Source organism: Mesorhizobium sp. M0276 (genome assembly GCF_040321755.1).
Classification (GTDB): domain Bacteria; phylum Pseudomonadota; class Alphaproteobacteria; order Rhizobiales; family Rhizobiaceae; genus Mesorhizobium.
Genome location: NZ_JAMYSC010000001.1, coordinates 1 through 57,671, shown reverse-complemented (window position 1 = coordinate 57,671; position 57,671 = coordinate 1). Strand labels below are relative to the sequence as shown.

Genomic DNA, 57,671 nt, shown 5'->3' with positions numbered 1-57,671 from the left:
GGCGTGAAGCCGCCGCCCATGTCGCCCTGATAGGGTTCGCCTTCCCGCACCGTGCCGATCGCGGTGAAAGCTTGCAAACCGTCCTTTTCGCCGAAAATGGTGGTCGGCGAATAATAGACGATGCCATCACCGGGCCGGACCCGGCGCAGCGGTGACGCCTTGCCGTGGTTGACCTGCATGAAGCCGACCTGGCGGCCGCGCCTGACATGTTCAGCCGAGGCTACGGCGATCCAGTATGCTCTCATTTCTGTCCTCCATTGGCCTGTTCCCCGTCGGACAGCCAGCAGACGCGCAGCCGATGATTATCGGGATCGAGCGCAACGAAGGTGCGGCCGAAATCCATGTCGGTCGGCGTCTGCAGGATCTTCAGCCCGCGACCGGACCAGTCGGCATGGGCGGCATCGACCGCGTCGGATGTATCCAGCGCAAAGACGAGCTCGGCGCCGCCACCTGCCGCGGCCGCTGCCGGTTCGACTGTGTGGCGCGACCAGAGGCCGAGCTTAAAACCCGCATCGAGCACGAACAGCACGAAAGTGGGCGAACTTTCGACCGGCTCGCGGCCGAGCAGCGCACTGTAGAAGGCGCCGCTCTGCTGCGGCTGGTCGACATAGAGGATGACGAAATTCGGGGTGGTCATGTCCGTTCTCCAAGGTTCAGGGTTTCGATCTGCCGAACATAGGATGCCATACTGTCAGTTTCTGGCAGTAGCCGTCATGGACCGCGCGATTTGTCGAGCGTCGCCCGCCATTCCTTGAGCAGCACTTGGCGGCGCGGATAGCGCAAGTCTGTTGCCTGAAGTGCTTCGATGCGATCGGCGCGAAAATGCCGGAAATCCTGGCGCATCTCACACCATGCCACCACCACCCGCACCTTGTCGAAGAAGCCAAGGGCAAACGGCCAGACCACGCGCTCGGACGCGGCGCCGGCCGCGTCGCGGTAGAGGAAGCCGAGCTTGCGCTCGTTGCGGATGGCCTGCCGCACGATACCGAGATCGATGCCCTCGACGGCCGCGGCCGGAGGCCCGACCAACAACGTGCTCGCGTCGAGATCCTCGCGCAGATCGTCCGGCAGCACGGCGGCGATCTTGGCCAGCGCGTTGGCGGCAGCAGCCGAGAGACGCTGGTCCGGCTGCTTGGCGACCCAGCGCGAGCCAAGCACGATGGCTTCGATCTCCTCGTCGCTGAACATCAGCGGCGGCAGCATGAAGCCTGGCTTGAGCACATAGCCCAGCCCCGCCTCCCCCTCGATCGGCGCACCCTGGCCCTGCAGCGTCGCGATGTCGCGGTAGAGCGTGCGGATCGAAATCCCGAGCTCATCGGCCAGAGCCTGCCCGCTCACCGGCCGGCGGTGCCGGCGCAGCGTCTGGATCAGGTCGAGCAGGCGTTCGGAGCGGGACATCCGGCAGATTTGCCTGTTTCTTTGACTTTGGTCCATCGCCGGCCGACATAAACTGAAGAGGCTGGCGCGTCGGACTTGGTTGCGAAGCGGGTTGCCCTATGTCAAAAGCGGCCACGCCGCTCGGAGTTGCTCCTGCTTGAAGTCTTTTCGCGACAAACGCCGCGACAACCGTCCGCATCCATCCGCGAAGGGTGCGGCGGAGGTGTCACGTCCGCGTACCGGCCAGGTTCCTGCCGGACCGGACGCCCAGCCGCGCCAACAGCATGAGGCGAAAGCGGGCAACCGGTCCGAGCCGAAATCGGCGCCACGCGTCCTTGCCCGCCGCGCCGGCACCTTGCCCGCTGAGCATCTTCCGGTGATCCTCGAAGTGGCGCCCAATGCCGATTATGCGCTGCTCGACAGTGGCGCCGGCCAAAAGCTCGAACAATACGGCCCTTACCGGATCGTGCGGCCTGAAGGTCAGGCAATCTGGCAAAAGGCCATGCCGGCAAAAGACTGGGAGCGCGCCGACGCCGTCTTCACCGGTGACGTCGACGAGGAAGGCATCGGCCGCTGGCGCTTCCCTAAGATGCCGCTCGGCGAGACCTGGCCGATGAAACATGACGGCACCGACTATCTCGGCCGTTTCACCTCGTTTCGCCATGTCGGCGTCTTTCCCGAGCAGGCTTCTCACTGGGACCACATGGCCGGGCTGATCGCGGCTGCGAAGCGGCCGGTCAAGGTGCTGAACCTATTCGGCTATACGGGTCTTGCCTCGCTGGTTGCGGCTCGTGCCGGCGCCGAGGTCACCCATGTCGATGCCTCGAAGAAGGCGATCGGCTGGGCTCGCGAAAACCAGGAGATGGCGGGCCTCGGCAGCAAGCCGATACGCTGGATCGTCGACGACGCGGTGAAATTCGCCGAGCGCGAGGAGCGTCGCGGCAGCCGCTACGACATCATCCTGTTCGATCCACCGGCCTATGGCCGCGGTCCCAAGGGCGAGGTCTGGCAATTGTTCGAGGATTTGCCTGATTTGACCGACCTATGCCGCGCGATCTTGACCCCGAAGCCGCTTGCCGTTGTGCTGACCGCCTATTCGATCCGCGCCTCCTTCTTCGCCATCCATGCCCTGATGCGCGACACCTTTGCCGGCATGGGCGGCAAGGTCGAATCGGGTGAGCTGATCATCCGCGAAAAATCCGCCGGCCGGGCGCTTTCGACCTCATTGTTTTCGCGTTGGGTGGCCTGAATGAACGAGCGGCATGCAGGCGCACCCGGGCAGGTGAAGGAAGTCACCAGCCTCGCCAATCCGCTGGTCAAGGACATCAAGGCGCTCGCGCAGAAGAAATTCCGCGACCAGCAGAACGCCTTCATGGCCGAGGGACTGAAGCTGGTTATCGATGCGCTCGATCTCGGCTGGCAGATCAGGACATTGGTTTTCGCCAAGGCCGGGCGTGGCAACGCGGCGGTGGAGAAGGTCGCCGCTCGCACGGTTGCCGCCGGCGGCATGGTGCTCGAAGTGTCGGAAAAGGTGCTGGTCGCCATCACCCGTCGCGACAATCCGCAAATGGTAGTCGGCGTCTTTTCGCAAAAATTCCTGGCCCTGCAGGATGTCCGCGCCGACAATGGCGATGTCTGGGTGGCGCTCGACCGGGTGCGCGATCCCGGCAATCTCGGCACCGTCATCCGCACCATCGATGCCGTCGGAGCCAAGGGCGTCATCCTGGTCGGCGACACCACCGATCCTTTTTCCGTGGAGACGGTGCGCGCCACCATGGGTTCGATCTTTGCCGTGCCGGTGGCCAAAGCGACGACCGAGGCTTTCCTCGCCTGGCGAGGCGGCTTTTCAGGCCTCGTCGCCGGCACCCACCTGAAGGGCGCGGTCGACTACCGCTCGGTCGATTTTTCCCGCGGGCCCGTGCTGCTGATGATGGGCAACGAGCAGCAGGGGCTGCCCGAAAGCCTGGCTGCGAGTTGCGACAGGCTGCTCAGAATTCCGCAAGCGGGCCGTGCCGATTCGCTTAACCTGGCCGTTGCCACCGGCGTCATGCTGTTCGAGATCCGGCGCGGCGCACTGAAGCTCGAACCAATCGTGGACCAGCAATGAAAGTTGCCCACCCGTGAGATCATGGTCTCCCTACGCGTTGTTCGTCGTCGCGGCCATAGCGCTCGACCAATGGGTAAAACACCTGGTCGAGACCGGTCTCGCCTTTCAGGAAAAGCTCGACCTGGTGCCCTTCCTGGCGCTGTTTCGCACCTACAACACCGGCATCGCCTTCTCGATGTTCTCGTCCTTCGGCGACACCGGGCTGATCGTCATTTCGCTTGCGGTCGTCGCATTCGTGCTGTTCCTGGCGACGCGGATCGCGCCGTCCCAGATCCTTGCCCGTGCCGGCTTTGCGCTGATCGTCGGCGGCGCCCTCGGCAATCTGATCGACCGCGCCGTCTACGGTCACGTCATCGACTACGTCCTGTTCCACACGCCGGTCTGGTCCTTCGCCGTCTTCAATCTTGCCGACGCCTTCATCTCGGTCGGCGCGGCACTGGTCGTCTTCGACGAACTGTTCGGCTGGCGGCGCGAGCCAAAGCCTTCAAACGCCAAGTCTTCCAAAGATTGACCTCACGCGGCCGGCGCCGCACAGTTCATGTCGCCAAGCAGACGCGGAGAAAGAGATGTCCGAAACCTTCAAAGCCATCGTCGTTTCGCGTGACGCCGAGAAAAAGCAGTCGGTCACCGTGACCGATCTCACCGAAGCTGACCTGATGGAAGGTGATGTCACCATCGCGGTCGAGGCGACGACCGTGAACTACAAGGATGGCCTGGCGATCACAGGCAAAGCGCCGGTGATCCGCCGCTGGCCGCTGGTGCCGGGCATCGATTTCGCCGGCACCGTCATCTCGTCCTCTCATCCCGACTGGCGCGCTGGAGACAAGGCCATCCTGAACGGCTGGGGCGTCGGTGAAACCCATTTCGGTGCCTATGCCGGTCGCGCCCGTGTAAAGGGTGACTGGCTGGTGCCGCTGCCGCAAGGCATCAGCCCTCATGACGCGATGGCCGTCGGCACTGCCGGCTACACCGCCATGCTCTGCGTCATGGCGCTGGAGCGGCACGGCATTCTGCCCGATCGCGGCCCTGTGGTGGTGACGGGCGCGGCCGGCGGCGTCGGCTCGGTCGCGGTCTCGATCCTGTCCAGTCTCGGCTATCATGTCATTGCTTCCACCGGCCGCAATGCCGAAAGCCCCTATTTGATCAACCTTGGCGCTGCCGAAGTAATATCGCGCGAGGAGCTTGCCCAGCCGGCAAAGCCGCTGGCCAAGGAGCGCTGGGCTGGTGGCGTCGACGCCGTCGGCAGCCACACGCTGGCCAATGTGCTTTCGATGACATCCTATGGCGGTGCGGTCGCCGCCTGCGGCCTGGCCGGCGGCATGGACCTGCCGACCAGCGTCGCCCCCTTCATCCTGCGTGGCGTCTCGCTGCTCGGCATCGATTCAGTAATGGCGCCGAAGGTCGTCCGCCTCGAAGCATGGCGGCGCATCGGCACCGACCTCGATCTGCAGAAGCTCGCCAGCCTGTCCAGGACCATCGGGTTCGACGGCATCATCGATGCCGCGCGCGATATCGTTGACGGCAAGATCCGCGGCCGCGTCGTCGTGGACATGTGAACCGCACGAATGCCGGAGAAAGGCGGACGGAATTGCCGCGCCTGATGGCAAATCCGCCGCAGCCGCTGCAAAATGGGCCCATCCGCTAAAATTCGAACGATCCGCCGCAATTTTCCATAATCTCTGTCTGGCAAGGATTTCGCATGATCGCGGAATCCGGCAGCCAAGAGGCGGACACTGACAACGACGCCGATGCAGTGCAGACGTCGGCGCGGCGCTTTTTAGCCGCGCCACCCCTGATGCCAGAGCCGGGGCCCCCCAGACGCGAGGGGCTTCCGCTCCTGGCCTTCGTCGCCATCATCGTGCTGGCAGGCCTGGCGCATCTGACCGGAGCACCAATCTTCATCAGCGTCGCATTGCTGGCAACCGGCCTTGCCGGCATTGGCTTGCATCTGCACTCGATGCGGAGCGAACACCGCACCGCTGCCCTTCTTGACGAAACCACCGCCCGCAGCCGCGCCGAGATCGAGACGCTGGCCGATCGCATGTGGGAAATGCAGGAGAGCGATGAGCGCTTTCGCGGCCTGATCGATGCGCTCGGCGACCTCGTCATTCATCGCAACCGCGACGGCTACATCGTCTATGCCAATAGGGTCTTCGCCGATCTCGTCGAAACCGATCAGCGCGACCTTGCAGGCAAGACCCTGGCGGAACTCGGCATCGAGGTCGGCATCGTCCCTGATGCCGCCTTTTCCGATCATGAATGCCTGAGTTCCACCGATGTCGCCATCAATACGCCCAGCGGCCCGCGTTGGTTTTCGTGGATCGAACTATCGGTGCGCGACAAGGACAGCGGCGCCGTTTCGCATCGCGCCATCGCCCGCGACATCACCGCCCGCAAACGCGCCGAATCCTCGCTGATCACCGCACGCGAACGGGCCGAATACGCCAGCCAGGCCAAATCGCGCTTCCTCGCCACCGTCAGCCATGAAATTCGCACGCCGATGAACGGCATCATGGGCATGGCCAGGCTGCTGGCGGACACCAGCCTGTCGCCGGAGCAGCAGACCTATGTCGGCGCCGTCTCGACCTCAGCCAGCGCATTGCTTGCCCTGATCGAGGATCTTCTCGACTACTCCAAGATCGAAGCCGGGCGCTTCGACCCGGAGCCGCAGCCGATGTCGGTGCGCGAGATCGCCGACAACATCATCGAATTGCTGGCCGCGCGCGCCTTCGCCAAGGATATCGGGCTGGGCTGCTATGTCGAACCCGACGTGCCGCAGTTGATCACTGCCGATCCGGGCAGGGTCAGGCAGGTGCTGCTCAACCTTATCGGCAACGCCATCAAGTTTACCGACAGCGGCGGCGTGTTGGTGAGCGTTGCGCGTGTGCGCACCGAAACCACCGACCGCATTTGCTTCACCATCGCCGATACCGGTCCGGGCCTGCACGATGAGGATCTGGACCGCATTTTCGAGGAGTTCGAGCAAGCCGACGGCACGTCGACGCGTGCGCATGGCGGGGCCGGTCTTGGCCTTGCCATCTCCAAACGCCTAGTGGCCGCCATGGGCGGCACGATCTCGGTGTCCAGCCGGATCGGCCAGGGATCCGAGTTCGTCTTCGAGATCCCGGCGATAGCAGCCACCGAGGCACAGCAGGGCCGCCAAAACGCGCTTTCGGGCAGGCGCGCGGTGATCCTTTCGAAAAACGCTGTCGAGGCTGATGCCATCGCCCGCACCATCCGCGCCAATGGCGGCGCGGTCGACCTCGCCACCACCGCCGCGCAGGCCGCACCCTTCGCCGCCGGCTGCGATGCGCTTCTGGTCGATGCGGCCATGGAAGAAAGCGACGGAAGGCTGCTCAAGCGCCTGCGCTTGAGCGGTTTTTCCCACTGCGAGGCCATCACGCTGATCGCGCCGACCGACCGCGGCATGCTCGGCGAGTTCCGCGCCAGCGGCTACGCAACTTTCCTGGCCAGGCCGGTGCGTGGCGGAACGCTTCTGCGGGTGCTGTTGAGCAGCCATGCCCCAAGCCTCACCCAGCCGCAGCTGGAAAAGCGTGGCGGGCCGACACTTCGCACCGTCAGCAACCGACAGAGGGGCCTGTCGGTGCTGATCGCCGAGGACAATGACATCAACGCCATGCTGGCCCGCGCCACGCTGTTGAAGGCCGGGCATCGCGTCAAAGTGGTCGGCAATGGCAAGGCCGCCGTCGAGGCTGTCACGGGCGCCGGGCACAACCACCGCTTCGACGTGGTTCTGATGGACCTGCACATGCCGGTCATGGACGGACTGGACGCGATTGCCGCCATCCGCCGCCATGAGGAAGAAACCGCAATGTCGCCGGTGCCGATCATGGTACTGTCGGCCGACAGCCAGGAAAAGACCCGCCATGCGGTGTTGGCTCATGGCGCCAGCGGCTTTGTCACCAAGCCGCTCGACCCTGAGGCGTTGGTCAATGCCGTCGAGGGACAGGTCGTCGCAGCCTGAGTTTTTCACCGTCCAATCCGCGCCACGCGCTCAGGTAACGCAGTCGGTTGATCGCATTCGCCAGCCGACGAAGTATTGCCCGCAAGGTCGCATCACGGTACTGTCACAATCCTGTTGCACCTACACCGTATCCCCGTGCCAAGAGGGATGGCTCGAAGGAGAATCACTCGTGCATACAGTTATGCCGGAATGTGACACTCGGCCGAACGCCAGCAGCGCGCTGCTTGCCGGACGTAACGCCGATTGCGTCATGAAGGGCGCAGCACTGGGCCGTATAGGTAATCTTGAAGTGCGACTCGCTCGCAACGAAGCCGAGATCGCGGCCGCGCAGGAAGTGCGCTACCGGGTGTTCTACGACGAACTTGGCGCCAGAAAAGACCTGTTCCAGACCCATGACCGCCGTGATGCCGACCGGTTCGACCCGCTCTGCGACCATCTGCTGGTTTTGGACACCACGCTTTCCGGCCCCGAACATCGCCGCATCGTCGGCACCTATCGGCTGCTGCGGCAAGAAATCGCGGCCACCGCCGGAGGGTTCTATTCGGAAGGTGAATTCGAGCTGACCAAGCTCATCGCCCGTCACCCCGGCCAGCGTTTTCTCGAACTCGGCCGCTCCTGCGTTTTGCCGGAATACCGTTCGAAGCGCACTATCGAGGCATTGTGGCAAGGCATCTGGGCTTACATCAACCACTACGAAATCGGTGTGATGACCGGTTGTGCTTCCTTCCACGGCACGGTGCCGGCGGCGCATGCCGAGGCACTCACCTACCTCGCCCACCACTGCCGGACGAATTCGGCCTGGGATGTGCGCGCGGTGTCCGCGCGTTACTGCTCGATGGACCTGATGCCGATCGAGGCGGTCAACACCAAGGCGGCAATCGCGGCAATGCCGCCCTTGGTCAAGGGCTATCTGCGCGTTGGCGCCCGCATCGGCGATGGCTGCGTCATCGACCGCGAATTCTCGACGGTCGACGTCTTCGTCGTGATGCCGGTCAAGGAAATCGGCGCCCGCTACGTCAACTATTATGGCGGGGAAGCCCAGCGCTTCGCAGCGTGATGGCGAATAGCGAATAGCGAGAACTACGCCGCAATCCTGCGGGCTGCTATCCCTAATCGCTACTCCCTATTCGCTATTCGCTCCTTCACGGAATATCTTCCGGGCGCCGGCCGGGTCGGCTCTTGTAGGACGGAAACGACCAGCCGAATTTGAGCGCGCCGCCACGCACAAGGAACGCCGCAGCAAAACCGGCGAGGTCCGAAGTGAGCGGCGGCAGCCCGGCAAGATCGCCAAGTGTATAGAGGCCGGCACCGGCAAGGGCTGCTGTGACGTAGATTTCGGGCCTGAGCAGCACCGATGGCTCGCCGGCCAGGAGATCGCGCAGAATGCCGCCGGAGGTGGCTGTGAGCACGCCGGTGATGACGGAGACGACCGGCGAACCGGTAATCGCCAGTCCCTTGGCGGCGCCCATCACCGAAAAGGCGGCGAGCCCGATGGCGTCGAGCCAGAGCAGCCATTTCCAGCGCGATTCGACGCGATGCGCGCCGAAGAAGACCAGCGCGGCAACCACGGCGCAGATCAGCACATAGCTGGAGTTGGCGACCCAGAAAACCGGCAGGTTGAGGATGACGTCGCGAAGCGTGCCGCCGCCTATCCCGGTGACGCTGGCCAGGAACAGGAAACCGATGATGTCGAGTTGTTTGCGCGAAGCCGCAAGTGCCCCGGTCGCGGCGAAGACGGCGACACCGGCATAGTCGAGAAGCGCGATGGGGTTCATGAAGCGAACAATGAAAGAGTGAGTAGCGAATAGCGAGTAGCGAATAGCGAGTAGCGAATAGCACGAAGCCGCGCAGCAACTCTTGCGTATTTCCTATTCGCTACTCGCTACTCCCTATTCGCTTGTCCGTTCAGGCGTCTTTCTCAGCCTGCTCGTTCACCGGTCCCGGCTCGACCGGCGCTTCAGCGGCGGCAAACTTCGGACCGCCCTTGGCGACGCCGACCATGGCCGGGCGCAGAACCCGCTCGCCGATCGAATAGCCCGGCTGCACGACCTGGACCACGGTGTTGGCCGGAACATCCGGATTGGGCACTTCAAACATCGCCTGATGGAAATTGGGATCGAACTTCTCGCCTTCAGGGGCGAGCTTCTTGACCCCGTGCCGTTCCAGCGCCGACAGCATGGCGCGCTCGGTCAAGTCGACGCCTTCGATCAACGCCTTGAAGCCGGCGTCACCCGAGGCCTTGGCCTCGGCCGGAATCGCGTCCAGCGCACGGCGCAGATTGTCAGAGACCGACAGCATGTCGCGGGCGAAATTCGCAACCGCATAGGTGCGCGCATCGTGCACGTCGCGCGCCGTGCGTCGACGCAGGTTTTCCATTTCGGCCGCCACGCGCAGTGCGCGGTCCTTCAATTCTTCATTTTCCTTCAGCAGCCGCACAAGGGCTTCATAGTCGCCGTCGATGCTGCCTTCCGTGCGCTCGGCATTGGCCTCGGTCGCCTCGACTTCATCGGGCGCGCGTTCGTCTTTTGCCTGGTCGCTCATCGCCATTTCCCGTCAATCTCGAATGATATGGATTTTGAGCCCGATATCGAGGTTTGGCGGCCAAAAATCAAGGGGTAAGCGATTGTGGACGTCGTCGGCCAAGCCCGCACAATGACCCATGACATTTCGATCTTAATTCAAATTTTACCCTAAGCGCTGGCACTGCTTGCCACAAATGCGTGATGCTGGAACCATTCTCTTGCTGGAGGAGTTTCGAAGCCGACATAGGATTTTGAGATGACGACCCGCAAAAAGGCCGAAAAGACGGAACGGCTCGCCGCCGAGGTCAGACGCCAGTTTGGCGCCGAGGCGGTCAACCGCTTTATGCGCACCTTGCCGCCTTCCGCACCGAGGGCGATATCCCTGACCGATTCAGAAAACTGCTCGACCGCCTCGATGGAGCGGAGAAAAGTGACGTCGGCCGGCGCCGGCGGTAACGCGACCGCCAATCTTAGCAGCAAACCTCGGGGTCCCCGAATGATCTTGAGAGCCCGCCACTCGGAGGGAGAACCATCAAGCGGGTGAGCTGCGGTTGCTCGACCGACAGGCCACGCGACAATTACGCGCAGTAATTTCGCGTGATCTTTGCTTGCGGCGGGGAGGCACCCCGCCTATGCTTCGTGATGAACATGATTTCCCCTGAGGCGGTCGCTAACAGCAAGCGCGCCTGGCTGAAAATTCTCGCTCGCTACAAGAAGCCTGACAGGCGGCGCAGCGCTGTCGAACTCGCCATCACACTCATTCCATTCGCCATTCTCTGGGGACTGTCCTCGGCGTCCTACGCCTATGGCCATTGGTGGGGTCTGATGCTGATCCTTCCCGCGGCCGGGTTTCTGGTGCGCATCTTCATGATCCAGCACGATTGCGGTCACGGCTCCTTCTTTGCCAATCGCTATGCGGACGACTGGATCGGCCGCGCGCTCGGCATTCTGACGCTGACGCCCTACGACTGCTGGCGGCGCGCTCACGCGACGCACCATGCCACCGCCGGCAATCTTGACGAACGCGGCATGGGCGACATCAGGACGCTCACCGTTGCCGAATACCGGCAGATGTCATGGCGAGGCCGCCTTGCCTATCGTCTCTATCGCCACCCGCTGGTGATGTTCGGGCTCGGGCCGATCTGGCTGTTCATCTTCGAGCAAAGGCTGCCTATCGGCATGATGCGAGGCGGCCTGACACCTTGGGTGTCGTCGATGACCACCAATCTTGGCATCGCGATTGCTGCAGCCCTCCTCATCTGGTTCGTCGGCCCTGGCGCGTTCCTGGTGGTCCATCTGCCTATCGTCATCCTCGCCGGTTCGGCGGGCATCTGGCTGTTCTATGTCCAGCATCAATTCGAGGAAACGGAATGGGCAAAGGACGCCGACTGGGAATTCCAGCACGCCGCCCTGCATGGCTCATCCTACTACGACCTGCCGCCGGTGCTGAACTGGTTAACCGGCAATATCGGCGTCCATCACGTTCACCACCTCTCGGCCAAGGTTCCGTGCTACCGGCTGCAGGAAGTGCTGCGGGATTATCCGGAACTGCGCGGCATCGGCCGCGTCACGCTGCTCGAAAGCCTGCAATGCGTCAAACTGGCGCTGTGGGACGAGAATCGCCGGAAACTGGTGTCGTTCCACGAGGCACGGGCGGCCTAAGCAATCTCAGGACGGGTGTGAGACGGTTTTCTCGGGAAAAGCGCGTCGCCACTTTCCCCGGGGAAATTGCGCCAAAACAACAACAGAACGACCGCCGCGCTGTTCGCGCGGCGGTCTTAAAATTCCGGATCAGGCCGCCTGGCGCTCGTCGCGCATCAGGATCTCGCCATGGCGGATCTCCGTGCCCAGCACCTTCAGGCATTCGCGGATGAAGTTGGAGAGGCCCGGCCAACCCTTGGCCGAAACGAGATTGCCGTCGACATGGGCGCCGGTCGGCGCGACATCGATATAGATACCCCCAGCGAGCGTCACTTCCGGCTCGCAATAATGCAGCGCGGCAACTTCCCGGCCCCGCACCACACCGTCGACAGCGATCAGTATCTGCACGCCATGGCAGATGGTGAAGATCGGCTTGCCGGCCTCGTGGAAATGCCGCACCAGCGCCTGCACCCGCTTGTCGATGCGGATGTATTCCGGGCCACGCCCACCCGCCGCATAGACGGCATCGTATCCGGCTGGGTCCACCTCGGAGAACGTCTTGTTGAGAATGTAATCGTGGCCGAGCTTTTCGGTGTAGGTCTGGTGGCCTTCGAAGTCGTGCAGCGACGTTTTCAATATGTCGCCCGCCTTCTTGTCCGGACAGACGACATGGACCGTATGGCCAACCGCATGCATTGCCTGTTCAAACACGAAAATCTCATATTCCTCGCTGAACTCGCCAACGAGCATCAGTATCTTCTTGCCAGCCATTCCCGGTTCCTCCCTTGTGGCCATGTTTATTTCGGATCACGAAATAATGGTCCTATCCTAAGGTGAGGACGGCGGAAGGGAAAGCGTAAATCGCACAATTGGTAAGACCAGTTGATGTCTATCGTGATCAGCATCGCCGCAGTACCGTTCGCAGAAAGCGAAAACGGCATTGTTGGTTCGACCAGAATTTCTATCAGGCGGCAGCCTTGATCATATCCGCCGCCTTTTCGGCGATCATGATGGTCGGCGCATTGGTGTTGCCGCCGATCAGCCCTTGCGGCCGCCAAGGCCCTGCTGCGGCACCGCCTCGAAGGCCCAGTTGTTGATTTTTGGCCGGCCCGGCAACAGCGCAATGACGCCTGCCGGGCACGGATCAGGCGGGAACTGCCGCCGGCAATGACATAGTCGAAAACCATGCTCTCCTCCTCGCACCCAGCGGATATTTCCGTACGGATAGTCGCAGAGAAGGCCCGATCGGAGCCGATGTAAAGACGTCGGGAATTACCGTTGCGTCAGCTGTTGCGAGCGCGCCGCCAGGAATATTTCGACCCCTTCGGCTCCGGCACGGCGGCTGGCTGGTAGTAAAGCCCCAACCCACCGGTGCGGCCCTCCTCCAGCCGCTTCAACAGCACCGGATTCGAAATCTCGAACTCATCGAAGCCGAGCCGCAGCATATGCGGCAATTGGTCGACCAGCACCTGCCCGGTGGCCCGCACAGCGCCTTCGAAACCATAACGGCTGCGCAGCAACTCGCCCTTGGAGAAGGAGCGGCCATCGCTGAAGGCCGGGAAGGCCAGTGCCACCAGAGAGAGTTGGTCGAGCAGGTCGGCGATCTTCTCGAGTTGATCGCCCGGCTGCAGCACGACGCCGAGCCGTTCCTTGGCCGAGCGGCGCACCTCCGGCTCGAGATCGAGAAACGCCTGCAGCGGCAGGATGAAGCGGCCGTTGCCGGAAAGCGCGTCCGCGTTTTCGGCATGAGCCCACTCATCCTCGCGAAAACCCTCAGGGGTCCAGAGCCGGATCTCCGGTGTCGTCGGTTCAGTCATCAAAATTCCTAAAAATTCAAAGAAGCTAGGGGTGCGTTGAGATTCAGTCAGGCCGCGCCGAAAATGGTGGCTTCCGAGAACCGGTGCGGAGCGTACTTGAAGTACGTGAGCACCGGAAGCGCAGGAAACCGCCTTTTGCAGGCCGGTCTTACCTGAATATCAACATACCCTAAAGCGATGCGTCGGTCAGCGACACTTCCAGCCCCGACAGGTGAATGCCGCACTCGGTCTTGGCATGGCCAGCCCAGCGGCCGCTGCGCGCGTCCTCGCCCGGCTGCACCGGCTGCGTGCATGGAAAGCAGCCGATCGATAGATAGCCATAAGCAACCAGCGGATTTTCGCGCAGCGCATGCGCGCGCATATAGTCGGCCTGGTCCGATGTCGTCCAGTGCGCCAGCGGGTTGATACGGATGCGCGGACCGACGGCCTCGAACACCGGAAGCGCTGCGCGTGTCGCGGCCTGGAAGCGCTTGCGGCCGGTGAACCAGGCGCGGAAAGGTGCAACGCCACGCGCCAGCGGCTCGACCTTGCGCACGTCGCAGCAGGCGTCGGTGTTGCTCTGGTGCAGATTGCCCATCGGATCGATCCGTTCGAGCGCCGCCTCTTCGGGCTTGATCACCCGTATATTGGTCAGTCCAAAATCGGCGGCAAGCGCATCGCGATAGCCGAGCGTTTCCTCGAAATGCTTGCCGGTGTCGAGGAAGATGACAGGCAACGCCCGATCGATCTTGGCGATCATGTGCAGCAGCACAGCCGAATCCGCGCCGAACGACGACACCGCAGCGATCTCGTCGTGAAACAGGTCGCGGGCCGAGCGTTCGATGATCTCGAGCGGGTTCAGGTGACCGTAAAGCGCATCGAGTCCCGCCGCCTGGGGGGGGGCGCCATCGTCGACGTCGACTATGCGGTCAAGCGGCCTTGGCTTCGCCAGCATAAAGCGCCTCCTTGAACGGCGCGGGACCGACACGGCGGTAGGCGTCGATGAATTTCTCTTGTGGGTCTAGCCGCAGGCCGAGATACGTCTCGACGATCTGCTCGATGGCGTCGGTGATTTCTTCCGACGAGAAGCCGCGGCCGATGATCTCGCCGACCGAGGTGTTCTCATCGGCAGAGCCGCCCAGCGTAACCTGGTAGAGCTCGGACCCCTTCTTCTCGACGCCGAGGATGCCGATGTGGCCGACATGGTGATGACCGCAGGCATTGATGCAGCCGGATATCTTCAGTTTCAGTTCGCCGATCTCGCGCTGTCGCTCCAACGAAGCGAAGCGGCGCGAGATTTCCTGTGCGATCGGGATCGAGCGCGCCGTGGCCAGCGCACAATAGTCGAGGCCAGGGCAAGCGATGATGTCCGATATCAGGTTGGAATTGGCCGTCGCCAGGCCAATGCCGACCAGCGCATCATAGACCGCCTTGAGGTCGGCGCGTGCCACATGCGGCAGGATCAGATTCTGCTCATGGCTGACACGCAGTTCGTCGAAAGCATATTTTTCGGCGATGTCGGCGACCGCTTCCATCTGGCTGTCCGAAGCGTCGCCGGGCACCTCGCCGATACCCTTGAGCGAGATCGTCACCGCCGCGTAGTCGGGATGGCGGTGCGTCACGACATTCTGGTCGAGCCACTCCGAGAACCCCTTGGAATCCAGTCGCGCCAGCTTGACCGCCTGGTCGCCTTCCGGCCGGTCGGTGAGCGCCGGCGGCGCGAAATAGGCTTGGATGGCGCGGATATCGGCTTCCGGCAGCTTCAGGTCGGCATCCCTCAACTCCCGCCACTCGGCCTCGACCTGGCGGGTGATTTCCTCGACGCCGGTCTCGTGGACGAGGATCTTGATGCGCGCCTTGTACTTGTTGTCGCGGCGGCCATAGAGGTTGTAAACGCGCAGGATCGCCGTGCAGTAGGACAGAAGGTCGGCTTCCGGCAGGAAGTCGCGGATCTTGCGGGCGACCATCGGCGTGCGGCCCTGACCGCCGCCGATATAGACGGCGAAGCCGAGTTCGCCGGCGGCGTTCTTCTTCAGGTGCAGGCCGATATCGTGCGTCTGGATGGCAGCGCGGTCGCGCTCGGCCCCCGTCACCGCGATCTTGAATTTGCGCGGCAGGAACGAGAATTCCGGATGCACCGACGACCACTGGCGCAGGATTTCCGCATAGGGGCGCGGATCGGCGACCTCGTCGGCGGCGGCGCCGGCGAAATGATCGGCGGTGACATTGCGGATGCAATTGCCGCTGGTCTGGATGGCATGCATCTCGACGCTTGCAAGATCGGCCAGGATGGCCGGAATGTCCGACAGCGCCGGCCAGTTGAACTGGATGTTCTGGCGCGTGGTGAAATGGCCGTAGCCCTTGTCGTATTTGCGAGCGATGTGGCCGAGCATACGCAACTGCTTGCCGTTCAGCGTGCCATAGGGCACCGCGATGCGCAGCATATAGGCGTGCAGCTGAAGATAGACGCCGTTCATCAGCCTGAGCGGCCGGAACTGGTCCTCGGTGATCTCGCCGGCAAGGCGGCGCTGAACCTGGTCGCTGAACTCGGCGACGCGGGCCTGGACAAAATCGTGGTCGAACTCATCGTAACGGTACATGCTTCGTCTTTCAGGGCGCGTCCGCCCATGCCTGGTGTCTTGTTAAGCTGCCCACGTCGCCTGCCTGGCAGCCTGCTTGCCGAGATCGTTGCGGATGGTCGGGCCCGCGGCGCGAATCTTTTCGCGCAGCCGCACCGGCTCGACGACGCCGTTGACGACATCGACATCGATCAGATTGACATCGACCACTTCGTTGGCGGCATAGGCCTTGGCGCCGATCACCTCGAGGCGATCCTCGGCCAGCTTGTCATGGGCAATGTCGGCATGGTCCACCGTCTCGGCCCAGCCGCCATCGGCGTACCAGACGGCAATGCCGTCGGTCAGGCGGTTGGCGGTCAGAATCTTCATGACTGAACTCCTTGGGCGACCGAACTGGACGCACCTTCATGTCTGTGTGCCGCGAGCGCCTCGGACCGGTCAAAGTTGGCGCCGGCGACCGCGTCGCCGATGATGGTCATGACCGGGCCGGAAAGATCGGCGCGCGCTTCCAGCGACGGCAGGTCGGCAAGCGTGCCGTGGAACCGGCGCCGGTTGGCAAGGCTTGCATTCTCGACCACGGCTACTGCCGTATCCGGCGAAAGACCGGCCTCGATCAGCCGGCCGGCAACTTCGGCCGCCACCGAGCGGCCCATATAGACGGCGACGGTGGCTCCCGAAATGGCGAGCTTGGCCCAGTCGGGCAGCGAATTGCCCTTGAGGTCGTGGCCGGTGGTGAACACCATTGAGGAGGAAACACCGCGCAACGTCAGCGGCAATTCGAAATCGGCTGCGGCGGCGAATGCCGCGGTGACGCCCGGAACCACCTCATAGGCGATGCCGGCATCGCGAAGCGCTGCCATCTCTTCACCCGCCCGGCCGAACACCAGCGGATCGCCCGACTTCAGCCGCACGACGCGCTTGCCTTCACGGCCGAGCTCGACCAGCAGTGCATTGATCTGCGCCTGGCTCTTGGTGTGGCAGCCCTTGCGTTTTCCGACCGGCAGACGCTCCGCATCGCGGCGGCCCATGGCAACGACCGCCTCCGGCACCAGCGCGTCATGGACGATGACATCGGCCTCCATCAGCAGGCGATGGGCACGCAAAGTCAAAAGATCCTCGGCGCCCGGACCGGCGCCGACCAGTGCGATGTGGCCGCAGGCCGGCGCATCCGACAGCAGAAGATGGATAGCAGCGTCATGCGCCTGCGAAAGCTCGCCCGCCTCAGCCGCACGGGCAGGAGCCCCAGCGAAGAAATCATTCCAGAAGCGGCGGCGGGCATTACCTCTCGGCAGCAGCTTTTCTGCAGCTCCGCGAAACGACGCCGCGAGCGTTGCCAGCGGCCCAAGCGCCGGCGACAGCATGCGGTCGATGCGGCTTCGCAGCATTTGGGCAAGCACCGGGCCTGCACCTTCCGTGCCGATGGCAATGGCGACCGGCGCGCGGTTGACCAGCGCGGGGGTGAAGAAATCGCAAAGCTCAGGCCGGTCGACGGCATTGACCGGAATGCCCAGCCGGCGCGCATCCGTGGCCACGCGGCGATCGAGTTCCTCATCGCCGCTGGCGGCAAAAACCATGACCGCACCTTCGAGCTGCGACGCGTCGTAAGCGGCGGCAAAATGGTGGGTGCCGGTCTGAGCGATGAAGGTCAAGAGATCGGGCTCGGCATGTTCCGCGATGACGCGCAAAACCGCACTCGACTGTCCGATCAGTCTTGCCTTGGCCAATGCCTCTTCGCCGCCGCCGACGATGGCCACGGCTTGGCCCTCGACCCGCATGAAGACGGGGAAGGCATTGAGTTTGGGAGCAATGTGCGGCATGGGCGCGAGCGGAATCCTGAACAGGCTTGCAGTTCTACGCGCGAGCGCGAGCAATCAGAAGGAACGCACTGGCGCATCGCCTGTCGGGATGCAATCGCTTTTCTGAATGCACCTCGGCCAAGAGAAAAATATTCCTCATCGGCAGGTGATGCGGATTCAAGCACCTGTCGCAGGCCTTGATTTCCAGCCGTATTAGCACCCGGCGAGCAGTGCCGCAAATCAGGTTTTTCTAAATTCTACCAGTTTAGTAGATTAAAGCCGCCGGCGCTGGATGCCCGGATGTCCAAGTTTATAGGGATGCTGGCGGGAACATTACCCCTGAGAGACGCGTTCCCAAAGGCCCATCGCGTCAGATCGCGAAACCCGGCCGCGGCACATCGCAAGATGCCGGGGCGACCCAAAGAGGAGCCTTGTCATGAGCACGATCAACCTGAAGCATGGCATCTGGGTTTTGGTGGCCGATGGCGAAAAAGCGCTTTTCCTGAGGAATGCCGGCGACAGCAAATATCCGAACCTCGAAGTCGTGCAGGAAATCGAACAGAACAACCCGCCCACCCGCGAGCAAGGCAGTGATAGCCCGGGCCGATACAATGATGGTCCCTCCGTACACCGCAGCGCGGTCGAGGAAACGGACTGGCACCGCATCGGCAAGGAGCGTTTCGCCGACGACATTGCTGACCGGCTCTACAAGCTCGCGCACAGCGGCCAGTTCAAGGAGATCGTGCTTGTCGCACCACCGATGGTGCTTGGGACAATGCGCAAGAAGCTGCACAAGGAGGTCGCGGACAAAGTGACCGCCGAAATTCCCAAGACACTGACCAACCACGCCCTATTCGAAATCGAGGCCTTGCTGCAGGCAGCCTGATCGCTGTGAGCAATTGCGCCGGACCGAGGCGGAATACCATCGAGGAAATTCAAATTGGGGCCGGCGGCTTCCTCAGCCGCCGGTCAAGCCTTTGCGGCCGCAGCGTCGATGTCATGGATTTGCGGGTTGCCTCGCCAACACCCGATCCGCCATATTGCGAACAGGCGGCGGCTTCGGGCGGTGTCCATCCGATATCGCTGGTTTTTGAAAGGCGCTCCATAGACAATGCCGCATGACACGCCCCTTATCGCCACCATCGTCGCCGGTCTGGGGCTGGCTTTCGTCTTCGGCGCTCTCGCCAACCGCTTCCGCATTCCGCCGCTGGTCGGTTATCTCGTAGCCGGCGTGCTGGTCGGGCCGAACACGCCCGGTTTCGTCGCCGATGCCAGCCTTGCCAACGAACTGGCCGAAATCGGCGTCATCTTGCTAATGTTCGGCGTCGGGCTGCACTTCTCGCTGAAGGATCTGTTGTCGGTGCGCGCCATCGCCGTGCCCGGCGCGATCGTCCAGATCGGCTTTGCAACAGCGCTCGGCGCCGGCCTTGCCTGGATGCTCGGCTGGTCGATGGGCGCAGGGCTGGTTTTCGGCCTGGCGCTCTCGGTCGCCTCGACCGTGGTGCTGCTACGCGCCTTGCAGGAACGCCGTCTGATCGAGACGGAGCGCGGCCGCATCGCCGTCGGCTGGCTGATCGTCGAGGATTTGGCCATGGTGCTGGCGCTGGTGCTGCTGCCGGCGCTCGCCGGCGTGCTCGGCGGCCAGGAGCAGGCGGACGCCCATGCAAGCGGCTTGCTGTCGCTACCGGACAACTACGGCATCTGGGGCGTCGTCGGCATCACGCTGGCCAAGGTAGCTGCTTTCGTCGTCGTCATGCTGGTGGTCGGCCGTCGGGTCATCCCCTGGATCCTGCACTACGTCGCCCACACCGGATCGCGCGAATTATTCCGGCTGGCCGTGCTCGCAATAGCGCTCGGTGTCGCCTTCGGCGCGGCCAAGCTGTTCGGGGTCTCGCTGGCTTTGGGAGCCTTCTTCGCCGGCATGATCATGAGCGAATCCGAGCTCAGCCACCGCGCGGCGGAAGAATCGCTGCCGCTGCGCGATGCCTTTTCGGTGCTGTTCTTCGTCTCGGTTGGCATGCTGTTCGACCCGTTCAGCCTGACCAGCAATGGCTGGCCAATCCTGGCGACGATGGCCATCATCGTCATCGGCAAATCTTTAGCGGCGTTCATCATTGTCGTTGCCTTCGGCTATCCCTTGGCCACCGCCCTGATGATCTCGGCAAGCCTTGCCCAGATCGGCGAATTCTCCTTCATCCTGGCAGAACTCGGCGTCGGGCTGAAATTATTGCCCGAACAAGGCCGCGACCTCATCCTCGCCGGCGCCATCCTGTCGATCGTCCTCAATCCGTTGATGTTCCTGGCCATCGACTGGATGAAGCCATGGCTGGAGCGGCGCGCCGCCAGGACGGCACCGCCGGTCGAGGCAAAGCCGGTCGGTCCGGCGACGGAACCGGGCCAATTGGCCTCCGTTGCAGCCACGACGAAAGGAGGAAACGGGCCGCCGGCCAGGACAGGTCTCACCAACCATGCCATCCTGATCGGTTATGGCCGCGTCGGCAGCCTCGTCGGTGCGGCGCTGAAACAGGCCGCCCTGCCCTTCCTCGTCGTCGAGGATGCCGACAAGACACTGGCCAGACTGAAAGCCGACGGCATAGAAACCGTCTCCGGCAATGCGGCCAACGTCGAAGTGTTCGCCGCCGCCAATCCCGAAGGGGCGAATCGGCTGATCCTAGCCATCCCCAATGCCTTCGAGGCCGGACAGATCGTGCTCAGGGCACGCGCTGCCAATCCCGGCATCAACGTCATTGCCCGCGCCCATTCCGACGCCGAGATCGAGCATCTCAAGGGGCTCGGCGCCGATACGGTGATCATGGGCGAGCGCGAGATCGCGCGGGGCATTGTCGAAGAGGTGCTTGGCCACAAGCCGGAGGCGGCTGAACCGTCCACTGCCTAAGCCGCGCCGCCATGCTGCAAGACACTGCTTAGATATTTTGCCGGCGGCTTCCCAAGCGCCTTCTTGAACATGGTGATGAAGGCCGTGACCGACCCGTAGCCGAGATCGCCCGAAACCTGCTGCACGCTTGCACCCGAAGCCAGTTCCCGTATTGCGACGATCAAGTGCAATTGCTGGCGCCAGCGCCCGAAGCTCAGCCCCGTCTCCTTCACCACGAGACGGGCGAGACTGCTCTCGCTGAGCGCAACGCGATTGGCCCATTCTGCCAGTGTGCTGCGGTCGGCAGGGTCCTGCGCCAACGCTTCGGCGACCCGCTTCAAGCGCGGCTCGGATGAGATCGGCAGATGCAACTGCTGGACAGGCATGCGGGGCAATTCGGTAAGCAGGGTCTTGGTCAAAAGCTCATCCCTCGCGCGATCGTCCTGCACAGCATCGGACAGCTCGATGATCAGTTCGCGCAAAAGTGGCGAGATCGAGAGCGTGCAGCACCGGTTCGGCAGATCGGCGGCTCCAGGCTCGATGTACACGAAGAAGATCCGAGCGTTGGCCGTCGCGACATTGCTGTGCTCCATGCCGCTTGGAATCCACACCCCGCAATGAGGTGGCACCATCCACAGGCCGCTTGGGACGTGGCATGTGATGCCGCCTCCGAGCGCGAAGACGAGTTGGCCTTTGCGGTGCCGATGTGCGGGCACTTCCGCTCTGGTCTCGGGGACGTCGACGCGCACGGCAATCGCTGGCGCGGAAGGGTCATCCACATCGAAATCGAGCCAAGGGTAGCTGAGAGGCTGCTTCATGGTTGACGGCTTTTAGCGATCAATTGCCTTCATATCTAAATTATTCAAAGGCAAAAATCGATAGGGTCCACTTGCGAATGAGCGGTGCGTCCACCACGCAGCAATGAGGTATGAACCATGCTCGCCCTCGTCATCTCTTCCGACAGCGCGACCGGACTGAGGATCGCGGAGCTTGCCGAGCCTCAACCGACCCCGAACGAGGCGCTTGTCTCGGTCCATGCGAGCTCGTTGAACCGTGGCGAACTGCGCCTGCTTGCCATCCGTTCGAACGGCTGGATCCCGGGTCAGGACATCGTCGGGATTGTCGAACGGGCAGCAGCCGATGGCTCCGGGCCAGCCGTGGGCGCCCGGGTTGCGGCTCTGGTCGACGAGGCCGGATGGGCCGAACGGGTCGCCGTGCCAACCGACCGCCTCGCGGTCCTGCCGGATGACGTCAGCTTCGTCTCCGCCGCCACGCTTCCGGTCGCGGGCACGACGGCGCTGAGGACTTTGCGCCATGGCGGCGACCTGGCCGGTCAGCGGGTCCTGATCACCGGCGCAAGCGGTGCGGTCGGTCGTTTCCAGATCCAGATCGCCCGCGAGCAAGGCGCCTCGGTGACCGCGATCGCCGCCGCCCGGCATACCGACGATCTCCGCGGCCTGGGAGCTATGCAGGTTGTCGAGTCGATCGAGTTGGTTGAGGGACCGTTTTCGCTGATCACCGAATCGGTCGGTGGCCAAAGCCTCGCACACGCGATCGAACGTGTCGCGCCTGGCGGAACCATCGTCATGTTCGGTTCGAGCAGCGGCGAACTGACGCCCGTTGGATTCCGCCAGTTCGTTCCGGATCATGAGGGCGCGAGCCTTCAAACCTTTGCGTACTACACGTCAGGTCCAGGCATTGGCGCGGACATCGCCTCGCTGCTCGCTCTGGTCGTGGTTGGCCGGCTCGAAACGCGCGTGGCCCTTACCATCCCGTGGACAGACATTGCTCACGCCCTGGACGCACTGCGACAGCGCAGCTTCAGCGGCAAGGCCGTTCTCACCATAACAGGATGAGCACCCTGTTTTGTCACACGTGCTGGCCGCCATTGATGTGGATTTCCGAGCCCGTGACGTAGGACGCTTGCTGCGAGCACAGGAAGAAGATGATGTCGGCGACTTCCGCAGTGGTGCCAAGACGTCTGAGCGGAATGGTCTCGACGATCCTTTCCGTGCCCGGCGACAGGATCGCGGTGTCGATCTCGCCCGGCGCGATGGCGTTGACACGGATGCCGTGCGGGCCGAAATCATGTGCCATCTCGCGCGTTAGCGAGCCCAGTGCTGCCTTCGATGTCGCATAGGCGGTGCCGGCGAAGGGATGCACGCGGGTTCCGGCGATCGAGGTGACATTGACGATCGAGCCCTTGGCCGCCGCTAATTCCTTGAACAGGCCGCGAGCCAGCATGATCGGCGCGAAGAAATTGACCTGGAACACGTCGCGCCAGACATGCATCGGCGTGTCGATCGAGTCCATCCGGCTGTTGCCGTCCTTGAGCTTCGGCGAGATGCCCGCATTGTTGACCAGCGCGTGCAACTGGCCGCCATGCTCTTCCAGCCGGTGGCGGATTTCCGAGACGGCGATGCCGACATCCTCCTGATCGGCAAGGTCGACCTTGATGTGGTCCTCAGGCCCGGCCGGCCACGGGCAGTCCTCGGCGAAGGCCTGGCGCGAGCAGGTGATGACGCGCCAGCCTTCGCGCGAAAAACGCTTAACTGTGGCGTGGCCGATGCCGCGGCTGGCGCCGGTCAGCACGATGGTCTTTCTGGAGTCGAGTTCAGTCATTTTGGGAGGTGTAGCCGAACCGCGTCGCGGAGGCGAGCGGCGAGTTGCCGCTCAGCCGCCAAGGAGATCGAGGATCGAGGTCTGCCGCTTCTTGCGCGGACCGCCAACGTCGCCCGGTGGCACCGGGTGCTTGATCGATGCGGTGGCGCCGTCGTCTTCCGGCATGGACAAGCCATCGGCATCGACGGTCTGGGCGGGACGGGCCGCGCGGACCGGCGCTGGCTGCTGGGCGACCGGCGCGGCTGGCCGCATCTGCGGCGCCTGCTGGCCGACCGACGTGGAAGGAACCGGCGCCGGCGGCGTGTTGTTCGCCGACGGTATCTCATCGGGCACGATGGTGTCGGCCGGCGTCGATTTCCAGGTGCCAGGCAACGGCCGCACCGGCACGCCCTCGTGGGCTGCTACCATGAATTCGTGCCAGGCCTGCGCCGGCAGCGCGCCGCCGGTGACTTTCTTCATCGGGCTGCCATCATCATTGCCGAACCACACACCCGTGGTGAGGTTGGCAGTGTAGCCGACGAACCAGGCATCGCGCGAATTCTGGCTGGTGCCGGTCTTGCCGGCCGATGGCCAGGCGAAAGCCGCTTTCCGGGCGGTACCGATCTCGACCGTACCCGTCATCATCGAGTTCATCATGCCGACGATCTCGGGCTTGACCACGCGCGGCGCGCTGCCGCCACCGCTGTCGTAGAGCACCTTGCCCTCGGTGGTCGTCACGCGGCGGATGAAATGGATGTCCGGCTTGTAGCCGCCATTGGCAAAGGGGACATAGGCCGATGTCAGTTCCAGAGGGGTCACCTCCGACGTGCCCAGCGCGATCGAGGTGTTGGACTGCAGGTCGGACTGGATGCCCATGCGGTGCGCTGCCTCGACAACTGCGCCCGGCCCGACCTCCATGGTCAGTTGGGCGGCGACCGAATTCAGCGATTTAGCCAATGCGGTTGCCAGCGTCACCTTGCCGAAATATTTGCCGTGGTAATTGTCGGGCGTCCAGTTGCCGATCCTGATCGGTGCGTCGTTGCGCACGCTGTCGGGTGTTCGGCCGGCTTCAAGGGCGGCCATATAGACGAACGGCTTGAACGCCGATCCCGGCTGGCGGCGCGCCTCGGATGCGCGATCGAACTGGCTGGTCGAATAGTCGTAGCCGCCGACCATGGCGCGCACCGCGCCGGAATCGTCGATCGACACCAGGGCACCCTGGCTTACGTTGAGCTTCTTGCCGCCTTCGTCGATCAGCCTGCGGATAGATTGTTCGGCGAGCTTCTGCAGGTTCAGGTCGACGGTGCTGTCGATGACGATATCGCCGCGCACGTCGCCGATCAGGTCGGGAAGTTCTTCCATGATGGTGTCGGCGACGTAATTCTCCGACCCGGTCCAGTAGGACGGCGCGCGCGTTGCCGGCGCGCTCATCGCAGAGGTCAGTTCCTTGGCGCTGATCTTGCCCTCGTCGCGCATGGCGGCAAGCACCAGTTGCGAGCGTTCTTCGGCGGCCTTGGGGTCACGTGCCGGCGACAACCGCGACGGCGCTTTCAACAGACCGGCAAGCAGGGCGGCTTCCGACAGGGTGACGTCGCGCGCGCTCTTGCCGAAATAGCGGCGCGAGGCCGCTTCGACGCCATAGGCGCCGGAACCGAAATAGACCCGGTTGAGGTACATTTCGAGGATCTGGTCCTTGGTGTGCTTGTGCTCCAGCCACAACGCCAGCAGCACCTCCTGCACCTTGCGCTCCAGCGTACGGTCGGGCGTCAGGAACAGGTTCTTGGCCAATTGCTGGGTCAGCGTCGAGCCGCCTTGCGAGAAATGCCCGCCCAGAACATTGGTCACCATCGCACGCGACAGGCCAATCGGGTCGATGCCGAAATGCGAGTAGAAGCGGCGATCCTCGATGGCGATGACGGCCTCGGGAATATAGGGCGACATTTCGTGCAGGCCGACGGCTTCTCCCCCGCTCATGCCGCGATTGGCGAGCAGTTGCCCATCCGCCGAGACGATCTTGATATTGGGCGCGCGGTCGGGGATCGACCATGTCGTCGCCGCCGGCATCTTGGCGCCGTAGTAGACGACGGTGCCGGCCACCGCGATGCCGCCCCAGATGGCAAGCACGAAGCACCAGTAGAACAGCCGGCCGAGCACCCCGAACAGGCCGCGCCGGCTTCCGCCGCGCTTGGCCCGCGACGATTTTCCTTTGGCCGGCTTGCGCTTTGCGGAGGCTTTGCGATTGCTCGGCACGACGCGATCCTCCTCATTCACCGAAAGACCCGCCGAGGATCGCGCCTGCGGCGGCCCCTCGAAACTGGGTTCGATGCGGCTGTCTCTGCGTTTCGCCATGAGCTGTGCTTGATATCCCCGATGCCTATGGCATTCGGGTTGAAGAGTAGATGCGGCGATTTAAGGGCGGGTTAAGTCGAGAAAAATCGAGGCAATATGGATTCAATTGCACGCGGATCGTCTTGAATCGCGCATCACCGCCGGCTGCGTGCGGCAGCAGGCGAAGGTCGGCGCCGGCCCAATGCCGTCAATTCTGCTGGACCGAAATACCTTTGTTGTCGATCTTGAGCTCGACCCCTTTCGGTTTGGTCTGCTCACGATAAAGGACGCCAGGCGGTTTTCCCGGGGAAGCGCGCGGCGCTTTCCCTAAGGGATTGCATCAAACGAAGAGTTCAAGCAGCTCGCCGGTTTCCATGAAACGGTGAACTGCTCTAATCGTCGTCTTCGCTCGCGGCAGGCCGCCAGCTGGTCGGCTCAACCTTCTTTTGCGTATGACTGTCTGTGTAGACCCACCAGCCGTCATCGCGGTATTGCGCGATGGATTCGTTGATGACGCCGTCGCTGTCCTTCCACGTGATTGAGATCTTGGAGCCGTCGGTCGGCGCAGTCGCTATCGGTTTTCTGTCCGTCAATGTCATCCCCTTTGAACCAGCGACGATGAGCCGACAAACGCGGCAGCCTTGCTTCCGGTTCCAAACCCGGCCATCGGCAGATGTTCGCGACTACCGTCAGCTATGGGCGAAGATATCCTCTTCGTCCCAGCCCATCAGATCGAGTTTGGCGCGCGTCGGCAGGAAGCGAAAGCAGGCATCGGCCTCCTTTGTCCGTCCATCTCGCGCCAACCGCCCGGCCAGCACATCGCGCAAGCGGTGCAGATACAGCACATCGGATGCCGCATATTCGAGCTGTTCGGGCGACAGCGTTTCGGCCGCCCAGTCCGATGATTGCTGCGCCTTTGACAGGCCGACGCCGAGAAGTTCGAAACAGATATCCTTCAGCCCGTGCCTGTCGGTGTAGGTGCGGGTCAGCCGCGAGGCGATCTTGGTGCAGAAAACCGGCTCGGGCATCACGCCGAACGCGTTGTAGAGCACCGCGATGTCGAAACGGCCGTAGTGGAAGAGCTTGGTTATGCCGCGGCTCCTCAGCAGGCTGACGAGGTTCGGCGCCTTCTTCTGGCCGGGCGCGATCTGGATGACGTCGGCCGAGCCGTCGCCGGGCGAAATTTGCACCACGCACAACCGATCGCGATGCGGGTTGAGCCCGAGCGTCTCGGTATCGATGGCCACCGATCCGACATTGTAGTGCGAAAGATCGGACAGGTCGTTCTTGTGGAAACGGATGTCGGCCATTGTCTTCTCCGGTCGAACCTACAGTCTCAGGCGTCCTTTAACGGCATAGGACGCCGAGAGCTATGATGTTGGCTCGTCCTCGCCGCAATCCGCTGAAAAATCAACAGAAAGTTGATTTTCATCCCTTCAGCGTGATTTTCTCGCCACTCAGCGCGTCAGTGCATCGAGAATCCGCGCCCAGGAGCGCTGGCCCTTATGGAAGGAGTTGAGCTCGTATTTCTCGTTGGGCGAATGAATGCGGTCGTCGTCGAGGCCGAACCCGACCAGCAGCGATTCCATGCCGAGATAGGTTTGAAAATCGCCGACCACCGGGATCGAGCCGCCGCTGCCCGTCGTCACCGCCGGCTTCGGCCATTCGTCGGACAGCGCATTCTTGGCCTTGGCCAGGAATGGCGAGTCATAGGAAAGCTGAATTGCCGGCGAGCCGCCATGCGGGTGGAATTCGACCGAGCAGTCGGCCGGAATGCGCTCCTTGACGAATTTCTGGAACGCGTCGCGGATTTTCTTCGGGTCCTGTTTATGGACGAGGCGAAACGATACCTTCGCCGAGGCTTCCGCCGCGATCACCGTCTTAAAGCCCTTGCCAGTGTAGCCGCCGATAATGCCGTTGAACTCGGCCGTCGGACGCGCCCAGGTCAATTCCAGCACCGAGCGACCCTTTTCGCCCGACGGGATCGACAGGCCGACAGGCCCGAGGAACGTCTCGGCCGTCTCGCCAAGCGTCTCCCATGATTTCAGGATCTGCGACGGCGTTTCCTCGACGCCGTCATAGAAACCGGGAATGGTGATATGGCCGTCCTTGTCGTGGATATCTGCCAGTATCCTGGCCAGGATGCGGATAGGATTGGCGGCAGCGCCGCCATAGAGGCCGGAATGCAGGTCGCGGTCGGCGGCCTTCACCGTGATCTCCTCGCCGACCAGCCCGCGCAATCCGACGCAGATCGACGGTGTGTCACGGTCCCACATGCCGGTATCGCAGACCAGCGCGAAATCGGCCTTGAGCTCGTCGGCATTGGCCTCGAGGAACGGCTTCAGCGACGGCGAGCCGGACTCCTCTTCACCTTCGAACAGGATGGTGATGCGGCAGGGCAGATTGCCGTGCACCTGCTTCCAGGCGCGGCAAGCCTCGACAAAGGTCATCAATTGGCCCTTGTCGTCGGCCGAGCCGCGTCCGGTGATCACCTTGTGATCCGCTCCGACCTCCTTGATCGCCGGCGCGAATGGATCGCTTTCCCACAGTTCGATCGGGTCGACCGGCTGCACGTCATAGTGGCCATAGAACAGCACATGCGGTGTATCAGCCGGACCGTCGTGGTGCGCAACCACCATCGGGTGTCCGGGCGTGTCGCGCACGCTGGCGTCGAAGCCGATCAGCTTGAGCTCCGCCACCAGCCATTCCGCCGCCTTGCGGCAGTCGGCGGCATAGGCCGGATCGGTGGAGATCGACTTGATCCTGAGCAGGCCGAACAGGCGTTCGAGGCTCTGGTCGAGATTCTTGTCCAGACGGTCGAGGACGGGGGAAACTGCAGACATGTGTGAAGCCTTTCGATTCAGAACCGGAACCGTAAAGGCAGGACAGGAAAACGAAAAGCCCGCGATCATTGGACCACGGGCTGCAAATGTCTGTCCGAGGTAAAAAAAGACCGCCGTGGTGGAGGGGGAGCCACGGCGGCCTTCTACTCGAAACGTTGCGGCAGCCCGGAGAGGGGGGATAGGCTGCCGCAGTTGTCCGGGTTAGGCGGGGGACGGGCCTTGCTCCGGACTCGGCGAAAATTGCCGATGCTCTGTATCTGTGTCTTTGAACATGGCGATTCAAGGGCACGAAGATTACAGTTTTGTAACATGGCCGTGATTGGGCCGGAGCGGGTCTGTCAGGGTGTTGCCGGAACCGGTATCTGAAGCCGCCTTTGGCATGGACCAAGCCGCCGCGCCGCGCTATCCCTGCCGACATGAAAAAAGGCGATCATCTCTTCCTTGTCGACGGCTCCGGCTACATCTTTCGTGCCTATCACGCGCTACCGCCGCTGACCCGCAAATCCGACGGCCTGCCGGTCGGCGCCGTTTCCGGCTTCTGCAACATGCTGTGGAAGCTGGTCCTCGACGCCCGTAACACCGATGTAGGCATTGTGCCGACGCATTTCGCCGTCATTTTTGACTATTCGTCGAAAACCTTTCGCAATGACCTCTACCCCGAATATAAGGCCAACCGTTCGGCGCCACCGGAAGACCTGATCCCGCAATTCGGCCTGATCCGCCAGGCAACTAGAGCGTTCAACCTGCCTTGCATAGAAACCGAAGGCTATGAGGCCGACGATCTGATCGCCACCTATGCCAGGCTCGCCTGCGAGGCCGGAGGCGACACCACCATCATCTCCTCCGACAAAGACCTGATGCAGCTGGTCGGCGACACGGTCGGTATGTACGACCCGATGAAGGACCGCCAGATCGGCATTCCCGAGGTCATCGAGAAATGGGGCGTACCGCCGGAGAAAATGGTCGACCTGCAGGCGTTGACCGGAGATTCGGTCGACAATGTGCCTGGTGTACCCGGCATCGGGCCGAAGACGGCAGCACAGCTGCTGGAGCAGTTCGGCGACCTCGACACGCTGCTTGCCCGCGCGGGCGAGATCAAGCAGGACAAGAGGCGCGAATCGATCATCGCCAACGCCGACAAGGCACGTGTTTCGCGTCAGTTGGTGACGTTGATGAACGACGTACCGGTGGCCGCGGGGCTGGACGAATTCGTGCTGCACCCGCCGGACGGCCCAAAACTGATCGGCTTCCTCAAGACTATGGAATTCACCTCGCTCACCCGCCGCGTGGCGGAAGCGACCGGCACCGAGGCAGGTGATGTCCAGGCCGTCGCGGTGACAGTTGAGCGCGCCGATCATGCCCATGGCCCGGATGTCGGGGCCGGAGTGCCAGCTGTTGCCCGAGCCGAGTCCGGCGCCGAGCCTGGCCAGGCCAGTGGAGCGGCAACGACAGAAACGTCAAAACAAGGCGACACCCCTTCTCTGCTCGCCGCATTGCGGCTGGAGAGCGCGGCCACCCGCAAGATCGATACGTCAACGTATCACTGCATCCGCGATGTCCCGGCCCTGAAAGCCTGGATCGCGGAGGCAATGGAGACCGGCCGTGTCGCTTTCGACGTCAGGGCGACGTCGGCCGATCCGATGCAGGCCGAGTTGATCGGCATGTCCATCGCCACGGCGCCCGGCCGCGCAGCATACATTCCCTTTGCCCACAAGAGCGGCAACGGTGACCTGCTCGGCGGCGGGATGATCGAAAACCAGATCTCCGTACGCGAGGCACTGGCCGTGCTGAAACCGCTGCTCGAGGACAAGTCGGTTCTCAAGATCGCGCAGAACCTGAAATACGACCTCGTCGTCATGAGCCGTTATGGCATCGATGTCGCGCCTTTCGACGACACCATGCTGATCTCCTACGTGCTCGACGCCGGCACCCCGCATGGTCACGGCATGGACTCGCTTGCCGAGAAATGGCTCGGTCACACTCCGCTCCAGCTCAAGGACGTGACCGGTTCGGGCAAGGGCTCCGTCGGTTTCGATCAGGTCGACATCGGCAAGGCGACCGCTCACGCCGCAGAAGACGCCGATGTGACACTGCGGCTCTGGCTGGTGCTGAAGCCGCGGCTTGCCGCCAAGGGGCTTGTATCGGTCTACGAGCGGCTGGAACGGCCGCTGGTGCCGGTGCTGGCACGCATGGAGCAGCGCGGCATCTCGGTCGACCGTCAGATCCTGTCGCGACTGTCGGGCGAACTGGCGCAGGGCGCCGCTCGCCTCGAAGAGGAAATCTACCAGCTCATCGGCGAGCGCATCAAAATCGGTTCGCCAAAACAGCTCGGCGACATCCTGTTCGGCCGCATGGGCCTGCCCGGCGGCTCAAAGACCAAGACCGGCCAGTGGTCGACCTCGGCGCAGCTTCTCGAAGACCTCGCTGCCGAAGGCCATGAACTGCCGCGCAAGATCGTCGACTGGCGCCAGCTGACCAAGCTGAAATCGACATATACCGATGCGCTGCCAGGCTTCATCCACCCCGACACCAAACGCGTCCACACTTCCTACGCGCTGGCTGCGACGACGACGGGGCGCCTGTCATCCTCCGATCCGAACCTGCAGAACATCCCGGTGCGCACCGCCGAAGGCCGAAAGATCAGGACCGCCTTCATCACCGACAAGAGCCATCGGCTGGTCTCGGCCGACTACAGCCAGATCGAGCTGCGGGTCCTCGCCCATGTCGCCGAAATACCGCAACTGCGGCAGGCCTTCGCCGACGGCGCCGATATCCACGCCATCACCGCGTCGGAAATGTTCAACGTGCCGGTCGAAGGCATGCCTTCGGAAGTCCGCCGCCGCGCCAAGGCGATCAATTTCGGCATCATCTACGGCATTTCGGCCTTCGGCCTCGCCAACCAGCTGTCGATCCCGCGCGAGGAAGCCGGCAACTACATCAAGAAATATTTTGAGCGCTTCCCGGGCATTCGCGACTATATCGAAGAGACCAAGGCCTATGCCCGCGAGCACGGCTTTGTCGAAACGATCTTCGGGCGCCGCATCCATTACCCGGACATAAGATCGTCCAATCCCTCCCTCCGCGCCTTCAACGAGCGCGCCTCGATCAACGCCCGCCTGCAAGGAACCGCCGCCGACATCATCCGCCGTGCCATGATCCGCATGGAGGAGGCGCTGGTAAAAGCAGGCCTTTCGGCTCGCATGCTGTTGCAGGTGCATGACGAACTGATCTTCGAGACGGTCGAAGCCGAAGTCGAGGCAACGATCCCGGTTGTCCGTCACGTCATGGAGAATGCGGCGATGCCGGCGGTGTCGATGTCGGTGCCGCTGCATGTCGACGCGCGGGCGGCGAACAACTGGGACGAGGCACATTAGATTCTTGAAAATGCTTCACGGCTGACCAGCCTTCAAGCAGCTTCGGCCAGGCACTTGGCACACGTCCCGCGGAATTCGATCACCGCCTTCTTGGCGGCGAAGCCGGTGGAGCGCACCCATTCGTCCAGTTGGTGACCGACATCGTGGTCGGACATTTCGGTCACTTGCCCGCATGTGTCGCAGATTGCGAAGGCGGTCATCGAGTGGCTGTGATCATGCGGCTCGACGCAAGCGACGAAGGAGTTGATGCTTTCGAGCCGATGCACAAAACCGGACTTCACCAGTGTGTCGAGGGCCCGATAGACCTGCAGCGGCGCGCGGAAACCGCGCTCGCGCAACTGGTCGAGCAAGGTGTAGGCACTGAGCGGGCCACTGGCAGCCTCAAGCTTCTCAAGCACGCACAGCTGGTTCTTCGTCAGCACATCCCTTGCCGCCATGGTCCTTGATCCAACTCGCGTCTTGCGTCGCTCGCGCATCATTTCCGCGCGCAAACGACCCCTGTCCCACCCAGATAGCGACGAACAGGCATTTTTGCTACTGTTTCCAGCATCTCTGCGCCGGAAGGCTGCCGAGAACCGCGCCTTGTCGATCGGAGCAGGATAACAGGCGGGTTGCTCTCCGATGCAACATTCAAAATACTGACAAAATCCTCGGCAAGGATAGCGTCACTTGGGAATTCGATCGGGCTTGGGGAAGCAATCATGATCAAATTGACGCGGCGGACGCTGCTGGTCGGCACGTCCGCGCTGACGATGGCCGGCATGGTGTCGTTCCGGACCATGGCCGCATCGCGCACATACCATGCGCTGCTGGTCGCCTGCACCGAATATCCTGCTCTGCCGCAGAGGAACTGGCTGGTCGGTCCGAAGAACGATGCCGGGCTCATCCGCGAATATCTTCTGAAGAACGTGCCCGACCCAGTGCGGTTCGCGCCCGAGAATGTCACGCTGCTCGCCAAGGATGTCCCCGGCGCCAGTGGCCTGCCGACCCATGCGGCGATCAAGGCCGCTCTGGCCGACCTTGCCGCCAAGGTTCAGCGCGACGATTTCGTCTATCTGCACCTGTCCGGTCACGGCGCCCAGCAGCCGCAGATGGTCAAGGGCGACGAGACCGACGGGCTCGACGAGATCTTCCTGCCGGTCGACATCGACAAATGGATCAACCGCGATGCCGGCGTGCCGAATGCGCTGGTCGACAACGAGATCGGCGCCGCACTCGACGCCATTCGAAACAAGGGCGCCTTCGTCTGGGTCGTGTTCGACTGCTGCCACTCCGGCACCGCGACACGGGCAGTCGAGGTCGATGACGAGTTGGAACGCAAGGTCGAGTTTGCCGACCTGGTCGGCGGCAGTGAGGCCGAACGGGCGGCTGCGATCAAGGCCTACGACGAGGTGACATCGGCCGCTGGCTCGCGTGGCATCGACGACAAAGGCACGCGCAAGCCTGCCCTCAACCTGACCCCGACCGGCGGCGAACCAATCGCCAAGGGCAAGCTGGTCGCCTTCTACGCCGCGCAGACGGTGGAGACGACCCCCGAAATGCCGCTGCCCAAAGGCGCGACGGATGCCCCGCGCTTTGGCCTGTTCACCTTCACCATCCTGTCGAAACTGGCCGAGAATCCCAACGTCACCTACCGCCAACTCGGCCAGGCCGTGCTGCAGCAATATTCGGCCGACAGCCGCACCCGGCCAACGCCGCTGTTCGAAGGCGAACTGGATGCCCGTGTGTTCGGCACCGACAAGACCGACGCGGTCATGCAGTGGCCTGTCGTCATCAAGGATGGCGAGGCGACGATCGGCGCCGGGCTGCTGCACCGACTCACCCCCGGCAGCAAGCTCGCCATCCTGCCTTCGGCGCTGTCCCCACTTTCCGACGCGATCGGATTTTTGGAAGTGCTGTCGGCAAAGAACCTGGAAAGCCGCGTCAAGCCGGTCGAGTTCGACAAGAAGCCGGCGCTCAAGGTCGCCGACATTCCGGCCAACGCCTATACGCGGGTGGCAGAGATCGCCGTCGACTACAAGCTCGTCGTCGCGCGGCCTGCCGTGGCCAAGGGACTTGAGACGGAGACCGCGCTTGTCAATTCGGTTCTCGACGAACTGGCCACAGCCAAGGAGACGGGTTTCAACATCGAGCTGGTCGAGCCCGGCAAAGGCGCCGAGCTCCGCCTTGCGGTGCTGCGCGAGAATGCTCTTCCCGGCGCCGCCGAGGATGCGACCGACAAGCCGGCGCTGTGGTTCCTGCCCGCGTCGGGCGACGTGACATTGAAGGCCGGCAGCAAACCTCCGCTGATCATCATCCACATGGACGACCGGCAGAAGCTGGTCGATGCAACGGCCAGGAACCTGCGCACCATCTTCCGCGCCACCGGGCTTTCGCGGCTGGCGGCGGCCTCCGACTACAAGCCCGAGGACGTCGACGTCCAGTTCCAGGTCAAACGCCGCGACAAGGACGGCCTCGAACCCTTGCAAGCTTCGGTGGTGCCGCGCATCTCGCCGGGCGACGAAGTGCATGTGCTGGCCAAGAACAGCTCGGACCTTCAGGTCGACATCAACGTGCTCTATGTCGGCAGCGATTATTCGATCACCCACATCGTTGCCGAGCGCCTCGCCCCTCAAGCCATGCTAGAGGAGGGACTGCTGGCCTTCACCGACACCAGCTTCGGCATGGAACGGATGATTGCGGTTCTGACCGAGGCACCGCCGGAAAGCGAGAAGCAGGACCTGAGTTTCCTGGCACAGGACGGCGTCGCCTCTGCGACACGCGGAATGGGCTCAGCCAGCTTCTCCGACATGCTGACCGATCTCGGCATGGCGCCTGCAACCCGCTCGGTGATGCGGCTTGCCGACAAGGGCGGGCCTAAAGGCGCGGTGATGATCTTCCCGATGGAGACGGTGCCGCGCGGTTGAGCCGATGGCGGAGCGACTGCCAACCCTTGCGCCATCGACGCGATAAGAGAACATTCCCGGCCGCAGCCTTGGTGCATGACGGCCGGATGAAACGGACAGGACCGATTGTGAAGAATTCTATGTTCTCCTGGCGTGGAACAGTGACCGGCCTTGCCGGCTGCCTGTTGCTGATCGCCAATGCCTCTGCGGACGAGGCCTGCGGCCTGTGCGTCAAGCAGATCGTCACCAATTCGGAGCTGGCGACGTGTTTTCTCGATCAATATGACCAGATCGTCAAAAGCGCCAGCGGTGCCATTGTCGTCGATCTCAGCAACTGCGCCTCGCGCGGCGTCGTCGAAGCCTTGCCGTCACCGAACAAGGGAGCGGTGGAGCCCGACGTGCAGTTCATGATTTCGCGCCTGCAGCTGGAATGCCTGAAAAAGAAGCTGGAGGCGCCAGGCATCGTGCTGGATCCCTCCGCCACCATCGAACTGGACAGCTGCGGATGAAGAAACCGGCGGGCAACACCAGGCAAACAGCAGTGCCCGCAAAGGCACTTGCCGCGAAATCGCCACTGCCGGAAACCACAGAGGGTTTCCCGTGGCCGAGCAGCCATGAGATCAAGAAGGAGAGCAATCCCTTCACCGACCGCGACTGGCGCATGCTGGCCTATGCCTGGTCGGGCATGGCGGTGCGTTTCGCCATCATCTTCACCTTGATGTTCTCGGTTTATCAGTTCCTGGCCAACCAGGAGCAGAAGCGCGTCGAGCAGACCATGTCGCTGGTCGAACTTTGGGAAAACAAAGACTACCAGCAGGCGCAGCGCGCGCTGAAAGATCGTCTAACGGCCCTCAATGCCAAATATGACAATTTGCTCAGCGCCAACCCCTCGCCTACCGAGGAGCAGGTGTTCCGGCAGCGGATCGGCATCGAAGCCATGACCGCCGCCGGCGGCGACATGCCGCTCGCCGATTTCAGCGAGAATTTCGACCGCATCGTCTATTTCCTCAACCGCCTATCCTTCTGCGTCGACGGCGACCTGTGTTCGCGCAAGGTGACCGATGCGTACTTCCGCGACTATGCCGTCTCGTTCTGGAGCTATTTTGCCGGCTATGTCGACAAGCAGCGCAAGGCGGGTTCACCCGCTTTTGCCTCGGCAATCGAGACCTATGTGCGCAATGCGCCGCCTGCGGACGAAGTCAAATAGCGATGGGAAAAATCGACCTCCGCCTGATGCGCGCCTGCCGCTGGCTGGCTCTGGGCGGAGCATTGATCGGGACTTCGGTTGCCCGTGCCGAGGACGCACCGGATTTCCACCTCGACCTCGACACTGGCGGCCATAGCGCGCAAGTCACCGATCTCACCTTCACACCCGATGGCGAAGACATCGTCTCGGCATCCAGTGACAAAACCATCCGCATCTGGGACTGGCGGAGTGGCGTGACGCTGCGCACCATCCGCGGCTATCTCGGCAATGGCAGCGACGGCAAGATCTTCGCGATCGCGGTCTCGCCCGACGGCAAGACGATTGCCGCAGGCGGCTATTTCGGCGCCAGCCTTGGCGACAAGCCGCCCTATGGCGATATCAGGCTGTTCGACTTTGCCACCGGCAAGATCAAGGCTGTACTCAAGGCCGCCGATTACGCGACCTATGATCTCGCCTTCTCTCCCGATGGCAAGACGCTGGCTGCCGGTGGCGCGGACGGCATCGTCTATCTCTGGCGCTTTGACGACAAATCCGCGACCGGCTGGTCACTGGACAAGAAGCTCGACGCCGATTCCTGGCACATCGACAAGCTCGCCTTCGCCGCCGGTGGAACCCGACTGGCCGCGACGACCACCGACAATGGTATCCGGCTGTGGGACGTCGTGAACGGCGAGGAGATCCAATTGCCCGACGTAGCCGAGCCGCTGCGGGACATCAGCGTGATGGCGCTGGCCGTTTCGCCCGACGGGGCCTTGTTCGCCACCGGCAGCAAGGACGGGCAGGTCCAGCTCTGGCGCGCGACCGATGGCACGCTGGCACGCGCCATGCCGACTCAGGATTTCTTCATCGGTTCGCTGACTTTCGCCAAGGATGCGCGGCTGATCGCCTCCTGCGGCTACCGCTGCGCCGACACACACCGCTCCATCGTCTGGAACACCGACACCGGCGAAAAGGTGCTCGACTATACCGGCCATGACGGCACTGTCTATGCCAGCGGCGCCAACGCCGATGGTTCGCTGGTCGCAACCGCCGGCGGCACGCGCCACGCCATCCAGGTCTGGGATCCCGCGAACGGCGAACGCAAGGCACTGCTGCAGGGAGTGGGCGAACCTGTAACCGCCGTCGGCATCGACGCGGCGAACGACGTCGTCGCCTGGGGCAACGCCAACCCTTGCCCCGAGCGCGTGGCCTGTCCCGAACAGCAGGGCGCGCTGGACAACAAATTGGTGCTGCCGACCACCGAACGCTTCTTCGAGGACCCGCAGCCGCTGACGGAGCCAAGCTCGTTCGACCGCGCCGCCCTTGTCGACGGCCAGTGGTCGCTGCGCGCCGCGACGGGCGGCAAGGACGCACTGGAAAACGCTGTGCTGGAGATTGCCAATGGCGGCAAGCTGGTGCGCAGCATCGAAAACGACGCCACCAACGGCTTTGTCCATTCCGCCTACACGCTGATCGGCAAAGGTCTTGGCCTGATCACCGGCGGCAATGACGGCACGCTGATCGAGTACAGAACCGCGACCGCGAAAGTGTCGGGCGAGTACACCGGCCATACGGCCGATATCAATGCCATGGTCGCCTCGGAGAAGGCCGGCCTGCTGGTGACCGGCAGCGCCGACCAGACGCTGAGGCTTTGGAACCTGAAGACGCACGAACTGATCGTCTCGATGTTCTTCGCCGGTTCGCAATGGATCGTCTGGATGCCGCAGGGCTACTATTATTCCTCGGACGAGGGCGACAAGCTGATCGGCTGGCAGGTCAACCAGGGCCGCGATCATGAAGGCCGCTTCATCCGCGCCGGGCAGTTGAAGAAATATCTTTGGAGCCCCGAGATGGTGCGCCGGGCAATTATCCTGCGCAGCGCCAAACAGGCGGTCGAGGAGATGCGGCCCGGCGTCGACAACGAGTTGCAGAAGCTTTTGCAGCGCAAGCCGCCGGAGTTCGGCATCCGTCTGGCGGAAGACCAGAGCAAGGTCCGCGACGGCTACGTCGCCGTCGAGATATCAGGCGCCAAGGAAGCTGGAACCGATGTCGCCGGCTTCTCGATCCTGTCGAACAGTCGCAATGTCGGCGATGTCACCGCGCGCTCGGTGGACGGCAACAGCACCACTGTCGAGATACCGGTCGATAACGGCAAGAACACCATCCGCATCACCGGCACCAACGAATATGGCTATCTGACCGAACGCAGCGTGACGGCACTGGCGAGGAAGACCGAGAAGACCGAGGCCAAAGGCAAGCTCTATGTAGCGGTCATTGGGGTCGACAAATATCCGTTCCTGACCGACGCCTGTTCGGGCCATGCCTGCGACCTGCGCTACCCCGTCGATGATGCCACCGAGTTTCTCAAGGTGATCTCCCAGAAATCAGCGCCGCTGTTTTCATCCATGGAAACGCTGGTTCTGGTCAACCGCGACGCACTCGACGAGAACTCCGACAAGGCCAGACAGACTTATGCAGTCGCCAGTGCCGACGGCATCATGGAGCCCGACTCCGACACGATCGACGACCAGCTCGCCGACTTCCTCGATAGGCCCCGCGAGCACGACACCACCATCATCTTCGTCGCCGGCCACGGCATCAACATCGATGAGGATTACTATTTCATCCCGACTAACGGCCGCAAACAGGATGCCGAGCGCTGGAAACGTTCCTCGCTTGTCGACTGGTCGGACATCCAGAAATCGGTAGAGCGCGCCAAGGGCATGCGCTTCATGCTGCTCGACACCTGCCATGCCGCCAACGCCTTCAACCCGCGCCTGGAAAAGGACGCGCAGGATGCGCGCATTGTCGTGTTCTCGGCCACCGCCGCCAACAACACCGCCGCCGAACTGCCCGAGCTCGGCCACGGCGTCTTCACCTATTCGATCCTCGAAGGCTTGCGCGGAAAGGCCAGGACTTCGGACGGCGGCGTCACGCTGTTCGGCCTTGCCGATTATATTTCTCGCGAGGTGGTGCGGCTGACGTCCTCGAAGCAGAAGCCGTTCTACTACGTCGGCGGCGTGGAGAACATTGTGCTCGCCGAGCCATGAGGGAGCGAGGTCTGCGCCAAGGCACCCCCCTCTGTCCTGCCGGACATCTCCCCCGCAAGGGGGGAGATCGGCTGTCAGGGCTGCTTACGCTGATCTGCAGCGCTGCAAGAAAACTCGCGAGGCGGAAGCTGCCAATCTCCCCCCTTGCGGGGGAGATGTCCGGCAGGACAGAGGGGGGTGCCTGCGCGCCGGCCAGCATCCTGCTGATCTTCGCCATCACTCTCCTGCCCCTCCCCACCTTCGCCGCACCTGTCGTCTGCCCGCCGGGTACCGAGAACTTTCCGCCCTTCTACGACGACGCCTCGCTGTTCAAGGAGGCCATCGCCAACGTCGCCGATGTCGAGCCGTCCAACCAGCGGCTGACCGGCATCACGGTGCCGCACCATCTGCTGGCCGCCGACCTGGTGGCGCTGGGGTTCCGGGCGGCGTCCGGTTTCCGCTACAAACGGATCATCATCCTGTCGCCGGACCATTTCCACAAGACGCACAAGCTCTACGCCACCACGCTGCGCGGCTTCGACACCGTGCTTGGCCCGGTCGCGGCCGACACCGACGCCGTGCGGCGGCTTGAGACGAACAGCGACATGGTCGAAGAGTCGTGCCTGTTCGACAAGGAGCATGGCGTACGCGCCATGCTGCCGTTCCTGCATCACTATTTCCCGGAAGCGAAAATCGTTCCCGTGGCGATGTCTGTCAAGGCACGACGAGGCGACTGGGACAGACTGGCCGAGGCGCTGAAGCCGATCGTCGACCAGGACACGCTCATCGTCGAGTCCACCGACTTCTCGCACTATCTGCCGCAGCATGACTCCAGGCGCTTCGACCAGCAGTCCCTGAACATGCTGGCCGCCGGTTCGCTCGACGGCATAGCAGCACTTCGCCAGCCCGATCATGCCGATTCCGTCGGCGCGCTCTATATCCAGACCAGGCTGCAGCGCGAGCTGTTCGGCGCCCAACCGGTGGTCGTCGCCAATGAGAATTCGCAGGAACACACGTCGGACTATGTCGAGCGGACCACCAGCTATGTCGTTGCGCTGTTCGGCGCCTTCGGTCCTGGCTTCAACAATCCGACACGGCCAAAGGACAGGATCTACTATCTCGCAGGCGACGTGAATTTCGGCCGCGCCATGAAGAAGATCCTGGTTCGTGACGGTGTAGCCGACCGCATCGTCGGCAACGTTCTGGCGCTGACCGGATCGCGGCCGTTGATCATCAATCTCGAAGGTGTCATCCTGCCAAACGTTCCGGAAGCGATCGACGACATGACGCTGGCAATGCCGGAGGGCCTGGCTGTGGACATGCTGAAGAGGCTGCATGTCGCCGGCGTCGGTCTCGCCAACAACCACGCCTACGATCTCGGTCCGTCGGGCTACGCCGAGACGCTGCGCGCCCTGGATGAAGCCGGCATTCCGCATTTCGGGCAGGGCGAGACGCTGGCGCTTGCCGATATCGACCTGGTTGGCCTGACCGACATCGACACCAACGGTTCGAAGAACACCGACCTGCTCATCCCTGCCCTGCTCGACCGGCTGCTTCACGAGGATGCCGAGCGGCCAGTGGTCGCCTTCGTCCACTGGGGCCGCGAATACAAGACCGCACCGTCGAAGCGGGAAGACATGCTTGCCGACCAGATGCGCCTGCGCGGCGCTTCAGTCATCGTCGGCGGTCATCCGCATGTGTCGAGTGAGGCGATCGTCCCGCTTGCCGGCGGCGATGTGGCGGAGGTCTATTCGCTCGGCAATTTCCTGTTCGACCAGCGCGCCGAACGGTCATCGGGATCGATGCTGGAACTGCGCGTCTTTGCCCAGGGTACGATCTTCACCAGGCTCATCCCGCTGCCCAACTATTTCGAGATGGGCAGAAAATGAACGCTTCCAGGGTGTGTTGAGATTCAGGTCAGGCCGAGTCGAAAACGGTAGGTTCCGAGAACCGGAGCGGAGCGTACTTTTTGTACGCGAGCACCGGAAGCGCAGGAAGCTGCCGTTTGCAGGCCGGCATCATCTGAATATCAAGGCACCCTAGCCGCAGCCGACCATATCGCGCGGCAAGTAGCAGGCCGCCGGCTCGGTCTTGGTCTCGAACAGCGACTGCTTCGGGCGGAAATAGAAGAAGGTTACGGGCTTGCTCTCGCGCACGCTGCCGTCGGCGAAATGCGCGGCGATGCTGAACCTGTGGATCGACGACATTGACGACCACATCTTCAGCCGCGCCGTATAGGCGCTGATCTTCTTGTTGCCGCGCACCGGCATGGCGATTGTGTAGTCATACTTGCCGATCGGAAACTCGATGTTCTGGTAGCGCATGGCTTCCGGCGTACCGCCACCGCCATCACCGCATTCGGCCATTGATTCCGGTGTCTCAAAGACCGCCATGGTGATGGAGGTGCGGAACGGCTCGCTCTGCTGGTAGACATGACCTTCGTCGTCCGCCCAGGAATAGTCGAACTTGCCGATCGCATTCAGCGTCATCGCCTGTTCGACATTGTCGAGATAGTCAGCGACCTCGCCGAATTTGATCTTGTTGGTCAGCTGGCTGCGGCAGACATTGAGACTGTCTACCGAAGGACAGGGAAAACGCCCTGTCTCCAGGCTGGCCGTATCGACGCCGGCCTCCGTGAGCACGCTCTTTACCGACACGTCGACCCCGTCGCCGAAACTGCCGACGTCCTTTGTAAACATGCGGCTGGGATCACCGGTCGGATTGCCCTCGTCATCGACCGCGGTGAACTGGATCGACATCTTCATGTCCTTAGCGTCGCCCCAGCCATTGTTGACGATCGAGAAATCCGGCCTGAAGCCGACGCAGCCGAAATGCTCCGATATCGACAGCATCGGCTTGCGATAGGCATCGCTGGCGGCAACCCTCATCTCCAGGCTGTCGAGCTTGACCTTGGACTGATCGGACGTCTTGAGATCAACTTCGGCAAAGGCCGGCGAGTCCTCCCAATCCATGCCTTGATAGACATTGCCGGTGGCGACCTGGCCGGTGCCGCTCCAGCTGTCATTGTACTGATCGGATTGCGGATAGATCGCGATGTCCTCGTCGCGCACCAGATGCTGGTATTGCATGTCGGATTGCTGGGTCATGCGCTGGTCGACGGCCACGCCGATCTCGACCTTGCCGGCATCGCCGCCGCCGGTCTGCGCCTTGAGGAGTCCGCCCACCTTGGCGTCGGCCAGCACGTCGGGGCGCGAGCCGCCGACCTCCTTGCCCCTTGCCCATTGCGAATCGTAGGCGGTGCCTCCGGCCAGCCGGGTGCGGCCCTTGCCATCCTTCAACCCGTCGACAAATGAGCCGGCAAAAATCTCCCCCGTCTTTGACAGGAGCCGCCCCTCGCCATTCGGCACGCCGGCAACGAACTGACCTTCGTAGCGGTTGCCCTCCACATCGAGATGGACGCCATTGCCGTTGAGTTCTCCGGCGAGCCAATGTCCATCGAAAACCTCGCCCGAACGCAGCTCGAGCCGGCCCTGCCCGTCGAAGCGGCCTTGCCTGATGTCACCGAAATAGCTGGAATAGATGGTTTTGGGATCATAGCTGGCCGAGCCACGCACCCGCCACACCAGCCTACCCCTGCCGTTGATGGTGCCGTCTTCGGCAATCGTCCGGTCAGGCGACTGGCCCGCCGCCGGCTCCCAGACGAAGTCGAGTCCCTTTTCCGGATGGAAATCCCACACCCGGACCGTCCTGCGCAGCACGGAGCGCGTGTCTGCCTGGTAGAGGATCTGCACCCGTTCCGCCCAGACGCCAGCGGCTGGTGCGGCGGCCGGATCGGCGAAGGCTGGCGAAAGCATCAATGCGACCAGCATCGACGCGGCCGCGATCGCCAACACTACCTTCACCCGCGCCATCCCAAAACCCCTTTGGATGCCTACCTCTTGGCCGTTCAAGCGTAGTCGGCGAACCAGCCTCGTGCAAGAGAACCGCAGCGGAAGTGCCGCCAAGCAAAAGGCGGCGGGATTGCTCCGCCGCCTTTCCACTGCGAATGCGCAGCGATTATTTGTACAGGCTGTTGATCCACTGGATGTTGGCAGCGTTCAAGCGAACGGCTGTGTTCGCGTCGGGGCTTTCCGCCACATTGACGCCGGTGATGATGCGCTGCTTGGAATTGTTGTCATAGGCATAAACTGAGCTGCCGCTCGATCCCGGGAACGTGTCGCAGTCATACTGGAAATATTCCGGGGCGATGTTCTCGGCTTGCACTTCGCAGTTTGCCTTCCACATCGTACCCATTGGCTTGTCGCCGGGATAGCCGACGAGGTTGGCGGTGAAGTCGCCGAGATCGTCATAGTTGGCGTAGCCCAGCCAGCCGAGGTTGGTGCCGACATCCTCCTTCAGCGTGATGATGCCAAGATCCCACGGGATCACGGAGCCATAATAGCCCTGGTAGTTGTCGATGAAGCCTTGCAGCACATAGGTGCTTTCAAAGGCGAAGGCGCCGAATGGTGCGTCATCGGCGGTGCTGCCATTGAGCCCTGGCACGAACAGATACTCGGAGAGCCAGTCCTTGTCCTCATGGCTATAGAGGCAGTGCGCCGCCGTGAGCACCGTGCGCGGGCCGATCAGCGTTGCCGAACAGCTGCCATAACTGCCCGTCTTCGCCGACTTGGCTTCGAGATAGCCTATCGCCGAGAACGGATAGGTCTTGGTGTTCTTGACCTGCTCGCGATCGTCGGTGCCGAAAACCTGGCGGCCGGCTTCGCCTTCGCCGAGATCCGGATCCTCGGTCTTCCGCTCAGCCCCGTCTTTTCCATTGGCCGGAGCATTCAGTTCCTTGATGATAAGATCCCTCAGCGCTTCGCTCGGCTCGATCTTGATCTCCTTGCCATCGGCGGACCGTCCGACGATGCCATAGGATTTGACAGCCGTTGCTTCGTCAGCAAGCGGCGCGGCGCGGCTGTCCTCGTCAGTCAGCTTCGGCGGCGCGATTGGCTTTGCCCGCCCTGGCTTGTAGTTGCCTGAAGTCACGTCTCGCATGCTTTCGCCATTGCCGGCACTGGCCGAGCCAGGATCGGCGGCGAAAACCGGTACCGCCCACATTGCGGTGGAAAGCAATGCGGACGCAATAAGTACGTTTGTCAGTTTTGTCATGGTGAGACTCTCCCAAAAGTCAGCAAGGACTGGATCAAGATATAGAAATATTGTCGAGATCGTGGTGAAGCCGAAAAACGGGCCTGATTACCGGCGCCTGAACCTGATCATCACCCCATACGGTCTATCGAAGGCCCCGCCAAAGACACCCCGCACAGATATATTGCCTAAATTAATACAACATTGGAATGACAAATCGCTTCCACGTAGCCCGTGGGGGGCTATAGGGTTTTGAGTGGGTTCCGCACGGGAACGCGGTCCGCGAAGCAACGCCTGCTTGCCGGCGACTGTTTCGTTGATCATGCACCGGGGCTGGCTCGTTCGGGAACGTGTCTCAGGAGGATTTCAGGTGCACATTATCCATCGGTTCAAGCCGATCGCCGCCGCGTCGTTGCTCGGCATCGCTGCCGCCCTTGCGGGCGCCAACTCCACGCAGGCGGACGAAGCTGCCGCCAAGCCCGAAGCGGCGGTTTCGCCAATGAAGAGGGTGACCGATGCAAGAGCGAAGGCCGCGGCGGAGAACCCCGACGGCGCCGACCGCGTCTATGGCGGCAACCAGGCAGAAAAGGGCGCCTATCCATTTCAGGTGGCGCTGCTCACCACCGACAGGCTGGACGAGAACCCGGTCTCGCAGGCCAATGCCCAGTTCTGCGGCGGCAGCCTGATCGCACCGCAATGGGTGCTGACGGCGGCACACTGTCTCAACGACGAGGGCCGGCCGATTTCGCCGGAGAGCGTCACCGTGCTGACCGGCGCCACCGATCTAAGCGAGGGTAAACGCCACAAGGTGGTGGAGGTTATCGTCAACGAAGGCTACAGCGAGCAGACTCTCGACAACGACCTCGGCCTGCTCCGGCTTGCTGAACCGGCCGATGCGCCGACCATCAAGGTCACCCATGACGCAACGCCCGATACCGGCAAGACGACGGTCACCGGCTGGGGCAAGATGCAGGATGGCACCTTCCCGACGACACTGATGGTTGCCGACCTCGATCTGGAGCCCAACACCGCCTGCAACAGCGGCATCAAGGCCATCTATGCGCATGACCTGAAGGCAGCACTTGGCGATCTGTCCCACCGTATGCGCTATTCGGAAAAAGGCATCGATGCGGCCGCCAATGCGATCGCCGCCGACATGACCGACCCACTGACCGGCAACATGATCTGCGCCGGCACCACCAGCGGCGTGCGCGATGCCTGCAACGGCGACAGCGGCGGCCCGCTGTTCATGACCGGCACCGGCGGCCCGGTCCAGGTCGGCGTCGTCAGCTGGGGCGAAGGCCCGGCGGACGGCAGTGCGGCCTGCGGCCACAAGGACGCCTATGGCATCTACACCCGGCTGGCCAATTACACCGGCTGGATCGAGGCCAAAATGAAAACTTCTGCTCCGGCGGCGCCTGCAAAACCCAAGGCGGGACTGGGCACGGCTCAGAAGCCGAAGACGCCCTGAACCACGGCTATCTCGCGTTCACATGAAAAACGGCGGGAGTTCCCGTCGTTTTTGTTTTGCCGGCTTATCGAGCGGGTTTACTTCCTCGACGGACCTTTGCGCTCGGCCGAAGCCGCCCACAGATTGATGTCGGATTCGCGCGCATAAGTATCGATCTCGGCGAGTTCGGCGTCGCTGAAGTCGAGCACCTTGAGCGCGCCTACACAGTCCTCGACCTGCTCCGGCCGGCTGGCGCCGATCAACGCCGAGGTCACCTTGCCCTTTCGCAGCACCCAGGCCAGCGCCATCTGCGCCAGCGTCTGCCCGCGCTTGCCGGCGATGGCGTCGAGCGCCTTGATGCTGGCGATGGTCTTGTCGTTGATGAAGGCTGTCTTCAGCGACTTTCCCTGAGAGGCGCGGCTGCCATTAGGAATACCGCCAAGATATTTGTTGGTGAGCATGCCTTGCGCCAGCGGCGAGAATACGATCGAACCGACGCCGAGCCCTTCGAGCGTATCGAGCAGGCCGTCGTCCTCCACCCAACGGTTCAGCATCGAATAGCTCGGCTGGTGGATGACGCAAGGCGTGCCAAGCTGCTTCAAAATATCGGCGGCCTCGCGCGTGCGCTGCGAATTGTAGGACGAGATGCCGGCATAGAGTGCCTTGCCCGAGCGCACGGCATGGTCGAGCGCGCCCATGGTTTCTTCCAGCGGCGTATCCGGGTCGAAACGATGCGAATAGAAGATGTCGACATAGTCGAGTCCCATCCGCTTCAGGCTCTGGTCGAGGCTGGCCAGCACATATTTACGCCCGCCCCATTCGCCGTAAGGGCCGGCCCACATCTCATAGCCGGCCTTGGTCGAGATGATTAGCTCGTCGCGGTAGACGGCGAAATCGGTGCGCAGTATTTCACCGAAAGCGGTCTCGGCCGAGCCGGGCGGCGGGCCGTAATTGTTGGCGAGGTCGAAATGCGTGATGCCCAGGTCGAAGGCCTTGCGCGCGATCGCCTGCTTCGTGCGGTGCGGCGTGTCGTTGCCGAAATTGTGCCATAGCCCCAGCGAGATCGCCGGCAGCTTCAGGCCGGAGCGGCCGCAGCGATTGTAGATCATTTTCTCGTAGCGGGTTTCGGCGGGCATGTAGGGCATCGGAAAATCCTCAAACGGAAGCAAGCCAGGCATCGCGGCAACGCAGCGAGCAGGCTTCGCTCTCACCCTTACCCTCTCCCCGTTGGAACGGGGAGAGGGTTGAGGTGCGCTGCCTACTTCTTCTTTGCCAAGAGCTCTTTCGCTTCCTTGACGCCAAGTGCGGCCGGCCGTTCGCAGGTGGTCTGCATGGCGACGAACTTGCCGGTTTCGCCGGAGCGCAGCAGGCCGGTCATCACATCGACGGCATGCAGCGCCAGTTCCATCGAGCAGCGGTGCGGCCTGCCTTCCGCGATCGCCACCGCCATGTCGGCGAGGCCTGATGTGCGGTAATTGGCCATCATGCCTTGCGAATGCATTTCGTTGGGAACGCCGAACGGATGCGACCATTTCGGCACCTTCTTGACCGGCTTGGCCGAGTTAGTGAAGCGCACGTCGCCACCGAAGAAGTTTGGATCAGGCACGAACACCGTACCCCCTTCACCGTAGAGTTCCATCGGCGCATGGCCGTGAGCCCAAACGTCCCAGCTGGTGTTGAGCGTCACCACGGCACCGTTTTCGAACTCCAGCAGGCCATGGATGGTCGTCGGCGTGTTGACCGGAATCCTTTCACCCGCGCGCGGCTTTGAACTGATCGTGCGTTCCTTGGCCGGCGTCGTTGCGAAGGCAGCGACCTGCTTCACCGGTCCGATCAGCTGGATCAGATTGGTGATGTAGTACGGTCCGATGTCGAGCACCGGACCTGCGCCTGGCTGGAAGAAGAAATCGGGATTGGGGTGCCAGTGCTCCATGCCGTGGCCCATGACGTGACAGGTGCCGCTGGTAATCTTGCCGAGCTTGCCGGTGTCGATCAAGTCGCGGACCAGTTGATGCGCGCCGCCCAGGAATGTGTCGGGAGCCGAGCCGATGCGAAGGCCTTTCGCCTCGGCGCGTTTCTTCAGGTCGAGTCCTTCCTCGACCGACAGCACGAACGGCTTTTCCGAATAGACGTGCTTACCGGCGTCGAGGATCTGCTTCGACACCTCGTAGTGCACCGCCGGGATGGTCAGGTTGACGATGATGTCGATGTCATCAGCCTTCAGCAGCCCGTCGACGGTCTCGGCGCGCAGCTTGAACTCCTTCGCCCGCGCCTTCGCCGCATCCATGTTGATGTCGGCGCAAGCGCGCATCTCAATGCCGCGAAACAGCGGCGCCAGTGAAAAATACGCCTTCGAGATGTTGCCGCAGCCGATGACGCCGATGCCAAGTTTCTTTGCCATGCTGATTGCTCCTAGTAGGTCTTGACGGCTGCGATGGAGCGGCGGGCGAAGCGCTCGATGTCGTTGGGGTTGTCCTGTTCCATGACGTAATATTGGGCGGCAGTCTTGGCGCGCAGCACCTTGATCAGGCCGGCCCAGTCGATGATGCCATGGCCGACATCCGACCAGCCATCCTCATCCAGCCCCTCGCCCGGCTTGGCCATGTCCTTGACATGGACGGCGCTGATGCGCTTGCCGTGCTTATCGATCCAGGGCAGCGGATCATCGCCACCGCGCACCACCCAGGCGACGTCCATCTCCCAGCTGATGTCGGGCGCCGCCGTGAGGATGAGATCCTGCGGCACCGATCCGTCGGCGAGTTTCTTGAACTCGAAATCATGGTTGTGCCAGGCAAAGCCGTAGCCAGCCCTTTTCGCGGCGTCGCCGACCTTGGCCAGCCGCTCGCCGAAGCCGCGCCAGCCGGCCGCGTCGGATGGCCGCTGATCGGGCATCAGAAAAGGGCAGATCAGTAGTTTGATGCCAAGCGTGTCGGCAATCTTGCGCACGCCATCAAAATCGTTTTCGAGCGCATCGATCGAGAAATGCCCGGTCGGCATGGCGAGGCCGTTCTTGTCGAGTTCAGCGCGAAAGGCCTTGGGATCATCATAGACGCCTCCGAAGCCCTCGACTTGCGTGTAGCCGAGCTTGCCGAGCGTGGCGAGCACACCTTCCCAGGGCTGGAAATTGCGGGCGCTATAAAGTTGGAATGACCAGTTCATCGTCTCTGTCCGTTTTGCTTGGGATTGTCGCTGGAAGAATGGTTCTCGGGAGCTAGATGCGGGTGCCGGTTGCGGTGTCGAAAAGCGAAGCGCGCATCGGATCGAAGCCGACCGTCACCGCTTCATCGTTGTTGGGCGAGCGCTCCGAGGTCACCCGGACGCTGAAATTCTGCTGGGCAAGCTTCAGCCAGACCAGCGTGTCGGAGCCCATCGGTTCGACCACCTCGACATTGGCGGCGGTCGAGAACGGCCAGCCCGTGCCGCTGTTCAGGCTGACATGCTCGGGCCTGATACCGAATACGGCTGGGCCGGCCGTTGGAGGACCGGCAAAGTCATAAGTGCCGAGTGGAATCTTGAGGGAGTCAGCTACGAACCGCCAACCGCCGTCGGCGTCTTCAAGGCGGCCGTCGATGAAGTTCATCGCCGGTGAGCCGAGGAAGCCGGCGACGAAGCGGTTGACCGGCCTGTTATAGATGGTCTGCGGCGCATCAAGCTGCTGGATGACGCCGCCCTTCATCACCGCGATACGGTCGGCCAGCGTCATCGCCTCGATTTGGTCGTGGGTGACGTAGATCATGGTGTTCTGCAACTTGCGATGCAGCAGCTTGATCTCGACGCGCAACTCGGCCCGCAGCTTGGCATCGAGGTTGGAGAGCGGCTCGTCGAACAGGAAAACATCGACATCGCGCACCAGCGCCCGTCCGATCGCCACGCGCTGGCGCTGGCCGCCGGAGAGCGCCGCCGGTTTGCGCTGCAGCAGCGGCTCGATCTGCAGGATTTCGGCGGCCCGTGCGATGCGCTTGGCGATCTCGTCTTTCGGCGTGCCGGCGACACGCAGGCCGAAGGACAGGTTCTTCTCTACCGTCATTTGCGGGTAGAGCGCGTAGGACTGGAAGACCATGCCGATGCCGCGGTCCTTGGGCTCTTCCCAGGTGACGTTCTTGCCCTTGATGAAGATGCGGCCTTCGGAAACGTCGAGCAGGCCGGCTATGCAATTGAGCAAGGTCGACTTGCCGCAGCCGGAAGGCCCGAGCAGAACGATGAACTCGCCCTCGGCGACATCGAGATTGAGCGTCTCCAAGACAGTCACCACGCCGAAATTCAGCGACAGGTCTTGGATAGAAACGCTGGTGCCGTTGGTTGCTGTCATGGCTGTCATCCCTTCACCGCGCCGGCGGCGATGCCCCGCACGAAAAGCTTGCCGGAAATGAAGTAGACGACGAGCGGCACAAGCCCGGTAAGGATGGTGGCGGCCATGTTGACATTGTACTCCTTCACGCCTTGCACCGAGTTGACGATGTTGTTGAGCTGTACCGTCATCGGATAGGTATCGGGGCGGGTGTAGACGACGCCAAACAGGAAGTCGTTCCAGATGCCGGTCACCTGCAGGATGATGGCCACGACGAAGATCGGCAGCGACATCGGCAGCATGATCCGCAGGAAGATGCCCCAGAAGCCTGCCCCGTCGACGCGCGCCGCCCTGAACAGCTCTTCCGGCATCGAGGCAAAATAATTGCGGAAAAGCAGCGTCAGAATCGGCATGCCGAAAATGGAATGGACGATCACCAGCCCGCTGAGACTCCCATAGAGGCCGATCTCGCGCAGGATGATGACGATCGGATAGATCATCACCTGGTAAGGGATGAAGGCGCCGACAATCAGGATGACGAAAAATGTGTCGGCGCCCTTGAAGCGCCAGTTGGCCAGCGCGTAACCGTTCACCGAGGCGATGGCGATCGACAGCAGCACCGATGGCACGGTTATGCGCACCGAATTCCAGAAGCCGCGCGAAAGCCCGTCGCAGTTGAGGCCGGTGCAGGCGGTCGACCACGCCTTGACCCAAGGCTCGAAGGTGATCTCGAGTGGCGGCGAAAAGATGTTGCCGAGCCGGATCTCCGGCATGCCCTTGAGCGAGGTGACGATCATCACATAGAGCGGCAACAGGTAGTAGGCCGCCATGACAAACAATGTGCCGTAGAGAAAGATGTTGCGGCGCGAAATCATGCGGCGCGGCTTCGGGCCGTAGGGACCGAAGATGTCCTGGCGCGTGCCAGCGGCAATGCTTGTTTCAGCGGTGGTGTTTGCCATGTTCATTTGCGCCGCCCGAATTCGAGATAGGCCCAAGGCACGATGACGATCACCACCGAAAGCAGCATCATGGTCGAGGCGGCAAAACCCTGGCCGAGGTTCTGGGCGAAGAACATATAGTCATAGACGTATTTGGCAGGCACTTCGGAGGCGATGCCCGGGCCGCCGCTGGTCTGGGCCACGACGAGATCATAGACCTTCACGATGCCGGACGCGATGATGACGAGCGTGGTGATGAAGACCGGCCGCATCATCGGGATGACGATGAACAGATAGGTTTTCCACATCGGTATCCCATCCACCCGCGCGGCTTTCCAGATGTCCTCATCAATGCCACGCAATCCCGCCAGCATCAGGCACATGATGAGCCCTGTGCCTTGCCAGAGTGCCGCGATCGATATGCCGTAGATGACGATGCTGGAATTGTAGAGCGGGTCGAAGCTGAAGCTCTCCCAGCCCAGCCCCCGCACCACATGCTGAATGCCGAAGTCCGGGTTGAGCAGCCACTGCCATACTAGGCCGGTAACGATGAACGAGAGCGCAAAGGGATAGAGGAAGATGGTCCGGAACGTGTCCTCGAAGCGTATCTTCTGGTCGAGCAGCGCGGCAAGGAGGAAGCCGACGACCAGTGAGAACACCAGTGAGATCGCGCCGTAGATTAGCAGGTTCTCGATCGAGATCAGCCAGCGTGGCGTCGCCCACAGCCGGTAATATTGGTCAAGCCCGACGAAATTCAGCCGCGGCAAGAGCTTCGAATTGGTGAAGGAGTAGAGCACCGTCCAAACGGTACCGCCGACGAAAACCGCCATCGCGGTTAGGATCATCGGGATCGAGGCGACCTTCGCATTGAGGTTGCGGAACAGCGGGTTGGGGCGTTCGCTCTTGCTCATGTCGTCAGCCGGCTGGGTAAGGACGGTCTGCTCCCGGCCCTGTTACGGCCGGGAGCGAGGTGAGTAGACTTCAACGTCAGTCCGCCGAAGCGATGAGGGCGGCGAAGCGCTTCTGCGCCTCTTCCACGGTCAAGTCCGGCTTGGCGAAAAATTCGGCGAAGAGATCTTCCTTCTGCTTCTGGGTGTCTTGTGAAAGCAACTGGTCCGTCCACGGTATGACGGCGCCCTTGGCGAGGATCGCGAGGCCTTTCTTCATGCAGTCGTTCGCGGCATTGAGATCGACGTCGCCGCGTACCGGCAGCGAACCCTTCTTGAGATTGAAGGCAACCTGCGTCTTGGGATCGAGCAGCGTTTCGGCCAGCACCTCCTGCGCCTTGGACTTGTCGGCATCCTTCAGCAGCGGGAAGTAGAACGCGTCGCCGCCTGTGGCGATGACTTCATTCAGCCCCAGTCCTGGCAGACACGTATAGTCCTTGCCTGCGGTCTTGCCGGCAACCTGGAACTCACCCTGTGCCCAGTCGCCCATGATCTGGCCGCCGGCCTTGCCGGTGATGACGAGGTTGGTCGCCTGGTTCCAGTCCTGCACATTGGTGTTCTTCGCCATCTTGCGGGCATCGTCCGCAGCCTTGAAGACCTTGGCTACTTCTGGCCCGGCGGCAAAAGTCGCGTCCTTGTCCTTGTAGACCTTGAGGAAGGTGTCTGTGCCACCGACCGCTGCCAGAAGCACGTCGAAGGCGCCAGAGGATTGCCAGGCCTGTCCGCCGACGGCGAGCGGGATGATGCCCGCCTTCTCCAGCGCGGGCGCCGCAGCAACGAATTCATTCCAGTCCTTCGGCAATGGCACGCCGGCCTTCTCGAAGGCCTCGTTCGACAGCCACAGCCACTGCCAGGAATGGATGTTGACCGGCACGCAATAAATCTTGCCGTCGATGGTGCAGCTGTCGAGCAGGCTCTTCGGCCGCACGACTTCCGTCCACTTGCCCTTGGTTGCGACATCGGTGAGGTCGCGCATCAGGCCGGCCTGAACCAGCTCTTCAGCCTGCCGGCCATGATTGAACTGGGTGGCCCCCATCGGATCGCCACCGGTGATGCGGCTGATCATGATCGGCCGCGCCGTGCCGCCGGAGCCGGCGATGGCGCCGTCGACCCAGTGATTGCCGGTGGCGTCGAAAGCCTTGGCGAGCTCGGCGACAGCCGCGGCCTCACCGCCTGAAGTCCACCAATGAGTGACCTCCAGGTCGGTTGCGGCGGCCGGACCAGCGAACTGCAGTGCGGCTGTCGCCGCCAGCGCAGCGGTCAAAAGTTTATAGCGCATTTCGGTTCCTCCCAGAATCTGAAACGTTACAGATTTTCGATACGGGAATTGCGCGGTCTGCGCAACCCCATGAACCATGCGAGTTCCACATTTTTTCGAGTGACGAACAAATTCGCCTGAGCATGTGCACTGCAACATGGCTTGCTGCGGTGCAAAATGCCAAAATGGTGGGTAAGAGCCGGCAAAAAACGATGGCGAAGGCGATTTTCTTCTGGATTCCCAAGAGTTTCGCAAAGCGAGCGTCTACCTCGCCACGAGTGGCCGGCATCTCGACATTGGCAATCTGTAACGTTTCAGTATATTGAAGCTCCGCTGGGCTGGAACGCATACCGCATCGCAATGACGACGATTGCCGGCTCGGCCTACGGCTGCTATGCGCCTGACGGGCGGGACGAATGGACAGACGGCGTACGGAAAGGAACGAGGAAGCGTCGGCGCAGGGGCGACCGACGCTGAAAACGCTTGCCTTCATGACCGGGCTCGGCGTCACCACGGTGTCGCGCGCCCTGAAGGATGCCCCGGAAATCGGCGCCGAAACCAGGCGCCGCGTCCAACTCGTTGCCAAGCAGATCGGCTATCGGCCGAACCGCGCTGGCGTGCGCCTGCGCACCGGCCGGACCAATGTCATCAGCCTTGTGCTCAACACCGATCGCGAGATCATGAGCTTCGTCTCGGATATCATCTACGGCGTTTCGGAAGTGCTCGCCGAAACGCCCTATCACCTGATCGTTACGCCCTATTCGCGCTCGCAGGATCCGATGGAGCCGATCCGCTATCTGGTCGAGACCGGCTCGGCCGACGGCGTCATCATCTCACGCACCCAGCCCAACGATCCACGCGCCCGCTACATGCTGGAGCACGGCATGCCCTTTGCCACGCATGGCCGCACCGACATGGGCCTCGTCCACCCCTACCATGACTTCGACAACCATGCGTTCGCGAGTGCGGCCGTGCGCCGGTTGGCGAGCATTGGTCGGCGAAGGCTGGCACTTCTGTCGCCACCGCCCGGACTGACCTACTATGGCCATACGTTGAACGGCTTCGCCGATGCGCTGAGCGAGGTCGGCGCCAGCGAAATTCCGTTCAACACCGTTTCCATCGATCATACGATCGAGCAGATCAGGATGAGGACGGCTCAGGTGATGCGCCGTGATGTCAGGCCGGACGGCTTCGTCAGCAGCGCCGCCGCGGCGACGCTGGCCATTGTCGCCGGCATCGAAGATGCCGGTCTCAAGCTCGGCCGCGATGTCGATGTCGTATCGAAGCAGTCGTCGGACCTGCTGCACCTGTTCCGAAGGGAATTGCTGGTCGTCAACGAGAATTTCCGGCTGGCTGGCTCCGAACTTGCCCGCTCGGTGCTCGGCTTGATTGGCGGCGCCGCACCAGGCTCTTTGCAGAGCCTTGTCGTCGCCGGCGACGTCCAGGCGTTCAGCTCGCCAGTGCCCGCCTAACCCGCGATGCTAGCCAGCCGCTCCGCTGCCCCACGGCCCGTGGAACGCGCCCGCATCGTCGATGCGTTCAAAACCGTGCGCGCCGAAGAAGTCGCGCTGAGCCTGGATCAGGTTCGAGGTGCCGCGGCCCTGGCGGTAACTGTCGAAATAGGCAAGTGCCGAAGACAGCGCCGGCACCGGCGAACCGGCCTCCGATGCCCGTGCCACGACACGACGCAGCGAGGGATGCGCCTCCTGCATCAATGAGATGAAGGCCGGCGCCATCAGAAGATTGGTCGAGGCGCCGCCATTGCTGAAGGCTTCCGCCATGGTGTCGAGCATCTGCGAGCGGATGATGCAGCCGGCGCGCCAGATCTTGGCGATGGTCGGCATCGGCAGGTTCCAGTTGAATTCCTTGGAGGCGCCGCTCATCACAGCGAAACCTTGCGCATAGGCTGATATCTTGCCGGCGAATAGCGCCAGTTCGAGATCCTTGAGCAGAGCGTCCTTGTCACCGGAAATCCTGGTCACACCGATATTGCCATAGGCCTTTTCCGCCGCCAGTCGCTCGTCCTTGATCGACGACAGCACGCGCGCCGCCACCGCCGCTTCGATCGCGGTCGCCGGAATGCCGAGCTGCTGCGCCTCGATGACCGACCATTTGCCGGTGCCCTTCTGGCCGGCACGGTCGAGGATGATGTCGACCACCGGCTTGCCGGTCTTGGGATCATCAGCAGCCAGCACCTTGGCGGTGATCTCGATCAGGTAGGAATTGAGCCGGCCCTTGTTCCAGTTGGAAAACACCGTACCGATGTCCTTCGGTCCCATGCCTAAGCCGTCACGCAGGATGCCGTAGATCTCGGCGATCATCTGCATGTCGGCATATTCGATGCCGTTGTGGATGGTCTTGACGAAATGGCCAGCGCCGTCGGTGCCGAGCCATGCCGCGCAGGGTTCGTCCTTGAACTTGGCGGAGATCGCGGTCAGCACCTTCTCGACCCGTTTCCAGGAGTCCTCAGTACCGCCGACCATGATCGACGGTCCGTGGCGCGCGCCCTCCTCGCCGCCGGACACGCCCATGCCGATGAAGGTGAGACCCGAGCCGGAAAGCTCCGAGAAGCGCCGCATCGTGTCGCGGAAATTGGCGTTGCCGGCATCAATGACGATGTCGTTGGCCGACAGCACGCCGCGCAAGGCGGCGATCTGTTCGTCGACCGGCTTGCCGGCCAGCACCATGATGATGATCGGGCGCGGCGGCCGGATCGCGGCGGCAAGCTCTTCCAGGCTGTAGCAAGGCACGACCATATCCCTGAGCGCGCCGGCATTCTCGACGAAAGCGTCGGTGCGCGCTTTGGTGCGGTTGAAGACGGCGATGCGATGCCCGTGCTCGGCGATGTTGAGCGCCAGGTTGGAGCCCATCGTGCCAAGGCCGATCAGACCGATTTCGGCTTTTTCCATCGTTTCTTCCCTGCTTTCGGATCTTGTTGGTTGGAGCCCGCGATTTTGCGGGGATGATTGACGGGCCTTTCGCGCCGCGTCAACCGCCTCGCCGAATTGTGTTGCAGCAGATGGCCTTGAAGCGCCTGGCGGCCACGGCCTGATGTCGACGGGCGCCTCGATCTTCACTATCTCGAAGTCCGAGACCAGGATGTCGATGCGCACCGTCCACCGGCCGGGCACCGGGATGATGAGGTCGTCGACACGCCAGCTGCCGTCGCCGGGCTTGGTCGCCGCGCGCTTCAGCGGCTCGATGCCGGAATCGGGCTTCGACAGCACCAGCGTCACCTCCTTGGCGTCGAGCGGTCCGAAATCGCCGGTCATGATGATCATCGACGCGACAACTGGTCCGGCATGGCCGGGCGTGATGCTGAGATCGGCCATCGCTTGCAGCGCATGGATGTGAACCGAGGCCGGTTGCGCCGCGGCGATCGCCAGTGCCCGTGGCGGCGGCGTGAAACGCCAGCCCGCGGCCACGCCGAAGATAGCCAGCACGATCAGCAGTTCGACGCCGATCGAGTGAGAGAGCCTGCGTTGCACCTGCGTCGATCCGGCCTCGGCCGCCGCAGTGAGTTTCCAGCGATTGAGGGCGGCGAGCGTGAAGAGAAAGACCAGCAGCCCGAGCTTGACCAACAGCAGCCAGCCATAGGCGGTGTTGACCAGCGCCGAGGGCGTTTGCACCTGGATGACGGCAAGTACGACACCGGCAGCGGCTAGCACGGCCACTACCGGCACGATCAGCCTAGAAAACCGGCGCAGGAATGGCGCGGCCTCCGCCGATTGCCCGTTTAGCGCCAATCCGAGTGGCACCAGCGCGCCGGCCCAGAAGGCAATGCCAACGCCGTGCAGGAACACCATTGGCCGCGTCAGCCATTGCGGCTCGGCGGCACTGGCATGGCCGCTGGCAGCAAGCGCGACACCCACCCCGGCCAACCCGGCCATGGCAAATGGCCTGGATGCCACGCGCGGTCCGGCCAGCGACAGCAGGCCAAGCCCCAGGGCGATCAGTGCGACCAGCACTGTCCAGCCGAAGCTGGTGCCCAGCCCGATCCGCCAGATGAGCGGTTGCGCCAGGCGGGAGAGTGGTGCCCCAAGCGCATCAAGCCCCTGCAAGCCGAGCGACAGCGGTGCCGCGATCAACCCGCCCAAGATTGCAGCCGCGATGAAGCGCTGTCCCGCGTGGGCATCCCGGGCCAGCCAGGCGAGGGCAAAGGCGCCGCCGACGCCGAGCAAGAGCCCGATGTAGAGAAAGACCTTGCCGACCCAGATCGCCGATCGCAGCGACCAGTCAACAGCTTCGGACACCGCCGGCGGCGCATTTGGCGCGCCGATGGAAAACAGCAGGGAGCCGCCGACCGGATGGCCGTCGGCGGAAATGACGCGCCAGCTCAAGACATGCGTGCCGGGTGCGAGCCCCTGCGGGTTGTCGATTTCGACCGTCTGGTCGTTGAGACGGAAGGCAGTCAGCGGAACTGGCGTGCCATCGGGCCGCACAAGGGTCAGCACCAGGGGCGAGACCGGCTCGCTGAAGGTGAGCGAGAACTGTGCCGGCCCCTGTTCCAGCACTGCGCCGTCGGCCGGATCGGTCTTGATCAGCGCGGCATGGGCGAGGGCCTGATCCGGCCCTGCCATGACGGCAAGAAACACGATCAGCGACAACAAGCCGACGACAAGCCGGCCGGCGCGGTGGCCGGCCATGGAAGCCGTCTGCAGAATGGATGTCGTGCTCATGTCACCGCCACAAGAGATGGCGGGGGGGGGGGGGGGGGGGGGGGGGGCGGGGGAGGGGGGGGGGAGGGGGGGAGAGTTGGGGGCGAGGGGCGGGGG

The 57,671-nt window shown here is 62.7% G+C and carries 46 protein-coding genes and 2 pseudogenes (1 of these 48 running past the window's edge); 18 read left to right on the top strand and 30 right to left on the bottom strand.

Going from position 1 to position 57,671, the window contains the following annotated elements:
• The 3 genes from NKJ01_RS00245 to NKJ01_RS00235 form a co-directional block, all read right to left on the bottom strand.
• Positions 1 to 245 carry the 5' portion of an EVE domain-containing protein gene (locus NKJ01_RS00245; RefSeq protein ID WP_352599433.1) on the bottom strand. It extends 193 nt beyond the left edge of the window, so 245 of the gene's 438 nt are visible here — the first part of the coding sequence; it begins with the start codon at positions 243 to 245; its stop codon lies beyond the left edge, outside the window.
• Positions 242 to 637: a VOC family protein gene (locus NKJ01_RS00240; RefSeq protein WP_352725100.1), complete on the bottom strand. Its 396-nt coding sequence runs from the start codon at positions 635 to 637 to the stop codon at positions 242 to 244. The genes NKJ01_RS00245 and NKJ01_RS00240 overlap by 4 nt, the downstream gene beginning before the upstream one ends.
• 74 nt (positions 638 to 711) lie before the next feature.
• Positions 712 to 1,398: a helix-turn-helix transcriptional regulator gene (locus tag NKJ01_RS00235; protein ID WP_352725098.1), complete on the bottom strand. Its 687-nt coding sequence runs from the start codon at positions 1,396 to 1,398 to the stop codon at positions 712 to 714.
• A 136-nt stretch (positions 1,399 to 1,534) separates the two neighbouring features.
• Here NKJ01_RS00235 and NKJ01_RS00230 point away from each other — a divergent pair, with 136 nt between their 5' ends.
• The 6 genes from NKJ01_RS00230 to olsB all read left to right on the top strand — a co-directional run bounded on the left by NKJ01_RS00230 (position 1,535) and on the right by olsB (position 8,526).
• The gene (locus tag NKJ01_RS00230) at positions 1,535 to 2,626 is read left to right on the top strand and encodes an RsmD family RNA methyltransferase (RefSeq protein ID WP_352725096.1); all 1,092 of its coding nucleotides are present in this window, start codon (positions 1,535 to 1,537) and stop codon (positions 2,624 to 2,626) included.
• Positions 2,627 to 3,484, top strand: a complete 858-nt coding sequence (locus tag NKJ01_RS00225; protein ID WP_352725094.1) for a TrmH family RNA methyltransferase — start codon at positions 2,627 to 2,629, stop codon at positions 3,482 to 3,484.
• 13 nt (positions 3,485 to 3,497) lie between these two features.
• Entirely contained in the window at positions 3,498 to 3,995 is a 498-nt protein-coding gene (lspA, locus tag NKJ01_RS00220; protein ID WP_352725092.1) for a signal peptidase II, read from the top strand.
• A gap of 55 nt (positions 3,996 to 4,050) precedes the next feature.
• Entirely contained in the window at positions 4,051 to 5,040 is a 990-nt protein-coding gene (acuI, locus tag NKJ01_RS00215; RefSeq protein WP_023760754.1) for an acrylyl-CoA reductase (NADPH), read from the top strand.
• 143 nt (positions 5,041 to 5,183) lie between these two features.
• Entirely contained in the window at positions 5,184 to 7,469 is a 2,286-nt protein-coding gene (locus NKJ01_RS00210) for an ATP-binding protein (protein WP_352725089.1), read from the top strand.
• 181 nt (positions 7,470 to 7,650) lie between these two features.
• Complete coding sequence (gene olsB / locus NKJ01_RS00205; protein WP_502905835.1) at positions 7,651 to 8,526, top strand: l-ornithine N(alpha)-acyltransferase; 876 nt, start codon at positions 7,651 to 7,653, stop codon at positions 8,524 to 8,526.
• Positions 8,527 to 8,611: 85 nt separating this feature from the next.
• Here olsB and NKJ01_RS00200 read toward each other — a convergent pair whose 3' ends face one another.
• A complete protein-coding gene (locus NKJ01_RS00200) occupies positions 8,612 to 9,244 on the bottom strand; it encodes a trimeric intracellular cation channel family protein (protein WP_023760757.1) in 633 nt (210 codons plus the stop codon).
• 130 nt (positions 9,245 to 9,374) lie between these two features.
• Positions 9,375 to 10,010 carry a nucleotide exchange factor GrpE gene (gene grpE, locus NKJ01_RS00195; RefSeq protein ID WP_023760758.1) on the bottom strand — a complete coding sequence of 212 codons (636 nt, stop codon included), beginning with the start codon at positions 10,008 to 10,010 and terminating at the stop codon, positions 9,375 to 9,377.
• 623 nt (positions 10,011 to 10,633) lie between these two features.
• Between grpE and NKJ01_RS00185 the strand changes: the two genes are divergently transcribed.
• Complete coding sequence (locus NKJ01_RS00185) at positions 10,634 to 11,653, top strand: fatty acid desaturase (protein WP_352725084.1); 1,020 nt, start codon at positions 10,634 to 10,636, stop codon at positions 11,651 to 11,653.
• 129 nt (positions 11,654 to 11,782) lie between these two features.
• Here NKJ01_RS00185 and NKJ01_RS00180 read toward each other — a convergent pair whose 3' ends face one another.
• The 7 genes from NKJ01_RS00180 to cysG all read right to left on the bottom strand — a co-directional run bounded on the left by NKJ01_RS00180 (position 11,783) and on the right by cysG (position 17,824).
• The gene (locus NKJ01_RS00180) at positions 11,783 to 12,403 is read right to left on the bottom strand and encodes a DJ-1/PfpI family protein (protein WP_136618515.1); all 621 of its coding nucleotides are present in this window, start codon (positions 12,401 to 12,403) and stop codon (positions 11,783 to 11,785) included.
• A gap of 26 nt (positions 12,404 to 12,429) precedes the next feature.
• Positions 12,430 to 12,819, bottom strand: a complete 390-nt coding sequence (locus NKJ01_RS00175) for a hypothetical protein (protein ID WP_352725082.1) — start codon at positions 12,817 to 12,819, stop codon at positions 12,430 to 12,432.
• 96 nt (positions 12,820 to 12,915) lie between these two features.
• A complete protein-coding gene (locus tag NKJ01_RS00170) occupies positions 12,916 to 13,449 on the bottom strand; it encodes a DUF934 domain-containing protein (protein WP_023760763.1) in 534 nt (177 codons plus the stop codon).
• A 169-nt stretch (positions 13,450 to 13,618) separates the two neighbouring features.
• Positions 13,619 to 14,383 (bottom strand): phosphoadenylyl-sulfate reductase, encoded by a 765-nt coding sequence (locus NKJ01_RS00165; RefSeq protein ID WP_352725080.1) that lies wholly within the window; start codon positions 14,381 to 14,383, stop codon positions 13,619 to 13,621.
• Complete coding sequence (locus NKJ01_RS00160; RefSeq protein WP_352725078.1) at positions 14,358 to 16,028, bottom strand: nitrite/sulfite reductase; 1,671 nt, start codon at positions 16,026 to 16,028, stop codon at positions 14,358 to 14,360. Before NKJ01_RS00160 ends, NKJ01_RS00165 begins: the two co-directional genes overlap by 26 nt.
• A gap of 42 nt (positions 16,029 to 16,070) precedes the next feature.
• Positions 16,071 to 16,376 (bottom strand): DUF2849 domain-containing protein, encoded by a 306-nt coding sequence (locus NKJ01_RS00155; RefSeq protein ID WP_352725076.1) that lies wholly within the window; start codon positions 16,374 to 16,376, stop codon positions 16,071 to 16,073.
• Complete coding sequence (gene cysG / locus NKJ01_RS00150) at positions 16,373 to 17,824, bottom strand: siroheme synthase CysG (RefSeq protein WP_352725074.1); 1,452 nt, start codon at positions 17,822 to 17,824, stop codon at positions 16,373 to 16,375. Before cysG ends, NKJ01_RS00155 begins: the two co-directional genes overlap by 4 nt.
• A 415-nt stretch (positions 17,825 to 18,239) precedes the next feature.
• On the opposite strand from cysG, the gene NKJ01_RS00145 reads away from it, so the two are divergent.
• Together NKJ01_RS00145 and NKJ01_RS00140 are read left to right on the top strand one after the other, a co-directional pair.
• Complete coding sequence (locus NKJ01_RS00145) at positions 18,240 to 18,689, top strand: baeRF12 domain-containing protein (protein WP_023760768.1); 450 nt, start codon at positions 18,240 to 18,242, stop codon at positions 18,687 to 18,689.
• Between the two features lie 225 nt (positions 18,690 to 18,914).
• On the top strand, positions 18,915 to 20,699 hold the full coding sequence (locus tag NKJ01_RS00140) for a cation:proton antiporter domain-containing protein (RefSeq protein WP_352725072.1): 1,785 nt from the start codon (positions 18,915 to 18,917) through the stop codon (positions 20,697 to 20,699).
• On the opposite strand, the gene NKJ01_RS00135 is transcribed toward NKJ01_RS00140, so the two are convergent.
• On the bottom strand, positions 20,696 to 21,496 hold the full coding sequence (locus NKJ01_RS00135) for an AraC family transcriptional regulator (protein ID WP_352725070.1): 801 nt from the start codon (positions 21,494 to 21,496) through the stop codon (positions 20,696 to 20,698). The two genes, NKJ01_RS00140 and NKJ01_RS00135, sit on opposite strands and share 4 nt — an antisense overlap.
• A 117-nt stretch (positions 21,497 to 21,613) precedes the next feature.
• On the opposite strand from NKJ01_RS00135, the gene NKJ01_RS00130 reads away from it, so the two are divergent.
• Entirely contained in the window at positions 21,614 to 22,534 is a 921-nt protein-coding gene (locus NKJ01_RS00130; protein ID WP_352725068.1) for a zinc-binding dehydrogenase, read from the top strand.
• Between the two features lie 13 nt (positions 22,535 to 22,547).
• Here NKJ01_RS00130 and NKJ01_RS00125 read toward each other — a convergent pair whose 3' ends face one another.
• From NKJ01_RS00125 to NKJ01_RS00105, 5 genes are all read right to left on the bottom strand, one after another.
• A complete protein-coding gene (locus NKJ01_RS00125; RefSeq protein WP_352725066.1) occupies positions 22,548 to 23,300 on the bottom strand; it encodes an SDR family NAD(P)-dependent oxidoreductase in 753 nt (250 codons plus the stop codon).
• A 51-nt stretch (positions 23,301 to 23,351) separates the two neighbouring features.
• A complete protein-coding gene (locus tag NKJ01_RS00120) occupies positions 23,352 to 25,628 on the bottom strand; it encodes a transglycosylase domain-containing protein (RefSeq protein WP_352725064.1) in 2,277 nt (758 codons plus the stop codon).
• Between the two features lie 371 nt (positions 25,629 to 25,999).
• Positions 26,000 to 26,200: a hypothetical protein gene (locus NKJ01_RS00115; RefSeq protein WP_023760775.1), complete on the bottom strand. Its 201-nt coding sequence runs from the start codon at positions 26,198 to 26,200 to the stop codon at positions 26,000 to 26,002.
• Between the two features lie 96 nt (positions 26,201 to 26,296).
• Positions 26,297 to 26,917, bottom strand: coding sequence for a ribonuclease D (locus tag NKJ01_RS00110; RefSeq protein ID WP_352725061.1), 621 nt, complete (start codon positions 26,915 to 26,917; stop codon positions 26,297 to 26,299).
• Positions 26,918 to 27,064: 147 nt separating this feature from the next.
• Positions 27,065 to 28,450 carry a M20/M25/M40 family metallo-hydrolase gene (locus tag NKJ01_RS00105; protein ID WP_352725059.1) on the bottom strand — a complete coding sequence of 462 codons (1,386 nt, stop codon included), beginning with the start codon at positions 28,448 to 28,450 and terminating at the stop codon, positions 27,065 to 27,067.
• Positions 28,451 to 28,866: 416 nt separating this feature from the next.
• On the opposite strand from NKJ01_RS00105, the gene polA reads away from it, so the two are divergent.
• A complete protein-coding gene (polA, locus tag NKJ01_RS00100) occupies positions 28,867 to 31,824 on the top strand; it encodes a DNA polymerase I (protein ID WP_352725477.1) in 2,958 nt (985 codons plus the stop codon).
• 32 nt (positions 31,825 to 31,856) lie between these two features.
• Here the strand turns inward: polA and NKJ01_RS00095 are convergent, their stop codons facing one another.
• On the bottom strand, positions 31,857 to 32,261 hold the full coding sequence (locus tag NKJ01_RS00095; RefSeq protein ID WP_023760778.1) for a Fur family transcriptional regulator: 405 nt from the start codon (positions 32,259 to 32,261) through the stop codon (positions 31,857 to 31,859).
• Between the two features lie 264 nt (positions 32,262 to 32,525).
• On the opposite strand from NKJ01_RS00095, the gene NKJ01_RS00090 reads away from it, so the two are divergent.
• From NKJ01_RS00090 to amrB, 5 genes and pseudogenes are all read left to right on the top strand, one after another.
• Positions 32,526 to 34,730 (top strand): caspase family protein, encoded by a 2,205-nt coding sequence (locus NKJ01_RS00090; protein ID WP_352725057.1) that lies wholly within the window; start codon positions 32,526 to 32,528, stop codon positions 34,728 to 34,730.
• Positions 34,731 to 34,849: 119 nt separating this feature from the next.
• Positions 34,850 to 35,218, top strand: a complete 369-nt coding sequence (locus NKJ01_RS00085; RefSeq protein WP_352599392.1) for a hypothetical protein — start codon at positions 34,850 to 34,852, stop codon at positions 35,216 to 35,218.
• Entirely contained in the window at positions 35,215 to 35,916 is a 702-nt protein-coding gene (locus NKJ01_RS00080; protein ID WP_352599390.1) for a DUF4760 domain-containing protein, read from the top strand. The genes NKJ01_RS00085 and NKJ01_RS00080 overlap by 4 nt, the downstream gene beginning before the upstream one ends.
• A 2-nt stretch (positions 35,917 to 35,918) precedes the next feature.
• Entirely contained in the window at positions 35,919 to 38,945 is a 3,027-nt protein-coding gene (locus NKJ01_RS00075) for a hypothetical protein (protein WP_352725054.1), read from the top strand.
• A 24-nt stretch (positions 38,946 to 38,969) separates the two neighbouring features.
• A pseudogene (gene amrB, locus NKJ01_RS00070) lies at positions 38,970 to 40,813 on the top strand (AmmeMemoRadiSam system protein B); the annotation flags it as partial.
• Between the two features lie 150 nt (positions 40,814 to 40,963).
• Here amrB and NKJ01_RS00065 read toward each other — a convergent pair.
• Positions 40,964 to 42,787: an MORN repeat-containing protein gene (locus NKJ01_RS00065; protein WP_502905832.1), complete on the bottom strand. Its 1,824-nt coding sequence runs from the start codon at positions 42,785 to 42,787 to the stop codon at positions 40,964 to 40,966.
• A 154-nt stretch (positions 42,788 to 42,941) separates the two neighbouring features.
• A complete protein-coding gene (locus tag NKJ01_RS00060; protein ID WP_352725048.1) occupies positions 42,942 to 44,036 on the bottom strand; it encodes a trypsin-like serine peptidase in 1,095 nt (364 codons plus the stop codon).
• Between the two features lie 349 nt (positions 44,037 to 44,385).
• Between NKJ01_RS00060 and NKJ01_RS00055 the strand changes: the two genes are divergently transcribed.
• The gene (locus NKJ01_RS00055) at positions 44,386 to 45,486 is read left to right on the top strand and encodes a S1 family serine peptidase (RefSeq protein ID WP_352725046.1); all 1,101 of its coding nucleotides are present in this window, start codon (positions 44,386 to 44,388) and stop codon (positions 45,484 to 45,486) included.
• Positions 45,487 to 45,563: 77 nt separating this feature from the next.
• Here the strand turns inward: NKJ01_RS00055 and mgrA are convergent, their stop codons facing one another.
• From mgrA to NKJ01_RS00020, 7 genes are all read right to left on the bottom strand, one after another.
• Complete coding sequence (gene mgrA / locus NKJ01_RS00050) at positions 45,564 to 46,610, bottom strand: L-glyceraldehyde 3-phosphate reductase (protein WP_352725044.1); 1,047 nt, start codon at positions 46,608 to 46,610, stop codon at positions 45,564 to 45,566.
• Between the two features lie 113 nt (positions 46,611 to 46,723).
• Positions 46,724 to 47,866 (bottom strand): Gfo/Idh/MocA family protein, encoded by a 1,143-nt coding sequence (locus tag NKJ01_RS00045; protein ID WP_352599378.1) that lies wholly within the window; start codon positions 47,864 to 47,866, stop codon positions 46,724 to 46,726.
• Between the two features lie 11 nt (positions 47,867 to 47,877).
• Positions 47,878 to 48,624 (bottom strand): sugar phosphate isomerase/epimerase family protein, encoded by a 747-nt coding sequence (locus tag NKJ01_RS00040; RefSeq protein WP_352599376.1) that lies wholly within the window; start codon positions 48,622 to 48,624, stop codon positions 47,878 to 47,880.
• Positions 48,625 to 48,676: 52 nt separating this feature from the next.
• Positions 48,677 to 49,774, bottom strand: a complete 1,098-nt coding sequence (locus tag NKJ01_RS00035; protein ID WP_352725041.1) for an ABC transporter ATP-binding protein — start codon at positions 49,772 to 49,774, stop codon at positions 48,677 to 48,679.
• Positions 49,775 to 49,779: 5 nt separating this feature from the next.
• On the bottom strand, positions 49,780 to 50,712 hold the full coding sequence (locus tag NKJ01_RS00030; RefSeq protein WP_352725475.1) for a carbohydrate ABC transporter permease: 933 nt from the start codon (positions 50,710 to 50,712) through the stop codon (positions 49,780 to 49,782).
• A 2-nt stretch (positions 50,713 to 50,714) separates the two neighbouring features.
• Positions 50,715 to 51,602 carry a carbohydrate ABC transporter permease gene (locus tag NKJ01_RS00025; protein WP_023760791.1) on the bottom strand — a complete coding sequence of 296 codons (888 nt, stop codon included), beginning with the start codon at positions 51,600 to 51,602 and terminating at the stop codon, positions 50,715 to 50,717.
• Between the two features lie 76 nt (positions 51,603 to 51,678).
• Positions 51,679 to 52,917, bottom strand: a complete 1,239-nt coding sequence (locus tag NKJ01_RS00020) for an ABC transporter substrate-binding protein (RefSeq protein ID WP_023760792.1) — start codon at positions 52,915 to 52,917, stop codon at positions 51,679 to 51,681.
• Between the two features lie 395 nt (positions 52,918 to 53,312).
• Here NKJ01_RS00020 and NKJ01_RS00015 point away from each other — a divergent pair, with 395 nt between their 5' ends.
• A complete protein-coding gene (locus tag NKJ01_RS00015; RefSeq protein ID WP_352725038.1) occupies positions 53,313 to 54,368 on the top strand; it encodes a LacI family transcriptional regulator in 1,056 nt (351 codons plus the stop codon).
• 9 nt (positions 54,369 to 54,377) lie between these two features.
• Here NKJ01_RS00015 and gnd read toward each other — a convergent pair whose 3' ends face one another.
• Together gnd and NKJ01_RS00005 are read right to left on the bottom strand one after the other, a co-directional pair.
• A complete protein-coding gene (gene gnd, locus NKJ01_RS00010) occupies positions 54,378 to 55,805 on the bottom strand; it encodes an NADP-dependent phosphogluconate dehydrogenase (protein ID WP_352725473.1) in 1,428 nt (475 codons plus the stop codon).
• 135 nt (positions 55,806 to 55,940) lie between these two features.
• A pseudogene (locus NKJ01_RS00005) lies at positions 55,941 to 57,575 on the bottom strand (copper resistance CopC/CopD family protein); the annotation flags it as partial.
• Positions 57,576 to 57,671: the final 96 nt, after the last annotated feature.

Bases quoted from the DNA above. Each gene is read 5' to 3' on its own strand.
- NKJ01_RS00235 (WP_352725098.1), bottom strand. From the start codon at position 1,398: ATGTCCCGCTCCGAACGCCTGCTCGACCTGATCCAGACGCTGCGCCGG.
- NKJ01_RS00165 (WP_352725080.1), bottom strand. From the start codon at position 14,383: ATGCTGGCGAAGCCAAGGCCGCTTGACCGCATAGTCGACGTCGACGAT.
- NKJ01_RS00140 (WP_352725072.1), top strand. From the start codon at position 18,915: ATGCCGCATGACACGCCCCTTATCGCCACCATCGTCGCCGGTCTGGGG.
- NKJ01_RS00160 (WP_352725078.1), bottom strand. From the start codon at position 16,028: ATGTACCGTTACGATGAGTTCGACCACGATTTTGTCCAGGCCCGCGTC.
- NKJ01_RS00095 (WP_023760778.1), bottom strand. From the start codon at position 32,261: ATGGCGGCAAGGGATGTGCTGACGAAGAACCAGCTGTGCGTGCTTGAG.
- grpE (WP_023760758.1), bottom strand. From the start codon at position 10,010: ATGAGCGACCAGGCAAAAGACGAACGCGCGCCCGATGAAGTCGAGGCG.
- NKJ01_RS00125 (WP_352725066.1), bottom strand. From the start codon at position 23,300: ATGACTGAACTCGACTCCAGAAAGACCATCGTGCTGACCGGCGCCAGC.
- NKJ01_RS00175 (WP_352725082.1), bottom strand. From the start codon at position 12,819: ATGGTTTTCGACTATGTCATTGCCGGCGGCAGTTCCCGCCTGATCCGT.
- NKJ01_RS00200 (WP_023760757.1), bottom strand. From the start codon at position 9,244: ATGAACCCCATCGCGCTTCTCGACTATGCCGGTGTCGCCGTCTTCGCC.
- NKJ01_RS00085 (WP_352599392.1), top strand. From the start codon at position 34,850: ATGTTCTCCTGGCGTGGAACAGTGACCGGCCTTGCCGGCTGCCTGTTG.
- NKJ01_RS00020 (WP_023760792.1), bottom strand. From the start codon at position 52,917: ATGCGCTATAAACTTTTGACCGCTGCGCTGGCGGCGACAGCCGCACTG.
- NKJ01_RS00030 (WP_352725475.1), bottom strand. From the start codon at position 50,712: ATGGCAAACACCACCGCTGAAACAAGCATTGCCGCTGGCACGCGCCAG.
- NKJ01_RS00075 (WP_352725054.1), top strand. From the start codon at position 35,919: ATGGGAAAAATCGACCTCCGCCTGATGCGCGCCTGCCGCTGGCTGGCT.
- NKJ01_RS00110 (WP_352725061.1), bottom strand. From the start codon at position 26,917: ATGGCCGACATCCGTTTCCACAAGAACGACCTGTCCGATCTTTCGCAC.
- polA (WP_352725477.1), top strand. From the start codon at position 28,867: ATGAAAAAAGGCGATCATCTCTTCCTTGTCGACGGCTCCGGCTACATC.
- NKJ01_RS00180 (WP_136618515.1), bottom strand. From the start codon at position 12,403: ATGGCTGGCAAGAAGATACTGATGCTCGTTGGCGAGTTCAGCGAGGAA.
- NKJ01_RS00035 (WP_352725041.1), bottom strand. From the start codon at position 49,774: ATGACAGCAACCAACGGCACCAGCGTTTCTATCCAAGACCTGTCGCTG.
- NKJ01_RS00040 (WP_352599376.1), bottom strand. From the start codon at position 48,624: ATGAACTGGTCATTCCAACTTTATAGCGCCCGCAATTTCCAGCCCTGG.
- NKJ01_RS00185 (WP_352725084.1), top strand. From the start codon at position 10,634: ATGAACATGATTTCCCCTGAGGCGGTCGCTAACAGCAAGCGCGCCTGG.
- NKJ01_RS00145 (WP_023760768.1), top strand. From the start codon at position 18,240: ATGAGCACGATCAACCTGAAGCATGGCATCTGGGTTTTGGTGGCCGAT.
- gnd (WP_352725473.1), bottom strand. From the start codon at position 55,805: ATGGAAAAAGCCGAAATCGGTCTGATCGGCCTTGGCACGATGGGCTCC.
- NKJ01_RS00225 (WP_352725094.1), top strand. From the start codon at position 2,627: ATGAACGAGCGGCATGCAGGCGCACCCGGGCAGGTGAAGGAAGTCACC.
- NKJ01_RS00045 (WP_352599378.1), bottom strand. From the start codon at position 47,866: ATGGCAAAGAAACTTGGCATCGGCGTCATCGGCTGCGGCAACATCTCG.
- NKJ01_RS00080 (WP_352599390.1), top strand. From the start codon at position 35,215: ATGAAGAAACCGGCGGGCAACACCAGGCAAACAGCAGTGCCCGCAAAG.
- acuI (WP_023760754.1), top strand. From the start codon at position 4,051: ATGTCCGAAACCTTCAAAGCCATCGTCGTTTCGCGTGACGCCGAGAAA.
- NKJ01_RS00090 (WP_352725057.1), top strand. From the start codon at position 32,526: ATGATCAAATTGACGCGGCGGACGCTGCTGGTCGGCACGTCCGCGCTG.
- NKJ01_RS00170 (WP_023760763.1), bottom strand. From the start codon at position 13,449: ATGACTGAACCGACGACACCGGAGATCCGGCTCTGGACCCCTGAGGGT.
- NKJ01_RS00210 (WP_352725089.1), top strand. From the start codon at position 5,184: ATGATCGCGGAATCCGGCAGCCAAGAGGCGGACACTGACAACGACGCC.
- cysG (WP_352725074.1), bottom strand. From the start codon at position 17,824: ATGCCGCACATTGCTCCCAAACTCAATGCCTTCCCCGTCTTCATGCGG.
- NKJ01_RS00105 (WP_352725059.1), bottom strand. From the start codon at position 28,450: ATGTCTGCAGTTTCCCCCGTCCTCGACCGTCTGGACAAGAATCTCGAC.
- olsB (WP_502905835.1), top strand. From the start codon at position 7,651: ATGCCGGAATGTGACACTCGGCCGAACGCCAGCAGCGCGCTGCTTGCC.
- NKJ01_RS00155 (WP_352725076.1), bottom strand. From the start codon at position 16,376: ATGAAGATTCTGACCGCCAACCGCCTGACCGACGGCATTGCCGTCTGG.
- NKJ01_RS00025 (WP_023760791.1), bottom strand. From the start codon at position 51,602: ATGAGCAAGAGCGAACGCCCCAACCCGCTGTTCCGCAACCTCAATGCG.
- NKJ01_RS00135 (WP_352725070.1), bottom strand. From the start codon at position 21,496: ATGAAGCAGCCTCTCAGCTACCCTTGGCTCGATTTCGATGTGGATGAC.
- NKJ01_RS00130 (WP_352725068.1), top strand. From the start codon at position 21,614: ATGCTCGCCCTCGTCATCTCTTCCGACAGCGCGACCGGACTGAGGATC.
- NKJ01_RS00015 (WP_352725038.1), top strand. From the start codon at position 53,313: ATGGACAGACGGCGTACGGAAAGGAACGAGGAAGCGTCGGCGCAGGGG.
- NKJ01_RS00120 (WP_352725064.1), bottom strand. From the start codon at position 25,628: ATGGCGAAACGCAGAGACAGCCGCATCGAACCCAGTTTCGAGGGGCCG.
- NKJ01_RS00240 (WP_352725100.1), bottom strand. From the start codon at position 637: ATGACCACCCCGAATTTCGTCATCCTCTATGTCGACCAGCCGCAGCAG.
- mgrA (WP_352725044.1), bottom strand. From the start codon at position 46,610: ATGCCCTACATGCCCGCCGAAACCCGCTACGAGAAAATGATCTACAAT.
- NKJ01_RS00060 (WP_352725048.1), bottom strand. From the start codon at position 44,036: ATGACAAAACTGACAAACGTACTTATTGCGTCCGCATTGCTTTCCACC.